At 67.8% G+C, this 56564-nt stretch carries 55 protein-coding genes, 1 tRNA gene and 1 pseudogene (1 of these 57 running past the window's edge); 23 read left to right on the top strand and 34 right to left on the bottom strand.

What is annotated here, in order from left to right; all coding sequences use genetic code 11:
- Positions 1-1712, top strand: partial view of a WD40 repeat domain-containing protein gene (locus EEB19_RS27215; RefSeq protein WP_187588813.1) — the 3' end only. 2146 nt of this gene lie to the left of the window's left edge; 1712 of the gene's 3858 nt are visible here — the last part of the coding sequence; its start codon lies off the left edge, out of view; the stop codon is at positions 1710-1712.
- 114 nt (positions 1713-1826) lie between these two features.
- Here the strand turns inward: EEB19_RS27215 and EEB19_RS18475 are convergent, their stop codons facing one another.
- Entirely contained in the window at positions 1827-2105 is a 279-nt protein-coding gene (locus EEB19_RS18475; protein ID WP_187588812.1) for a hypothetical protein, read from the bottom strand.
- A 314-nt stretch (positions 2106-2419) separates the two neighbouring features.
- Positions 2420-3958 (bottom strand): carboxylesterase/lipase family protein, encoded by a 1539-nt coding sequence (locus EEB19_RS18470; RefSeq protein WP_187588811.1) that lies wholly within the window; start codon positions 3956-3958, stop codon positions 2420-2422.
- Between the two features lie 97 nt (positions 3959-4055).
- Between EEB19_RS18470 and EEB19_RS18465 the strand changes: the two genes are divergently transcribed.
- Entirely contained in the window at positions 4056-5003 is a 948-nt protein-coding gene (locus EEB19_RS18465; RefSeq protein ID WP_262365765.1) for a formylglycine-generating enzyme family protein, read from the top strand.
- 39 nt (positions 5004-5042) lie between these two features.
- Here the strand turns inward: EEB19_RS18465 and EEB19_RS18460 are convergent.
- Positions 5043-5114, bottom strand: a tRNA-Thr gene (locus tag EEB19_RS18460).
- 4 nt (positions 5115-5118) lie between these two features.
- Here EEB19_RS18460 and EEB19_RS18455 point away from each other — a divergent pair.
- The 4 genes from EEB19_RS18455 to otsB all read left to right on the top strand — a co-directional run bounded on the left by EEB19_RS18455 (position 5119) and on the right by otsB (position 9187).
- Complete coding sequence (locus tag EEB19_RS18455) at positions 5119-6567, top strand: threonine/serine exporter ThrE family protein (protein WP_187588809.1); 1449 nt, start codon at positions 5119-5121, stop codon at positions 6565-6567.
- Between the two features lie 125 nt (positions 6568-6692).
- Complete coding sequence (locus EEB19_RS18450) at positions 6693-6854, top strand: hypothetical protein (RefSeq protein WP_187588808.1); 162 nt, start codon at positions 6693-6695, stop codon at positions 6852-6854.
- 3 nt (positions 6855-6857) lie between these two features.
- The gene (locus EEB19_RS18445) at positions 6858-8399 is read left to right on the top strand and encodes a trehalose-6-phosphate synthase (RefSeq protein ID WP_187588807.1); all 1542 of its coding nucleotides are present in this window, start codon (positions 6858-6860) and stop codon (positions 8397-8399) included.
- Positions 8396-9187: a trehalose-phosphatase gene (gene otsB, locus EEB19_RS18440; protein ID WP_187588806.1), complete on the top strand. Its 792-nt coding sequence runs from the start codon at positions 8396-8398 to the stop codon at positions 9185-9187. The genes EEB19_RS18445 and otsB overlap by 4 nt, the downstream gene beginning before the upstream one ends.
- 357 nt (positions 9188-9544) lie before the next feature.
- Here the strand turns inward: otsB and EEB19_RS18435 are convergent, their stop codons facing one another.
- From EEB19_RS18435 to EEB19_RS18425, 3 genes are all read right to left on the bottom strand, one after another.
- Positions 9545-10657, bottom strand: coding sequence for a putative zinc-binding metallopeptidase (locus EEB19_RS18435; RefSeq protein WP_187588805.1), 1113 nt, complete (start codon positions 10655-10657; stop codon positions 9545-9547).
- 4 nt (positions 10658-10661) lie between these two features.
- Complete coding sequence (locus EEB19_RS18430) at positions 10662-11474, bottom strand: transglutaminase family protein (RefSeq protein ID WP_187588804.1); 813 nt, start codon at positions 11472-11474, stop codon at positions 10662-10664.
- 68 nt (positions 11475-11542) lie between these two features.
- Complete coding sequence (locus EEB19_RS18425) at positions 11543-12664, bottom strand: ROK family transcriptional regulator (protein ID WP_187588803.1); 1122 nt, start codon at positions 12662-12664, stop codon at positions 11543-11545.
- Between the two features lie 43 nt (positions 12665-12707).
- Between EEB19_RS18425 and EEB19_RS18420 the strand changes: the two genes are divergently transcribed.
- Positions 12708-13478: an SDR family NAD(P)-dependent oxidoreductase gene (locus EEB19_RS18420; protein ID WP_187588802.1), complete on the top strand. Its 771-nt coding sequence runs from the start codon at positions 12708-12710 to the stop codon at positions 13476-13478.
- 69 nt (positions 13479-13547) lie between these two features.
- Here EEB19_RS18420 and EEB19_RS18415 read toward each other — a convergent pair whose 3' ends face one another.
- Both EEB19_RS18415 and EEB19_RS18410 read right to left on the bottom strand, forming a co-directional pair.
- Positions 13548-14816, bottom strand: coding sequence for an Ig-like domain-containing protein (locus tag EEB19_RS18415; protein WP_187588801.1), 1269 nt, complete (start codon positions 14814-14816; stop codon positions 13548-13550).
- 91 nt (positions 14817-14907) lie between these two features.
- Complete coding sequence (locus EEB19_RS18410) at positions 14908-15471, bottom strand: helix-turn-helix domain-containing protein (protein WP_187588800.1); 564 nt, start codon at positions 15469-15471, stop codon at positions 14908-14910.
- Positions 15472-15519: 48 nt separating this feature from the next.
- On the opposite strand from EEB19_RS18410, the gene EEB19_RS18405 reads away from it, so the two are divergent.
- Both EEB19_RS18405 and EEB19_RS18400 read left to right on the top strand, forming a co-directional pair.
- Entirely contained in the window at positions 15520-16416 is an 897-nt protein-coding gene (locus EEB19_RS18405; protein ID WP_187588799.1) for a trans-aconitate 2-methyltransferase, read from the top strand.
- Positions 16417-16442: 26 nt separating this feature from the next.
- Positions 16443-17396, top strand: a complete 954-nt coding sequence (locus EEB19_RS18400) for an NAD(P)/FAD-dependent oxidoreductase (protein WP_187588798.1) — start codon at positions 16443-16445, stop codon at positions 17394-17396.
- Between the two features lie 19 nt (positions 17397-17415).
- Here EEB19_RS18400 and deoC read toward each other — a convergent pair whose 3' ends face one another.
- Positions 17416-18093: a deoxyribose-phosphate aldolase gene (gene deoC, locus EEB19_RS18395; protein WP_187588797.1), complete on the bottom strand. Its 678-nt coding sequence runs from the start codon at positions 18091-18093 to the stop codon at positions 17416-17418.
- A gap of 27 nt (positions 18094-18120) precedes the next feature.
- Between deoC and purU the strand changes: the two genes are divergently transcribed.
- Positions 18121-19077 (top strand): formyltetrahydrofolate deformylase, encoded by a 957-nt coding sequence (purU, locus tag EEB19_RS18390; protein WP_187588796.1) that lies wholly within the window; start codon positions 18121-18123, stop codon positions 19075-19077.
- Positions 19078-19090: 13 nt separating this feature from the next.
- On the opposite strand, the gene EEB19_RS18385 is transcribed toward purU, so the two are convergent.
- The 8 genes from EEB19_RS18385 to EEB19_RS18350 all read right to left on the bottom strand — a co-directional run bounded on the left by EEB19_RS18385 (position 19091) and on the right by EEB19_RS18350 (position 25194).
- Positions 19091-19618: a Uma2 family endonuclease gene (locus tag EEB19_RS18385; protein ID WP_187588795.1), complete on the bottom strand. Its 528-nt coding sequence runs from the start codon at positions 19616-19618 to the stop codon at positions 19091-19093.
- Positions 19619-19661: 43 nt separating this feature from the next.
- Entirely contained in the window at positions 19662-20129 is a 468-nt protein-coding gene (locus tag EEB19_RS18380; protein WP_187588794.1) for a DUF1877 family protein, read from the bottom strand.
- Positions 20130-20269: 140 nt separating this feature from the next.
- Complete coding sequence (locus tag EEB19_RS18375) at positions 20270-21091, bottom strand: DUF1542 domain-containing protein (protein WP_187588793.1); 822 nt, start codon at positions 21089-21091, stop codon at positions 20270-20272.
- A 178-nt stretch (positions 21092-21269) separates the two neighbouring features.
- The gene (locus EEB19_RS18370) at positions 21270-22415 is read right to left on the bottom strand and encodes an LmeA family phospholipid-binding protein (RefSeq protein ID WP_187588792.1); all 1146 of its coding nucleotides are present in this window, start codon (positions 22413-22415) and stop codon (positions 21270-21272) included.
- A 12-nt stretch (positions 22416-22427) separates the two neighbouring features.
- On the bottom strand, positions 22428-23246 hold the full coding sequence (locus EEB19_RS18365; protein ID WP_187588791.1) for a carbon-nitrogen hydrolase family protein: 819 nt from the start codon (positions 23244-23246) through the stop codon (positions 22428-22430).
- A 65-nt stretch (positions 23247-23311) separates the two neighbouring features.
- Entirely contained in the window at positions 23312-24061 is a 750-nt protein-coding gene (locus tag EEB19_RS18360) for a class I SAM-dependent methyltransferase (RefSeq protein ID WP_187588858.1), read from the bottom strand.
- 32 nt (positions 24062-24093) lie between these two features.
- Positions 24094-24603: a DUF2505 domain-containing protein gene (locus EEB19_RS18355; RefSeq protein WP_187588790.1), complete on the bottom strand. Its 510-nt coding sequence runs from the start codon at positions 24601-24603 to the stop codon at positions 24094-24096.
- A gap of 93 nt (positions 24604-24696) precedes the next feature.
- Positions 24697-25194, bottom strand: coding sequence for a DUF2505 domain-containing protein (locus EEB19_RS18350; protein WP_187588789.1), 498 nt, complete (start codon positions 25192-25194; stop codon positions 24697-24699).
- Between the two features lie 73 nt (positions 25195-25267).
- Here EEB19_RS18350 and EEB19_RS18345 point away from each other — a divergent pair, with 73 nt between their 5' ends.
- The gene (locus tag EEB19_RS18345; protein ID WP_262365764.1) at positions 25268-26365 is read left to right on the top strand and encodes a UDP-N-acetylmuramate dehydrogenase; all 1098 of its coding nucleotides are present in this window, start codon (positions 25268-25270) and stop codon (positions 26363-26365) included.
- Here the strand turns inward: EEB19_RS18345 and EEB19_RS18340 are convergent.
- Positions 26349-27458, bottom strand: coding sequence for an alpha/beta fold hydrolase (locus EEB19_RS18340; RefSeq protein WP_187588857.1), 1110 nt, complete (start codon positions 27456-27458; stop codon positions 26349-26351). The two genes, EEB19_RS18345 and EEB19_RS18340, sit on opposite strands and share 17 nt — an antisense overlap.
- 663 nt (positions 27459-28121) lie before the next feature.
- On the opposite strand from EEB19_RS18340, the gene EEB19_RS27210 reads away from it, so the two are divergent.
- A complete protein-coding gene (locus EEB19_RS27210; protein ID WP_369074060.1) occupies positions 28122-28184 on the top strand; it encodes a hypothetical protein in 63 nt (20 codons plus the stop codon).
- Here the strand turns inward: EEB19_RS27210 and EEB19_RS27205 are convergent.
- From EEB19_RS27205 to EEB19_RS18315, 5 genes and pseudogenes are all read right to left on the bottom strand, one after another.
- Positions 28177-28497: pseudogene (locus tag EEB19_RS27205) on the bottom strand (MerR family transcriptional regulator); the annotation flags it as partial. The gene EEB19_RS27210 and the pseudogene EEB19_RS27205 overlap by 8 nt on opposite strands.
- Complete coding sequence (locus EEB19_RS18330; RefSeq protein ID WP_187588856.1) at positions 28439-28735, bottom strand: DUF2516 family protein; 297 nt, start codon at positions 28733-28735, stop codon at positions 28439-28441. The gene EEB19_RS18330 and the pseudogene EEB19_RS27205, both read right to left, overlap by 59 nt.
- A 66-nt stretch (positions 28736-28801) precedes the next feature.
- Positions 28802-29674: a heparin-binding hemagglutinin gene (locus EEB19_RS18325; protein WP_187588786.1), complete on the bottom strand. Its 873-nt coding sequence runs from the start codon at positions 29672-29674 to the stop codon at positions 28802-28804.
- A 4-nt stretch (positions 29675-29678) separates the two neighbouring features.
- Positions 29679-30131 carry a helix-turn-helix domain-containing protein gene (locus EEB19_RS18320; protein ID WP_262365763.1) on the bottom strand — a complete coding sequence of 151 codons (453 nt, stop codon included), beginning with the start codon at positions 30129-30131 and terminating at the stop codon, positions 29679-29681.
- Positions 30132-30196: 65 nt separating this feature from the next.
- Positions 30197-31549 (bottom strand): DUF445 domain-containing protein, encoded by a 1353-nt coding sequence (locus tag EEB19_RS18315; protein WP_187588785.1) that lies wholly within the window; start codon positions 31547-31549, stop codon positions 30197-30199.
- 40 nt (positions 31550-31589) lie between these two features.
- On the opposite strand from EEB19_RS18315, the gene EEB19_RS18310 reads away from it, so the two are divergent.
- The 3 genes from EEB19_RS18310 to EEB19_RS18300 are packed head-to-tail and all read left to right on the top strand — an operon-like array spanning position 31590 to position 34125.
- A complete protein-coding gene (locus tag EEB19_RS18310; RefSeq protein ID WP_187588854.1) occupies positions 31590-32396 on the top strand; it encodes a TetR/AcrR family transcriptional regulator in 807 nt (268 codons plus the stop codon).
- The gene (locus tag EEB19_RS18305; RefSeq protein WP_187588784.1) at positions 32396-33205 is read left to right on the top strand and encodes an SDR family NAD(P)-dependent oxidoreductase; all 810 of its coding nucleotides are present in this window, start codon (positions 32396-32398) and stop codon (positions 33203-33205) included. The genes EEB19_RS18310 and EEB19_RS18305 overlap by 1 nt, the downstream gene beginning before the upstream one ends.
- Positions 33206-33255: 50 nt before the next feature.
- Positions 33256-34125 (top strand): polyphosphate kinase 2 family protein, encoded by an 870-nt coding sequence (locus EEB19_RS18300; protein ID WP_187588783.1) that lies wholly within the window; start codon positions 33256-33258, stop codon positions 34123-34125.
- A 1-nt stretch (position 34126) separates the two neighbouring features.
- On the opposite strand, the gene EEB19_RS18295 is transcribed toward EEB19_RS18300, so the two are convergent.
- Complete coding sequence (locus tag EEB19_RS18295) at positions 34127-35326, bottom strand: benzoate/H(+) symporter BenE family transporter (RefSeq protein WP_187588782.1); 1200 nt, start codon at positions 35324-35326, stop codon at positions 34127-34129.
- A 94-nt stretch (positions 35327-35420) separates the two neighbouring features.
- Here EEB19_RS18295 and EEB19_RS18290 point away from each other — a divergent pair, with 94 nt between their 5' ends.
- Complete coding sequence (locus tag EEB19_RS18290) at positions 35421-35948, top strand: helix-turn-helix domain-containing protein (protein ID WP_187588781.1); 528 nt, start codon at positions 35421-35423, stop codon at positions 35946-35948.
- A gap of 100 nt (positions 35949-36048) precedes the next feature.
- On the opposite strand, the gene EEB19_RS18285 is transcribed toward EEB19_RS18290, so the two are convergent.
- The 4 genes from EEB19_RS18285 to EEB19_RS18270 all read right to left on the bottom strand — a co-directional run bounded on the left by EEB19_RS18285 (position 36049) and on the right by EEB19_RS18270 (position 40640).
- Positions 36049-36774, bottom strand: a complete 726-nt coding sequence (locus EEB19_RS18285) for a heparin-binding hemagglutinin (RefSeq protein ID WP_187588780.1) — start codon at positions 36772-36774, stop codon at positions 36049-36051.
- Positions 36775-37079: 305 nt separating this feature from the next.
- Positions 37080-37964 (bottom strand): 3-hydroxybutyryl-CoA dehydrogenase, encoded by an 885-nt coding sequence (locus tag EEB19_RS18280; RefSeq protein ID WP_187588779.1) that lies wholly within the window; start codon positions 37962-37964, stop codon positions 37080-37082.
- Between the two features lie 171 nt (positions 37965-38135).
- On the bottom strand, positions 38136-39431 hold the full coding sequence (aceA, locus tag EEB19_RS18275; protein ID WP_187588778.1) for an isocitrate lyase: 1296 nt from the start codon (positions 39429-39431) through the stop codon (positions 38136-38138).
- Between the two features lie 441 nt (positions 39432-39872).
- Positions 39873-40640, bottom strand: a complete 768-nt coding sequence (locus EEB19_RS18270; protein WP_187588777.1) for a hypothetical protein — start codon at positions 40638-40640, stop codon at positions 39873-39875.
- Positions 40641-40765: 125 nt separating this feature from the next.
- Between EEB19_RS18270 and ramB the strand changes: the two genes are divergently transcribed.
- The 3 genes from ramB to EEB19_RS18255 all read left to right on the top strand — a co-directional run bounded on the left by ramB (position 40766) and on the right by EEB19_RS18255 (position 45394).
- Positions 40766-42184, top strand: a complete 1419-nt coding sequence (gene ramB / locus EEB19_RS18265; protein ID WP_187588776.1) for an acetate metabolism transcriptional regulator RamB — start codon at positions 40766-40768, stop codon at positions 42182-42184.
- Positions 42185-42526: 342 nt separating this feature from the next.
- The gene (locus EEB19_RS18260; RefSeq protein WP_187588853.1) at positions 42527-43804 is read left to right on the top strand and encodes a lipase family protein; all 1278 of its coding nucleotides are present in this window, start codon (positions 42527-42529) and stop codon (positions 43802-43804) included.
- 243 nt (positions 43805-44047) lie between these two features.
- Positions 44048-45394, top strand: coding sequence for a lipase family protein (locus EEB19_RS18255; protein ID WP_187588852.1), 1347 nt, complete (start codon positions 44048-44050; stop codon positions 45392-45394).
- 22 nt (positions 45395-45416) lie between these two features.
- Here the strand turns inward: EEB19_RS18255 and EEB19_RS18250 are convergent, their stop codons facing one another.
- Complete coding sequence (locus tag EEB19_RS18250; RefSeq protein ID WP_187588775.1) at positions 45417-45884, bottom strand: MaoC family dehydratase; 468 nt, start codon at positions 45882-45884, stop codon at positions 45417-45419.
- 26 nt (positions 45885-45910) lie between these two features.
- On the opposite strand from EEB19_RS18250, the gene EEB19_RS18245 reads away from it, so the two are divergent.
- Positions 45911-46447, top strand: coding sequence for a carboxymuconolactone decarboxylase family protein (locus EEB19_RS18245; RefSeq protein ID WP_187588774.1), 537 nt, complete (start codon positions 45911-45913; stop codon positions 46445-46447).
- A 36-nt stretch (positions 46448-46483) separates the two neighbouring features.
- Positions 46484-47125 (top strand): class I SAM-dependent methyltransferase, encoded by a 642-nt coding sequence (locus tag EEB19_RS18240; protein ID WP_187588773.1) that lies wholly within the window; start codon positions 46484-46486, stop codon positions 47123-47125.
- Between the two features lie 387 nt (positions 47126-47512).
- On the opposite strand, the gene EEB19_RS18235 is transcribed toward EEB19_RS18240, so the two are convergent.
- From EEB19_RS18235 to lpdA, 4 genes are all read right to left on the bottom strand, one after another.
- Positions 47513-48397: a DNA-3-methyladenine glycosylase gene (locus EEB19_RS18235; protein ID WP_187588772.1), complete on the bottom strand. Its 885-nt coding sequence runs from the start codon at positions 48395-48397 to the stop codon at positions 47513-47515.
- Positions 48398-48430: 33 nt separating this feature from the next.
- Positions 48431-49486, bottom strand: a complete 1056-nt coding sequence (locus tag EEB19_RS18230; protein WP_187588771.1) for an AraC family transcriptional regulator — start codon at positions 49484-49486, stop codon at positions 48431-48433.
- The gene (locus tag EEB19_RS18225) at positions 49483-50751 is read right to left on the bottom strand and encodes a helix-turn-helix domain-containing protein (protein WP_187588770.1); all 1269 of its coding nucleotides are present in this window, start codon (positions 50749-50751) and stop codon (positions 49483-49485) included. Before EEB19_RS18225 ends, EEB19_RS18230 begins: the two co-directional genes overlap by 4 nt.
- Before the next feature lie 530 nt (positions 50752-51281).
- A complete protein-coding gene (lpdA, locus tag EEB19_RS18220; protein WP_187588769.1) occupies positions 51282-52667 on the bottom strand; it encodes a dihydrolipoyl dehydrogenase in 1386 nt (461 codons plus the stop codon).
- Positions 52668-52783: 116 nt separating this feature from the next.
- On the opposite strand from lpdA, the gene EEB19_RS18215 reads away from it, so the two are divergent.
- Together EEB19_RS18215 and EEB19_RS18210 are read left to right on the top strand one after the other, a co-directional pair.
- Positions 52784-53440, top strand: a complete 657-nt coding sequence (locus tag EEB19_RS18215; RefSeq protein WP_187588851.1) for a TetR/AcrR family transcriptional regulator — start codon at positions 52784-52786, stop codon at positions 53438-53440.
- Complete coding sequence (locus EEB19_RS18210; protein WP_187588768.1) at positions 53437-54657, top strand: NADH:flavin oxidoreductase; 1221 nt, start codon at positions 53437-53439, stop codon at positions 54655-54657. The genes EEB19_RS18215 and EEB19_RS18210 overlap by 4 nt, the downstream gene beginning before the upstream one ends.
- Here the strand turns inward: EEB19_RS18210 and EEB19_RS18205 are convergent.
- Positions 54644-56368 (bottom strand): serine hydrolase, encoded by a 1725-nt coding sequence (locus tag EEB19_RS18205; protein WP_187588767.1) that lies wholly within the window; start codon positions 56366-56368, stop codon positions 54644-54646. The two genes, EEB19_RS18210 and EEB19_RS18205, sit on opposite strands and share 14 nt — an antisense overlap.
- Positions 56369-56564 lie beyond the last annotated feature (196 nt).

Raw genomic sequence — 56564 nt, 5'->3', positions numbered from 1 at the left:
CGGTGAGCCCCGGGCACGGCACCGTCTACATGGTCCGATTCGCACCGGACGGTCGGCATCTGGCGGCGTCGTCGGACGACGGGACGGTCACCGTCTACGCCGTCGGCGACGACGGCGGCCTACGCGAGACCGCCGTCCTCACCGCACATGTCCGGGCCGCACGGACCGTCGCCTACAGCACCGACGGCCGGCTGCTCGCCACCGGTGGCGACGATCGCGTGGTCCGTCTGTTCGACACCCGCAACCCCGACGTCCCGGTACCGGCCGGGCCACCGATCACCGGATTCCCGACCATCACCCACTCGGTGGCGTTCAGTCCGGACAGCCGCACCCTGGGGGTGACAGGCGACAGTCCCAACGCCCAGCTGTGGAACGTGACCGACCTCGGCCGTCCCACCCCGATCACGACATCCCTGCCGAACACGACCGCCGGATCGTGGTCGATCGTGTTCGCGCCGAGAGGCGACCAGGTCGCCTCCGCGCGCGCCGACGGCGCCGTCACGGTCTGGAACACCGTCAACCCGGCCGAACCGGTGACCCTCTGGTCGCTGCAGTCGGCGAGCATGCACGGCGCGCCCGAGCAGGGGTCGGTCCGCGCGTTCTCCACAGTGTTCGGCCCCGATGGCAACTCCCTCATCGTCGGGCGCTCCGACGGCGCCATCGACCTCTGGCACCTGCCGCCGGGCGTCATCCCGGATCGGGGCGGCACCATCACCGACATCGGCAACAGCGCCGACGGCGACGTCCTCACCACGGTCGGCACCGACACCACGCTCAACGTGTGGACGCAGGGTGCCGGCGGGTGGGCGCGACGCGCTCGCATCCCCGTGGAGCGACGCGTGAACGATCATCCGTCGGTCACGATGAACTCCGCCGGCACCCAGGCGGCGACGGCCAACAACAATGGCGGCCGAATCCAGCTGTGGGACATCAGCGATCCCGCCGCGCCCCGGTCGACCGCCGATATCACCGCGGCCACGCGCTACACGAACGCCATCGCGTTCGCCCCGCACGCCGATCTCCTCGCCACCGGCGCCGACGACACGACCGTGCAACTCTGGGACACCGCCGACCCACGACGGCCGGTGCCTGTCGGTGCGCCGCTCACCGGTCCGCGCGACCTGATCCGCAGCGTCGCGTTCAGCCCCGACGGACAGCTCCTCGCAGTGACCTCCGACGACAAACGGACCTACCTGTACGACGTGAGGTCAGGGCAGAGCACACCGAGCGAGGTGATCGATGACACCAGCCCGGCGACCAGCGTGGTGTTCGGGCGCGATGGCGGCACCGTCATCCTCGGCGCCGCGGACCTGAGCACGTGGGACATCCGGCGTGGCCGTCCGGTCCTGATCGACCGGCAACCGAACGTGCACGCCGCCACGCTCGCACTCATGCCGACACGGCTCGCCGTCGGGACCTCGACCCATCACCTGACGACGTACGGCCTGACCGACAACGGGCGGCTCCACGACCCACAATCGATCACCCCACTGCTGCCGACCACCGACACCACCACGAAATGGCAACTGCCGCAGCATCTCCTGACGGACGCCACCATCGTCACCGGCGGTGACACCACCGGCAGCCTGCATCTCCAGACGACCGACGAGGACACCGCGCGGAGCTGGATCTGCACGACGACGCCGCCACTCACCGACGGCCAGCGGTCGTCGTACCTGCCCCACACCGACATCCCCGCCGACTGCGGGTGACAGGAAGACGACGACACCCGCCGGATCTCGCCCCGGCGGGTGTCGTCGACGTGTGTCAGTACTGCGTGTTCAGCACTGCGTGTTCAGTACTTCAGCGTGTTCCGTGCTGAGTGCTCAGTACTTCGGGAACAGGGACAGGGCGATCTCGCCGAGCGGTCCGAGTTCCGGATTGGTGGCGACCGCACGATCGATCCCCAGCTTGATGTTGTCGAGCGTAGGTGCCGCGTTCTCGACGGTCGGTTCGACCTTCGGCAGCGGTTCCGCACTCGCGGGTGCCGCCGCGAACGCCAGAGCACCGGCCATCGCGGCCCCCGCGAATCCGGCGCCGATCACTCGGCGACCGATCGTCCGTCGTGAACGACGTGCGCTTGTCTCGTTGATACCCCGGCCCATGGTGTCGACCGCCTTTCCCCCGCACGACGCGAGAGTCGTGATGAATGACTGCAGTGACCCAATGTATGCGGTGAACGCCGAAAGCGGACAACGGACATGGTCGAGTTCACAATCGTTACGCACGAGCGACCATTGCCCACGAACAGTGCGGATTCGGGATCGAGAATTCGGGCCTTCGTGACGCTCGCAAGCTCGCTCCTCAGGCACCAGGGATCGAAGCTCGCAAGCTCGCTCCTCAGGCACCAGGGATCGAAGCTCGCTCCGGCCCCCGGCCCCTGAGGAGCGGAGCGATAGCGCAGCGTCGCGAAGGGGCGTTACCGGAAGCTGAGTACCTCGTCACCCCAAGCGCGGCGGATGTCCGCGTCGAGGTCGTCGACCACGCGATCGTCGTCGTCGATCACCAGCGTGGTGCGTGCGCGTTCATCGAACGCCGGCCACAGGGGCCCGTCGACCGCCGGATCGCCGTACCGGGCGAACGAGACCCACCGCCGCTGCATCCGGTCCGACAACGCCTCACCGGTCCGGCGCCCGCCCAACTTGAAGGTGATGTCCTTCGGCCCGGCCACGAGATTGCCCCACAGATACGGCAATTCGGTGGCGTGCGTGGCGCCCACCCGCAGCGCCCGCAGCATCCGGGTCGCCCAGTCGAAGCGGTAGAGGAAGACGGGTGCGTGGCGGCTGTGCGACTCGGCGAGCCATAGTGTCGGCATTCGGAACGCGATGTCGCGGGCCACGCCGAGGCCGGCCACCTTGGGCTTCATGCCTGAGTACGCGGAGGTGATCTGCGCCCGCTCCGGCAGCGTGACGTCGGGGTACTCGGCCGTCATGGCGGCGAACATGCGCTCGATGTCGGCGGGGGTGATCGGCATCAGTGGCGACTTCATCCACTTGAACAAGGCCGCCTCGTCCTTGTTGGTGCCGATCAACAGCGGCACCGATGACGACTCCCCGGCGCGGAACACGTCCAGCGGATGCCGGGGCACCAGATCTCCGTCGATGACCGGCGCGAACGCGATGGTCCCTGGATTCTCCGCGGGGACGTCGGTGAACGCGGCCATGGTGCCCGAGACGATCGCGTCGATGCCCAGGGAGTCGAGAGCGGCGAGGTCGTCGCGGGCCACACCCGCCGCCCGCAGGAACCGGTCGGCGACAGTCGCCGACCGCGCATGGTCGTACATCGACGTCGCCGGCGAACTCTCCGCGATGGCCCGGTGGAACAGGCCGTCGGCACTCGGCATCGTCAGCAGGGTCGTGACCAGGCCCGCACCCGCCGACTCGCCGAAAACGGTGACCGTGGTCCGGTCGCCGCCGAAGGCCTCGATGTTGTCGCACACCCACTCCAGGGCGAGCAGGATGTCGCTGAGTGCGGCATTGGATTCGAACCGCGGATCGTCGGCGGCGTTGAGCGAGGTGAGGTCGGCGAATCCGAGCGCGCCCAGCCGATAGTTGAGGGTGACCACCACGACGTCACCGCCCGCGACCAGATCGCTCGCGTCGTACAGGGGCTGACTGCCACAGCCGAAGACGTATGCGCCTCCGTGCAACCACACCATGACCGGCAGTGGGGTCGAGGGTGTGCCCGCCGGCCGCCACACGTTCAGGAACAGACAATCCTCGTCCATCACGGCGTCCTTGCCGAGGGCGATCGCCGGGTTGCGCTCCTGCGGGCAGACCGGACCGAACTCGACGGCGTCGACGACGTCGGCGTGCGACTCCGGCGGGCGTGCGCGCCGCCAGCGGAGATCGCCGACCGGCGGCGCGGCATACCGGATTCCCTTCCACGAGTCGACGCCGGCGGCGCTGCTGCCCCGGACGGGACCGGATGTGGTGGTGACGACGAGATCATCGGACATGCATCCATGGTGTCGGCTGCGCGGTGCTTTGTCCGTGAGACGTGCGACACCGGGACGCACGCCGCGACATCGGCGCCGGGCCCACTACTGTCGACGTGTGGCACTCACCGATCTGATCGCGGTGCCCGGCGGACGATTCCGTATGGGCTCGGATCGGCACTATCCCGAGGAGCGGCCCGAGCACGAGCGGGTCGTCGAACCGTTCGCCATCGAACGGCATCCCGTGACGAACGCACAGTTCGCGGATTTCGTCGATGCGACCGGCTACGTCACGGTCGCCGAGGAGGACATCGATCCCGCCGACTTCCCCGAGGCCGACCCCGCCGAACTGATCCCCGGCTCACTCGTGTTCTCGCCCACGTCAGGGCCGGTCGATCTGCGCGACTGGAGACAGTGGTGGCGCTGGCAGCCCGGCGCGTCGTGGCGGCGCCCGTTCGGCCAGGGTTCCGACGTCGGCGACCACGGCGACCACCCGGTGGTCCACGTGGCCTACCGGGATGCGGTGGCCTACGCCGAGTGGGCCGGGCGCCGACTACCCACCGAGGCGGAGTGGGAGTACGCCGCCCGCGGCGGAGCCGACGGACTCGAGTACGCGTGGGGTGCGCAGATGCGGCCGGACGGGGTCGACATGGCAAACACCTGGCGCGGCGACTTCCCGTACCGCAACGACGGTTGGGGATCCACGTCGCCGGTCGGTTCGTTCCCCGCGAACGGCTTCGGGCTCGTCGACATGATCGGCAACGTCTGGGAGCGCTGCACCGACGTGTACGTACCGCGCCACGTCGTGCGGGACACGACCCCGGTCGAGGCCGACGGCCGACCGAACCTGCTGGCACCCACGACGTCGCCGCACGTCATGCGGGTGACCAAGGGCGGGTCGTTCCTGTGCGCGCCGGAGTACTGCCGCCGGTATCGGCCGGCCGCGCGATCGGCGCAATCGGACGATTCGGCAACCGCGCACCTCGGTTTCCGGTGCGTGATCACCCACCCGATCCGACCCCGGGATGAGTCTCGTCACAGGCCGGAACCGGGTGAACCACAATGACCGTTGTCGTCTGGGCCCGATGACACCGGACTTCGTCGGAGCCCCCTGTCGGGATTGAACCGACGACCGCTCGCTTACAAGGCGAGTGCTCTACCACTGAGCTAAGGAGGCATGCGTGCGCGAGTATATCGGCCGGGCACTGGGGTTCCTGAACCCCGTCCGCCTGATCGGTGACAGCCAGGCGACGATCGACACGATCGAGCCGGGCAGCATCATGGTGTCGCCGCGCAAGCCGATCGATCGATTCGACGTCGCGGCCATCACCGAGGTCCTCGACCTCGCCACCAAGATCGGTGCGGTGCTGCTGGATTCGGGGACCGCCGCGATCGACACCCAGCAGCAGATCGCCTTCGTCTGCGGTGTCTACGGTCTGGAGGACGTCGACGTCGACGTCACGTACAACACCATCGTGGTCAGTGCCCGGCGCGGCGCCACCCTGCCGCCGATCACCACGATGGAGCAGGTCTACTACCGCTCGATGGACTTCACCCGGCTCGCACAGATCGACCGCCTGGTGCGTCGCATCCGCGACATGGCACTGACGCCGTCGACGGCGCACCGGATGGTCGACGAGATCATCACCGCGCCGCACCCCTACCCCTACGTCGTCGCGACCGGCGCCTGGGGACTGATGGCCTGCGGGATCGCCGTTCTGCTCGGTGGCGGTCTTTCCGGCGCGCTGGTCGCGTTCGTCAGCACGTCGGTCATCGTGAGCGTCAACCGGCGACTGAACCGCTGGGGGCTGCCGACCTTCTTCCAGCAGACGATCGGCGGTTTCATCGCCGTCGTACCGGCTGCTCTGCTGTACGGGGCGTCGGAGACCCTGCACATCCAGATCGAACCGACCCTCGTCATCGCGGCAGGTGTGACGGTCCTGTTGTCCGGGCTGTCGCTGGTCGGTTCCGTCGAGGACGCGATCACCGGTGCACCCATCACCGGTGTGGCCCGGTTCTTCGAGGTCTTGCTGATGACCGGCGGCATCATCGCCGGCGTCGGCATCGCCATCCAGCTCCTCGAGGGCATCGGCATCATCCTGCCCGCGATCGACACGTCGACGAGTTTCGCCGCCGTCGACGTCGGTCCCCGGATCGTCGCGGGCGCCGTCGCGGCACTCGCCTACGCGCTGGCCAGCTACGCCGAGAAGCGCGCGCTGCCGGTCGCCTTCATGGGTGGTTTCATCGGTGCCGCGATCGTCGCGGGCTCGACGTTCCTCCCGATCGGTGACGTCGTCGCCAACGGTGTCGCGGCGTCGTCCGTCGGCCTCGTCGGTGGTCTGCTCGCCCGCCGCGCGCTGACGCCGCCGCTGGTCGTCGCGGTCGCCGGCATCACGCCTCTGTTGCCCGGTCTCGCGATCTACCGCGGGCTGTACGGCATCCTCAACGATCAGACGCTCGACGGTTTCACCTGGGTGGCGAGTGCGCTCGCCATCGGGTGCTCGCTGGCCGCCGGCGTCACGCTGGGCGAGTTCATCGCCCGGTCGCTGCGCCGTCCGCAACTGGCTGTGCGGCCCGCCTGGATGTCGATGCTGCGCCGCAACCGGTTGCAGGGATACCGGCGGCGCTGACCTGGGCCGGGTCTGCACCGAGCGTGACCGGCGCAGGCAGGTAGAATCGGTGTTCGCGCGCACTGCCGCGCGAACGCCTCCGGCCGCCGCCGTTGCGCACACCGATGTGAAGCACGAGGACACGAATGCCTGCCAAGACCACCGACATCACCGACGACGAGTTGGAGCCGGTAGCCGACGAGACCGCCATCTCGGCGCGCCGCGTCGTCGCCGCCTACGCAACCGACGCCGACGAATGCCGGATGCTCCTGTCCATGCTGGGGATCGCGCCAGGCGAGAACGCCTGACGCATGGCGGAGTCCGGGCACGTTTCGAACGGCGGGGCCCCTGACGGCCACCATGCCGACCACCATCACGGAGACGCCGAGTTCGTCGTCGTCGCCAACCGACTCCCTGTCGACAAGGAAGTTCTCCCCGACGGGACGGTCAACTGGAAGCGGAGCCCGGGCGGGCTGGTGACCGCCCTCGAACCCATCCTGCGGTCGCAGACCGGGGCGTGGGTCGGGTGGTCGGGGATCGCCGACTCCGATGACAACCCGGACATCGAGGGCATCGACATCCACGCGGTGCCGTTGTCCACGCGGGAGATCGCCGAGTACTACGAGGGATTCTCCAACGCCACGCTGTGGCCGCTCTATCACGACGTCCTGGTCAAACCCGAGTATCACCGGGAATGGTGGAACACCTATGTCGAGGTGAACCGACGGTTCGCGGAGAAGGCTGCCGAGGCCGCCGGCGAGGGTGCGATCGTCTGGATTCAGGATTACCAGCTCCAGCTGGTCCCGAAGATGCTGCGCATGTTGCGCCCCGATCTGAGGATCGGATTCTTCCTCCACATCCCGTTCCCGCCGGTGGAGCTCTTCATGCAACTCCCGTGGCGGACGGAGATCGTCGAGGGTCTGCTCGGCGCCGACCTCATCGGGTTCCACCTCCCGGGCGGCGCCCAGAACTTCCTCTTCCTCGCCCGACGCCTCGCCGGGCAGGCCACCAGCAAGGGCACCGTGGGCGTGCGATCCCGGTTCGGCGTGGTGCAGGTCGGCTTCCGCACCGTGCGGGTGGGTGCCTTCCCCATCTCGATCGACTCCGGCGACCTCGACACGAAGTCGAAATCGAAGGAGATCCGCACGCGGGCCGCTGCTCTCCGCGAAGAGCTCGGCAACCCGAAGACGATCATGCTCGGCGTCGACCGACTCGATTACACCAAGGGCATCGACGTCCGACTCAAGGCGCTGTCGGAGTTGCTGGCAGAGAAGCGCATCGATCCCGCGGACACCGTGATGATCCAGCTGGCCACCCCCAGCCGCGAACGGGTCGACAGCTACGTCCGGATGCGCGCCGGCATCGAACAGCTCGTCGGCAACATCAACGGCACCTACGGCAACGTCGGTCAGCCGGTGGTCCAGTACCTGCATCGTCCGGTACCGCGTGACGAACTGATCGCGTTCTTCGTCGCCGCCGACGTCATGCTGGTCACTCCCCTGCGTGACGGCATGAATCTGGTCGCCAAGGAATACGTCGCCTGCCGCAGCGATCTCGGCGGCGCCCTCGTGCTGAGCGAGTTCACCGGCGCCGCAGCCGAATTGCGGTCTGCGTATCAGGCCAACCCGTACGACCTCGACGGCGTCAAGGACGCGATCGAGGCAGCCGTGGAGCAGAGCACGCAGGAGGGTCGTCGGCGCATGCGGGCGCTGCGTCGGCAGGTCCTGACCCATGACGTCGCCAAGTGGGCGGAGAGCTTCCTCGGCGCGCTGGCATCGACCACGGAGACCGCATCCGACGCCAACCGTGGGGTCCACCTGGTGACCGGCAGCGAGTCCGGCACCGATTCATGAGCGCCACCGGTATCCCCGCCGACCTGCGGGAGGCCCTCATCGGCGCGGCCGGGTCACCTCGGCTGCTGGTGGCGTCCGACTACGACGGCTGCGTGTCCCCGCTGGTGTCCCGGCCCGAGGACGCCGTCCCGAACCCGGCGTCGATCGCTGCGATCGAGGCAGCCGGGCAGCTCCCCGACACCGCCGCCGCTGTGGTGTCCGGACGGGCGCTGGGTGTGCTGTCCGAGCTGTCGGGCCTGGCCGTCCCGGTGGTCCTGGTCGGCAGTCACGGCAGCGAGTTCGACTCGGGTTTCGCAGTCGAGATCACCGACGATCACCGAGCTCTGCTCGAGCGCCTCATCGGCGAATTGCGTTCCATCGCAGCCGATCATCCGGGCTCTACGGTCGAGACCAAGCCGGCGAGCACCGTGCTGCACGTCCGCAATGCCGCGCCCACCGATGCCGACGCCGCGCTCGAGCGCGCTCGGACGGGACCGGCGACGTGGCCTGGAGTCGAGGTCACCGAGGGCAAGGCCGTCATCGAACTCGCGGTCATCGAGACGAGCAAGGGTCATGCACTCGACGTCCTGCGTGAACGGTTTGGCGCCGACACCGTCATCTACCTCGGCGACGACGTCACCGACGAGAAGGCCTTCGCCCACCTGCACCCCGACTCCGGAGACGTCGGCATCAAGGTCGGCCAGGGCGACACCGTCGCGACCCACCGCATCGAGGACACGGACGACGTGGCCACCGTGTTGGAGTTCGTGACCGCCCGTCGTCGAGAGTGGTTGTCCGACCGGCACTGACGGCGCCATTCGCCGACCGGGTCCAGTTCCTCGCCGAGCGGGTCCTGGAATTCGCTGACTGTGCCCAAGAATTCGCTGACTGTGCCCTAGATTTCGGCGAGCGGGTCCTCCACCGCCGCGGGCCGCTCGCCTGCTGGACACGGTGATCGGAATCGGTCGACGACGACACGGGTATGGGCACGATCGGCGAACTTATGGGCACGATCGGCGAATTTCAGGGCACGATCGGCGAATTTCAGGGCACGATCGGCGAGTTTCAGGGCACGATCGGCGAGTTTCAGGGCACAGTCAGCGAATTCCAGGGCACACTCGGCCTCCGCGGGTCGTCCTCGGAGGTCGGGTCAGGCGGAGGTCGGGTCAGGCGGGAGCCGGAGTGTCGACGAGCGGATCGACCGCGGTCGACCGTTTCGCCGACTCCCGGATCACCCGATGGACGAACCCGAGTTTGCGGACCACCGGCTGCGGGATCTCGAACGGATACAACGGACGACGACCCATCGCGGCGTTCACCCGATTGAACATCATGGACAACCACTTCCAGTCGTAGAGAAGTCGCTCGATCGGTTCGTCGGCATACGATTCCAACGGCACGATGTCCCGGTTCATCGTGAACCTGACCTGATCGCTCTCCAACATCAGACCGGATTCGCGCGCGGTGTCGATGGTCCCGGTGATGTGCAGGTAATGCGCGAAACACTCGGCGAAGTCCTCCCACGGGTGCATCGTGGCGTACTCCGAGATGTAAGACTTGCGCCAGTCCCGTGGCGCCCCGTACTTATAGTGGCGGTCGATGGCGTCGGCGTAACTCGCCCGCTCGTCGCCGAAAATCTCTCGGCACTTGTCAAGGTATTCCGTTGCCCCGTCGCCCGTTTCGACGAGGATGTGCTCGTAGTAATGGCCCACCTCGTGGCGGAAGTGGCCGAGCATGGTCCGGTACGGTTCGCCGAGGTCCACCCGCAGCCGTTCCCGGTAGGCGTCGAGCGACTCGGCCAGATCGATGGTGATGACCCCGTTGGCGTGCCCGATGAGCACCTGCTGTCCGGTCGTCTGGCTCGACAGCAGATCGAAGGCCAGCCCACCGTCGGTGCGCCAGAACGGCTCGACCGGCAGGCCCAGATCGACGAGCTGATAGATCAGCATCCGCATGTCCCGCGATGTCGAGGTGAGCTTCTCGAGCGCGATCGTGTCGTCGGCGTCGGGATGGCGGCGTACCAGCGATCCCGGAAAACACCTGCCGCGCAGTCCGATCGAACTGTCGTCGACCTCGGCCAGGGTCAGCCAGTTGCAGCCGGTGGTGTCCCAGTTCGAGCAGCGCACCCAGCGTCGGCCGTCGACGTCCACGCCTTCTTCGGACGCGACGAGCAGCGAGCGCGACGGAAGATGGACCCCGACGGTGGTCCCGCATTCCGGGCACCGTTGATTGACGAAGCCCGACAACGCATTGCAGATCGGGCACGTGAGCGCATGCATGGCCTCAGCCTATGCTGATGCGCTCCTTTCCGGTGTCCGTCGGCAGATCCCCGCGCACGGTGGCGGTGACCTTGTAGTAGTTCAGGTTGATCGTCCCGCGATGGTTGTCGAGGAACGCGGTGTCCGCGGCGTCGCGTCCGGTAGCGATGCGCACCAGACTCTGTCGCGGCGCGAGCCGGGTGGCGTCGACGACGACCCACTCGTCGTTGATGATCGCCTCGGCGACGGCGTGGAAGTCCATCGGGTCGCATCCCGGCGCATACACCGCGACCAGACGGGCCGGGATGTTCAGCGCGCGCAGCAGCGCGACGACGAGATGCGCGTAGTCGCGGCAGACCCCGGCGCCCGCCAGCAGCGTGTCGGCGGCGCCGTCGATCGGGTCGCTCGCGCCCGGGATGTAACTCAGCCGGCTCTCGACGTACGCGGTCACCTGCTCGAGGAGTTCGCCCGGCGACAGATCCATGTCGAACTGTCCCGCGACGAAGCCGAAGAACTTGTCCGCCTCCGCATACCGGCTGGGACGCAGATAGATCGAGCGGTCGGTTTCCGACACCGGGATCGGATCGGCGGGCGTCTCGACGCTCGCCGTGTAGTCGATGGCGACGAGCCCAGAGTCCACCTGGAAGCGGTGGATGCGGCTGCCGTGGTCGGCGACGATCTCCTCGAGTTCCACCGGGTCACCGTCGACGGTGACCGTCAGATCCTCGGTGACGGTCAGCCCCGGTAGCTTCGCCACGGCGATCTGCATCTCGAGTTCGGTGGCGGCCGAGACGTAGACCTCGAGAGAGGCGGCGACGTCACGCGGGGGTGTGGTCATGCCCCTACGGTAGGTCATTCCCGCAGGCCGGTCGCGCCGGGACACCGACGGCGCCTCCGAAGGTGTCGTCACTCGCGCACGGTGGCCGCGACAGGATCGGTGTAGATGACGCTCAGCGCGACGACGACGGCCGCGCTCTCCTGGATCCGAATCCCGAAGCGCGACGGCGCCATCTCCAGCGGGCGGCGGATCGTCGTCGCGGAGTCGAAGGCCGCCTGTACGGGGGCGAGCCCGTGCGGGTGGGCCGCGAAGGCGTCGCCGGCGACCACGATCGCGTCGGGGTTGATGACGTCGCGCAGCATCGCCACGGTGGTGCCGAGCACCTCGGCCCGCTCGTCGACGATGAGTGACGAGTTCTCCCCCACCCCGAACCTCTCCGCGGCACGCCGCGCCGCCGCACTGCCGACGACCTCCTGCAGACAGGTGCGTCCGCCGGGCGCGAGATGCGGTGCATCGACGGGCAGGTGCGCGATGGATCCGGCGCCGCGCAACGGCATGTGCACCTTTCCGTCGATCGACAGGGCCATGCCGACGGTTTCCCGCGCGTAGAAGAACAGCCCGGTGCCCTCGAACTCCCGCGGATGGGTGAGCATCAGCTCGGCGGCGGCCATCGCCTGCACGTGTTCGCAGACAGATACGGGTACCCCGAGCTGATCGGCGAGCTGCGCCCCGACTGCCACCCGCCTCCAGCCCAGGACGGGGTGATCGATGACGCCGGTCGTCGCGTCGACCACGCCACCGGAGGCGACGCCGGCCCACAGCAGCCGACGACCGCTGAAACGTGCTGCCAGATCCCGTAATTGGGCACAGAGGTCGGCGACCCCGGCCGCGTCGTGCGGGGTGAGCACCGCATGGCTGTACAGGGTGCGTCCGCCGAGGTCGGCGATGGCCAGCAGGGTCCGGCGGGCACCGATGTGCATCCCGGCCACGCAGAGCCGGTCCCGATCGAGGGTCAACGGGTTCTTCGGCCTGCCGATGCCGCCGGGGTCGACGAGGTCGGGACGTTCGACGACGAGCCCCAGCCGCGACAGCACGGTGACCTGACGGTTGATCGTCGCCGGCGACAACGTGGTGGCCGCGGCGAGATGATCGCGGGTCACCGGACCGCTGACGCGGATGGCCTGCAGCACCGTCGCCGCGGGTATCGAACCCACCTGGAGCGCGGCGGGCACGACTCCGGTCAACGACATGGGACGAATGTAGCAACGCGCGACCCATCGTTAAGCTGAACTCATGAGCAGCAGCACGGCACAACCAGGTTCGTCGACGTCCGAGAAGAAGGTCGCGGTGGTGACCGGGGCGAGCTCCGGCATCGGTGCCGCCACCGCCCGACGGCTCGCCGCGCAGGGCTACCACGTGGTGTTGGGGGCGCGCCGCACCGATCGCATCGAGGAGCTCGCCGCCGAGATCGGCGGCACCGGTCGCCCGCTCGACGTCACCGACGAGACCTCGGTGAATGCGTTCGTGGAGGGTCTGGACACGGTGCACGTCCTCGTCAACAACGCAGGCGGCGCCAAAGGTCTCGATCCCGTCGCGACCGCCGACCTCGACGACTGGCGCTGGATGTGGGAGACCAATGTGCTCGGCACCCTCCGGATGACCAAGGCACTGCTGCCGGCGTTGGTCGCGTCGGGAGATGGACTCATCGTGACGATAACCTCCATCGCCGCACTCGAGGCCTACGACAACGGCGCCGGATACACCTCGGCGAAGCACGCACAGGGCGTCATGCACCGGACCCTGCGCTACGAACTGCTCGGAAAGCCGGTGCGGCTGACCGAGATCGCTCCCGGGATGGTCGAGACCGACTTCTCGCTGGTCCGATTCGAAGGGGACCAGGAGCGCGCCGACGCCGTGTACCAGGGTCTGACCCCGTTGACCGCCGACGACGTGGCCGAGGTGATCGGGTTCGTCGCATCACGCCCGCCGCACGTCGACCTGGACCAGATCGTCATCAAGCCACGGGATCAGGCCTCGGCGCGTCGCAACGTCAAGACCGGCTGAGGTCGCACCGCACGTTGCCGCCGGGCCGCCCGGGAACGGATCAGGCTCGGCGTCAACGCCTTTGGCTTCTCAGCCCGCGGGGGCCGGGGCCGGGGCGTTCGAGGTCGGGGCGCCCGACGGTGTCGCAGGTGCGCTCACCTGGTCCGGGTCACCCTTGATCGCCGACATACCGGTCCAGGACGACCAGTCGAAGATCCAGTCGAAGATGTCGCCGTCGGCCTCCGACAGCGCGATGCGCGTGCCGGTCACCTCGACCGGATCGCCGTAGATCGCCGACTCGAAGTACCGCTGCGCGTTCTCCAGCGACAAGTTGATGCACCCGTTGGTGACGTTCGACGATCCCTGCACGCCAACGGTTTCCGGGTTCGCATGGATGAACTCGCCGTTGTTCGAGATACGCACGGCGAACCGCTCGCGGATGTTGAAGTACCCCGCGGCGGGGTTGCTCATGAAGAAGTCCTCGTACTTCTCGGTCACCACGTGGATGCCCGATCGCGTGACGTTGCGATCGAGATCTCCCCCGCCGTAGCTGCACGGCAGGGTCATCAACACGCCGCCGTCACGGACGACGACGATCTGATGCGACGACGCCTCGGCCTTGACGATCTGTGAGCGTCCGATGGTGAAGTCGCTCGTGACGTCGGCCGCTCCGTAGGCACCGTCGCCGTGGTCCACGCCGTAGAGCTTGGCGTCCATGTGCACGGTGGTGCCGGGCTTGTAGTACTCCTTGGTGCGCCAGTGCGCGCGGGAACCGTTGTCCTCGCCGAGCCACGCCCAGGCGCCCTCGGTCGGCGGGTCGGTGGTGACCTTGAGGGCCTTCTCGACGGCTTCCTTGTCCTGGACTGTGTCGTTGAACTTCAGGATGATCGGCGCGGCGATCCCGACCTCCTGACCGTCCCCGATGTTGACGACGACGTTCATCTGCGACTTCGGCGAGAGCGTCGTGAAGGAACCGCTGATGGGGGTGGAGACGCGGTCGAAGCCGACCGCGCTGCCCTGCCAGGTGTACTGGGACCCGTAACCGAGCGGCTCGGTGATGGTGAACGTCTTCTGGTCGTCCGACATCGTGCCCGCGACGGCCTTGCCGCTCGCGTTGAGCAGTTTGACGTCGGGGTTGAGCTGGCCGTTCTCCGCCCGAACCGACACGGTGGCGGTGGGATTGGGCGCGTCCTCGGAGTCCAGGGCGGGCGTGTAGACGATGGAGACGGTCGGCGACTTCGGCTTCCCGTCCTCGGTCGTCGTGCCGCCACGCGAACATGCCGCGGCGGCGAGGCCGACGGCACCGAGTCCGGCAGCGGTCAGCATGGACCGGCGGGTGAGAGGGGGATTCGCACTCATAACGTCTCCAGCGTACCGATCTGAACGCCCCGAAACCGTTCTGCCAGCTGTGATGTGTCTCGGCAGTCAGTCGAATGACTGCCCGGCCACCTCAGCCCGGGATGTGCACACGCTCGCCGTCGTGGTCGAAGATCGACACGATCTCGGCCGGGCCGTCGACGGCAGTCATGCCATGCGGGACCATCGTCGAGAACTCCGCCGCCTGCCCCGGTGGCACCAGGATCACCCGATCGCCGAGATAGAGCCGAATCGTCCCGGAGATCACGGTGAACCACTCACGACCAGGGTGGACGCCGAGATGCTCGGGATCGACACGATGCTCCGGGGTCACCCGCATCTTCGCGACGATCACCCCACCGGGCGTGTTGTCGCGGGACAGCTTCCACACCGTCATCCCCGACGACGAGTGCGGCTCGGGCCGGATCACGACGTCGTCGTCACCGACGGGTTCGACGAGCTGGTCGAGCGAGGTCCCCAGGGCGCGGGCGATCGGGACGAGCTGATCGAGCGCCACCCGGCGATGTCCGGTCTCGATGCGACTGAGGGTCGACGGGCTCAGGAAACACCGGGCGGCCATCGAGTCCAATGTCCATCCCTTGGCCATGCGGAGGCCGCGAATCCGTTGACGAACGACCGCATCGATTTCTTGCTCCATACGCAAGAGTGTATGCGCTCTGCGCATTAGATGGCTACCGTGGACCTCATGGCACACACGCACCACGCCCCCGACGACGCGAGCCACAGCGACGCGCATCACCATCACGCCCACTCCCCGCACCCGCACGGCACTCTCGGACACGAACAGCCCGACGCCGGATCGATGGCGACCCTCCTCGACCTCGACGCCGCGGTGACCGGCCACTATCTCGACGACGTCGCCGGCCGGATCGAGGCACTCGTCACGCGGCCCACACGCGTCATCGATCTGGGTTCGGGCACCGGCACCGGCACCTTGGCCTTGGCACGCCGATTCCCCACCGCGCAGATCGTCGCCCTGGACAACTCGACCGAACTGCTCGAGCGTGTGGCGACGGCCGCGTCCCGCGACGGCATCGACGACCGGGTGCGCACCGTCACCGCCGACCTCGACCACGCGCTGCCCGCCGAGGTGATCGACGTCGACATCGCGTGGGCGTCGTCGACCATGCACCACTTCGCCGACCCCGGAGCCCTGCTGTCGTCGACCTTCGCGGCGATGCGCCCGGGTGGCGTGCTGGCGGTCGTCGAGATCGACGAATTGCCCACGTTCCTGCCCGCCGACACCGCCGAGGGCGAGGTGGAGCGCCGCCTGCGCGCGAGCGCCAACGCCCGTCACTGGAATGCGCATCCGGATTGGTCGTCGACCATCACCGACGCCGGATTCGAGCTCGTCGACACCATCGACGTCGTCACCCACATCGACAACCCGCCTCACGCGGCCCGCGACTACGCCGCGCTGTGGATCGGGCGTGCCCGCAATGGCCTGGCCGACGAGATCACCGACGACGATCGCACCGTCCTCGATCGCCTGCTCGGGGACGGCCCGACCTCCGTGTCCGCACGCGACGACCTCGTCGTCGACGCCCGACGGGTCGCCTGGCTGGCCCGCAGGCCGGCCTGATCCACGATCACTCGAAAGGAAATCCTATGAGCACCAACAGCTTCGACGTCGCCATCATCGGTGGCGGACCCGCAGGCCTGAGCGCCTCCACGACTCTCGCACGCTCCCGCCGGTCGGTCGTCGTCATCGACGCCGGCTCCCCACGAAACGCCCCGGCCGAAGGAGCCCACAACGTCCTCGGTCATGAGGGCATCGGACCGCTGGAACTCCTCGAGCGCGGTCGCGCGGAGGCACAGGCGTACGGAGTACAGATCCGCACCGGCGAGGTCGTCGACGCTGCGCGGTCCGACGACGGCCGCTTCTCGTTGACGCTCGCCGACGGCACGGTCATCGACGCGCGTCGTATCCTGCTCGCCTCCGGCCTCGTCGACGAACTGCCTGATGTCCCAGGGGTGGCAGACCTGTGGGGTTCGACCGTCTTGCACTGCCCGTACTGCCACGGATGGGAGGTCCGTGGGCAGCGGATCGGCATCCTGGCGACCAGTCCGATGTCGGTCCACCAGACCCTGATGTTCCGCCAGCTCAGCGACGACGTGACCTTCCTGGCACATGACGTCGAACTCGGGGCCGACGAGGCAGAGCAGTTCTCGGCGCTCGATATCCGTGTCGTCGACGGTCCTGTCGATCACCTCGACAGTGTCGACGGCGCGCTGCGCGCAGTCGTGCTGTCCGACGGCTCGGAGGTCGAGCTGGACGCGGTCGTCGTCGCACCGCGATTCGTCGTCCGGTCCGCACTGTTCACCCGGCTCGGCGGCACCCTCGCCGATCATCCGATGGGCGGACAGTATGTCGCGACCGGTCTGATGGGGATGACCGATCTCCCCGGTGTGTGGGCGGCGGGAAACGTGGCCGACCTGGCCGCGACGGTCGCCGTCTCGATGGGTGCCGGAGTCAGTGCGGGAGCCGCCATCAACGCCGACCTCATCGCCGAGGACACCCGCGCAGCCGTCGACGCGAGACGGACGCGAGTCGACGCCTGAGCAGGGCCGCAAGGGTCAGTCAGTCCGGGAAGCCGTCGAGCACCGCGCGCGAGCCCGACAGCCCCAGGCGGGTCGCGCCGGCCGCGATCAGTTCGGCGGCGAACTCCGCCGTCCGGATACCGCCGCTGGCCTTGACCCCGACGCGGTCGCCGACGGCCGCGCGCATGAGACGAACGGCCTGAACGCTCGCCCCGCCCGACGGATGGAACCCGGTGGAGGTCTTCACGAATGCGGCCCCGGCCTGCGCCGCCCGCCTGGCGACCTCGGTGACCGTCTCGGGTCCGGCGAACTCCAGCAGCGCGGCGGATTCGATGATGACCTTGAGCACGGCGTCGTCGCCGACGGCCTCCCGGACGGTCAGCACGTCGGCGAAGACCTCGTCGAACCGGCCGTCGATCGCTGCACCCACGTCGATCACCATGTCCACCTCGTGGGCGCCGGTGTCGACCGCCAGGCGGGCCTCGGCGGCCTTGACCAGCGAATGATGCTTACCCGACGGGAACCCGGCGACCACGCACGTCTTCTGCGCCCCGGTGTCGATCGGCAGCATCGACGGCGACAGGCAGACCGCGTACACGCCGAGGTCGGCCGCCTCGGCGGCGGTGGCCTCGGCGGCCGATCGGGTGGCCTCCGGCTTGAGTAGCGTGTGGTCGACGATGGCCGCGACGTCGCGGCGGGTCAGGTCGGTGGTGATCACACAGACGAGCTTGGCACACTGGCTGTCGTGCCAGTACCAGAGACGACCCGCGCCGACGCCACCGCGACCGACGCTGCCCGATCCGACACTGCCCCGTCCGACACTGCCCGATCCGACGACGCCGACCGTCGCTATGTCCTGACGCTCGGGTGTCCGGACCGCACCGGCATCGTCGCCCGGATCTCGGGATTCCTCGCCGAGATCGGCGGCTGGATCACCGAGGCCGGGTACCACTCCGATCCCGAGACCGGGTGGTTCTTCACGCGGCAGACCGTCCGCGCCGGGTCGGTTGCGATGGATGTGGACGAGATGCGCGCACGCTTCGCCGCCGAGGTCGCGGCCGAACTCGGCGACGGCACCGAATGGCGGCTCACCGACACCGGGGCCCCGAAGTCGGTGGTCCTGCTGGTCAGCAAAGAGACCCACTGCCTCGTGGACCTGTTGGGACGGGCGCATCGCGGCGAACTGCCGGCCACCGTGTCAGCGGTCGTCGGCAACCATCGCGACCTGGAGGATCTGGTCACCCGGTTCGACGTGCCGTTCCATCACGTCCCGTTCCCGGCGGGCGAGAAGGGCGTGGCGTTCGAGGAACTCGCTCGCGTCGTCGACGGCTACTCACCCGATGCGGTGGTGCTGGCACGCTTCATGCAGATCCTCCCGCCGCAGCTCTGCGACACGTGGGCGGGACGCGCGATCAACATCCATCACAGCTTCCTGCCGAGTTTCATCGGCGCGCGGCCCTACCACCAGGCCTTCGCGCGAGGAGTGAAACTGATCGGCGCGACATGCCATTACGTGACCGCCGACCTCGACGCCGGGCCGATCATCGAGCAGGACGTGATCCGCGTCGATCACAGTGACGCCGTCGCCGACATGGTGCGTCAGGGCCGCGACATCGAGACCCTCGTGTTGTCGCGCGGGTTGCGCTGGCATCTCGAGGACCGGGTGCTCGTGCACGGACGAAAGACAGTCGTCTTCAGCTGAGGCGCACAGGATTTCAGTATGAGGTCGTGATCCGTAGCGGCCACGGCAACTGGGTGGCGAAGTCACCGACGTGGACGCTCGCCTCGTATCCGCCGGCCATCAATCGCAACGTGGTGACCGTACGGTCCTCGTGGACGATCCAATAGTGCGGGATACCCGCGTCGGCGTACTCACTGCTCTTCGTCACGCGATCGGTCCGCCGAGATCCCGGCGAGACGACCTCGACAGCCAGGATCACCTGATCGGCGGTGATCATCGAGTCGTCGTCCGTCGCGAGCCGACAGATCAGATCCGGTACCCGCACCGTGGCCGGTGTGCTCGGGTCGACGACGACGTCCACCTCCACCAATACCTCGACACCGTCGGGAAGTTGGTCGGCCAGCTGTCTCGCGAGGCCGAGCACGGTACGCGCGTGCGCCGGGCTCGGCCGCGGCGCCACTACCCGCACCCCTTCCTGCAATTCGACGTGGCCACCCTGGTCCTCGCCGAGCGCCCACCAGTCACGCAGCGAGAGCAGATGCGGACGGGTGGGGTGGGCCATGGCCGTAGTGTAATGCCTTCCGACCTGGAGGGAGACGTCCTCGTCAGCGGATCGTGTAGACGAGCCCGAGCCCGTCGCGGGCGAGATCGGTCATGAATTCCTGTGCGCGATTGAGGAATTCGTTCGTGTAGTCCGCGCTCGAGTGCGGAACGATCTTCTTGATGGCTGCGTCGTCCGCGGGCTCGACCAGGATGATGTCGGCGGCCACTTCCTTGACCACATCCGGCGGGAGCACGTGCACGAAGCCGAGGTGTGCTCCATACGGGCCGATCTGGGTCACGTTGCCCTTGACCAGTTCCAGGGAGATCCGCGGAGCCAACTTCTCATCGTGGACGGTGAAGACGAATTGCAGCTCTCGCCATGCCTTGTCGAGGTAGAGCATCCGGGGTCGCTCGTCGGCAGGACCCCAGGCGTCCGCGAACGGATCGTCGGAGAGGAACGGATACGGGTCATGGCGGGCCGCCGCGACATCGTCGGGCCGGAGCGGATAGGCATAGTAGCGAATTCCCATGCCGCCGAGGGTGTCACGGTTGGTAGCTGCTCAACCGCCGCAGCCACGGCCTGTGGATGGACGAGTGACCCATCCACAGACCGGCTCTGTCTTCGCTCCGCTGCCAGAACACCCGACGGCCGACAGGGATCGACGTGCGTTCAGAAGTCGAAACCGCCGAAGTCGCCGCCGCCGTCGAAGAATCCGCCGCCGTCGCCACCGCCGCCGTCGAAGAAGCCTCCGCCGTCGCCGCCGCCGTCACCGCCGGCATCTCCGCCCATGTCGCCACCGGCATCGCCGCCGTCGCCGCCCTCGATGGCCCCGGCGTCCGATCCGTCACCGGCACCGCTCTCGAAGGCGTTCGCGTCGTAGTTGACGCCCGCCATGCCCGAGAACATCGCCGAGAACAGGAACATCGAGCCGATGCCCCACGCGCCGGCCACGAGCGCCGGCTTCCACCACGGCTCGGAATACCAGCCTGCGGGAACGGGGCGCCCGGCCACGCGGCCGCCGGGATAGTAGTTGGGGGTCCGGTCCGACGGTCCGGGCGACGCCTCGATCTGACGTCCCTCGAAGTCGACGGTGCGGTCCTCGGTGACAGCTCCGGCACTCTTCTGCCCGTCGAGTTCCGGGATGGCCGGGCCGGGATCGAGGTTCATCGCCGACCGTGCGGCACGGATGTAGTACAGACCCTCGATGGCGGTCTGCTTGGCCAGTCGGGCCTGGGCAGGCGACGTGGCCTGCTCGATCTGGGACCCGGCCGCGGTGTAACGCTCACCCGCGTCGGCCAGGGCCTGCTTGGATGCCGGGCCGTCGCCGACCAGCATGAACACCTGGCCACCGAGACGTTCGATCGCCTGGCGCGCGTCGGCCTTGGCGTCGTCGAGTGATCGGGCGGCGTTGGCCCCCGACCGCTGCTGCGACACCACGATGACGCCGACGACGATCACGACCACGAGAGCGATCAGGATCAGTGCGCTCATCTTCTCCTCCGTTGTGGGTACACCTCACCTGTCCCCTCGGGCGCCCGTCGGGCGATCCCGGCAAGACCGGCAAAATCGGACATCCCCCAGCGTACCGGCGATTCCGCGGAGACCGCGGGGTCGACGATCGGCGCAGGTGGACGGACACCGCTCACACGGAAGGTGGGCGCGGTGTCGGCTAGGCGGCCGAGCACTCCCCCGATCCGCCGGTGACCTGACCGCTGAGCGCGACGTCACGGCCGTCGACGGCGAAGTCGACACCCTGATCGGTCACCTTGAGGTCGGTCACGGTGACGTCGTCGAAGAAGGAACCGAGCATCGAGCCGGACACCTGGTCGACGACCTGCTGCGCGTAGTCGGCCGGGATACCGAAGATGAACGCGTTGGCCTTGACGACCTCGAAGCGCACGCGACCGTCCTGCAGCACCGGTTTGATGGTGGTCGACACCGGGATCGGCAGGAAGGCGAGCTGGACCGCGGAGTCGACCTGGATGGTTCCCTCGGCGGCGTTGCCGGTCACGGACTCGATGGTCGCGCCCTGCATCAGTCCGGAGGCTCCCTCGCCCCCTCCGTTGCCGGACGACGACGCACCCGTCTGTGCCGTCTTGCTCATCGCGACGATGCGCTCGAACGGCACATACCCGGAACCGACGAGTGAGCGGATGCTCGACTGGTCGCCGTCTTCGTGGATGCCCTCGGCGCGCGCATGCAGACGCATCTGGCCCGGCTGGTCGACGGTGTCGACCTGGACGAACGGGATGTCGTTGCCGAATCCCTGCAGCAGCATCGGTTTCCGGCTCAGCGACACATTGGTCTCGGTGCCGGTGAGTTCGGTGAACGCGCTCTCCATGCAGTCGGTGGCCTTGTTGCGCAGATACAGTTCGCTGCCGACCGCGGCGATCACGAGGACCAGCACGACGGCGGCTGCGATCGCACCGATGATCTTCCCGCGGCTGCGGCGCGACGGCGAGGTCGAGACGACACCCGGCTGTCCGCCGGCATGCGCGCCCGGCGGGATCGGTGCGAATCCGTCGTCGTGGCCGAACTGTGCGGTCTGCCCCGGGTCCTGGAACTGCGCGGTGTCGGTTCGACCCACCTGCGAATAGGCGCGCGGAGACTCCTCGGTCGGTGTCGCCGTACCCATCCGCTCGGTGTTCAACTTCTCGGTCGCGTCGGTGGCGTCACCGCTCCATGCCGCCTGCGCGTCCGGACCGGACTGCTGGTCGGCCTGGCCGGGCTGCCCGGGCTGCGCACCGTCGGCCGGGCTTTCCGGCTTCTCGTCACCGGCGGGATTCTTGTTGGCGTTCTCGCTGTCTTCGGTCATGTCGTGAGGTCCTCAGCTGGTCAAAGGTTCCGAGGCCTGTCGAATAGGCCGTTGATTGGTCAGCACGGCAAGAGCCGCTCGTGCCTTCTCCACTGCGCGGACGTCGACCTCGTGGACTCCGAGGTGCACGCCTTCGTCGTATGCGGCGACCACGCTACCGAAGGGATCTGTGAGTTGGCTGTGACCTGTTCCGGTGGGCGCGGACGACTCTCGCACCGATTCGTCGACCGGTACCGCCTGGCCGACGGCCGCGACGAACGTCGTGGAATCCAGGGCACGGGCGGTCGCGAGAACCTCCCACTGATGCACCTTGCCGGGACCCGCTCCCCACGACGCGGGCACCACGATGACCGCTGCACCCCGCGCCGCGAGTTCGGTGAACAGCGCCGGGAACCGGATGTCGTAGCAGGTCGCCACCCCGACGGTCGTGCAGCCGACGTCGAAGGTCACCGGCTCGGCGCCGGGCGCGACCGTGCGTGACTCGGCGAATCCGAAGGCGTCATAGAGGTGGATCTTGTCGTAGGAGCCGATGGTGCCGTCGGCCCCGGCGATCACGAGCGTGTTGCGCACTCGGTCACCGTCGGGGGTGAACATCCCGGCCACGACGGTCAACCCATGTCGCGCGGCGATCGCTCCGACCCCGGTCGCCCAGGGGCCGTCGAGCGGCTCGGCGACCGGGCCGAGCGGGACCCCGAACCGGCACATCGTCGCCTCGGGGAACACCACGAGGTCGGCGCCGCCGGCCGCGGCCTCGGCGGTCGCGTTCTCCACGATCTCCAGGTTCGCGGTCGGATCGGTGCCCGAGCTGATCTGCGCCATCGCAATTCGCATGCGATCCAGCGTAGTGAGCGATGTCGCCGTGACAAGGGCCTCCTGCGCCGTCGGCGTGGGTGATGTCAGCGGGGTGCGACCGCCGACCACGGCACGGTGAGGATGTTGTCGACGGTGCGTCCGCGCGGGATCGCGACGTCGACGCCCCGGTCGCGCACGAGGGTCAGCGCGTGACGCCAGCGCAGGCGTGGCCCGTAGGCCGCGTGCGTGGCGGCGACGTCCCAGCATCGGTCGGCCAGCACGAGCAGGTCGTGGATGCGTTCGCCGTCGACGTTGCGGTGGATGAGGGCCTTGGGCAGTCGCTCGGCCAGGTCGGAGGGGCGGTCGCTGTGCTCCGGCGCCCAGCACAGGGTCAGGCTGCGCGGGCCGTCGGCGTCGAGCACGATCCAGCAGCAGCGACGACCGATCTCGTCGCAGGTGCCCTCGACGATGAGGCCCCCGGTCGCCAGGGCGGAACGCATCTGCGTCCAGGCGGCGTCGACCTCGGATTCGTCGTATTGCCGCAACACGTTGAAGGCTCGCACCAGGTGGGGTGTCAGTCCGGCCATCTCGAAGCCACCGAGGGCGAACCGCACGCCGTCGACGTCGTCGACCACCCGGTCCGGATCGATCTCCAGGCCGATCATCTGTAACCCGGGGTTGACCCGGCGGAGCCGACGGGCCATCTCGACGGCGGTGTCGGGGCGCGCTCCGTAGCCGAGATCGACGACGACGGGATGGGCGACGTCGGTCAATGCACGGTGGATCGCGGGGTCGTGTGCCATCCAACGATCCACCCGCCGCAACCGGTTGATGTTGGTGGTGCCGCGGGTGATGCGGCCGGCCGGTGCGGGCCGGCGGGCTCGGTTCAGAGGTTCTTCTTCACCCAGTCGGCCGCGTACTCGGCCTCGGCGCGGAACAGGTCGACGAGGTTGACCAGCATCAGCTGTTCGAGCTTGCCGTTGACGAACGGGATGAAGACCTTGACCTCGGTGGTCTTGCGGATGGTGCACCCGGTGTCGGTGGGGAACAGTTCCTGCCAACCGTTCAGGCTGCCCGGCCCGGCCGGGATGGAGGCGTTGTAGGTGCCCTTGGTGTTGTCGGCGTCGAACACACCGAACGACTCCTCGCGCGTGATGACCATGTCCTTCTTGAGGACGGTCTGTGCGAGCGGCGGCAGCTGATCACGACCGATGGTCTGCTTGAGGACGACCCGCATGCCGGTCTCGTCGGAGACGAAGGAATCGACCTCGCAGTGCGGCGAGATCATCTGGAAGCCCGCCATCATGTCATCCCAGTACTGCTTGGTGTTCTGCGCCGTGTAGAGCGTCTCCGCGGGATGGGTGAAGCGCGCCGAATAGCTGAGCCGTCGTGCCATGGCGACCAGGCTACGTTACCGATTCGTGTCCTCCCAAGTCGCTGATGCTCCACCACCCGACCCCTGAGGAGACGCGGAGCCTGCGGAGCGTCGTCACGAAGGGTGCGCGGCCTCCCACGCGATCGTCTGGTCACGCTCGGAATCGAGGAGTTCGACGAGTTGGTCGATGATGGCCTTCTCGATCTTGCCGCCGACGAACGGCACGCTGACCTCGACGTCGGCCTCGTACGTCGTCGTCGCAGGGTCACCGCTGGTCACCAGGGTGCCGTTCACCTTGGCGGGTGCTCCCGCGACGGTGGCGACGATCTCGCCGGTGATCTGATCGCCGGCGAGGGTGAAGGTGCTGCGGCGCGGGATCTCGAGATCGCCGGGGCGCACCTTGGTGACGATGGAGGGCAGCTTCTCCTCGGGCACACCCTGCTGCATGGTGACCGTGATCGTGTCCTCGCCTGCCGCGAACGATTCGAGCTTGCCGTGGCTGGAGTTGATCGCCTCGAGGAGATCGCGCCAATACTGTTCGGTCGACAGGACCTGCCAGAGTCGGGGTACCGAGATCGGATAGGACACCGCGTGTTCCATCTTGCTGGCCATGAGGGGAGAGTACCGGAGCGCCTGCACACCAGGCCCGGTGTGTGAGCCGTTCGGTGCGTCTACGGTTACACGGGTGACCGACTCAGGCCTCGACCGCGCCACCGCACCGGACCAGGACACGCGCCTGGCCGCACTGACGACCCTGCGCCTCGGTGGTCCGGCCCGGGCGATCGTCCGCTGCGGCGATACCCGGACCCTGGTCGATCAGATCACCGAACTCGACGACGTCGGCGAGCGGACGCTCGTGATCGGCGGTGGGTCGAATCTCGTCATCGCCGACGAGGGGTTCGACGGGACAGCCGTGGTGATCGAGAGTGCACATGTCGACTTCGGCACGGGACGCGAGTCCGGTCGACCGCACGTGACCGCCGACGCGGGCGTGAACTGGGATGAACTCGTGGCCGCCACCCTTGACGCGGGTTTCGGTGGGCTGGAATGCCTTTCCGGAATTCCCGGCGCGGCCGGGGCGACACCGGTGCAGAACGTCGGCGCCTACGGCGTCGAGGTCGCCGACCTGCTCCGCAGCGTCCAGGTGCTCGATCGACGTGCAGGCGTGCTGCGGTGGGTGTCGCCGGGCGAGCTCGGCCTGGGCTACCGCACGAGCACCCTCAAACACCGCGACGATCATGTGGTGGTCGCGGTCTCCTTCTGGCTCAACGACTCCCGGACGAGTCAGCCGCTGCGCTACCGCGAGCTGTCGTCGGCGCTGGGCATCGAACCCGGCGAGCGGACCGACGCCGTCCGGGTGCGGGAGCAGGTGCTGGCGTTGCGCGGCGGCAAGGGCATGGTGCTCGACGCCGACGACAACGACACCTGGAGTGCCGGATCGTTCTTCACCAACCCGATCCTGCCCCCCGACGACGCGTCGGATGTGTTGTCGCGTATCCGGGATCGGATCGGGTCCGACATCACCGTCCCCACCTATCCGGCCGACGGCGGGGTCAAGCTGTCGGCGGGATGGCTGATCGAACGCGCCGGGTACGCACGCGGCTATCCCGGGCCGTCGTCACCGGTGCGACTCTCCACCAAACACACACTCGCCCTGACGAATCGGGGTGAGGCCACCACCGACGAGCTGCTCGACCTCGCCCGTGACGTGCGTGACGGCGTCCGTCAGGCGTTCGGCGTCTCCCTGCACCCGGAGCCGGTGCTGGTCAACTGTTCGCTGTAGACGTCGCCGGACTCGACAGCGCGTCGTCCGAGCGGCGGGTGTCGGCGAGTACGCCGTCGAGCAACTCGTTGTAGCGGACGTCGGCCTCGATGCTCGACATGTGTCCGATACCGTCGAGGATCACCAGGTCGCGAAGATTTCCGTTGCGTCGCAGCACATCTGCCATCTGCTGGGCATGCACCGGCGGGGTGAGCCGGTCGTCGGTGCCGACGACGACCGTCGTCGGGACCGAGAGCGCCTCGAGACCGGCGGTGACGTCGAGCTTGCCCATAGCCGATCCCCAGCCCGCGCGGGAGCGGGGCGGGCACGCCATGATCATCTCGTCGACAAAATCCACATGCGCCTTGCGGGCGTTGGGTCCGAGCGCGATGTAGTGCGAGAGCCACGATCCGCGGTTCGTCCGCGGCAGCGGTAGCGGCACCGACGTGACGAGCTTGCCGACGGTCGCCTCGAACGGTTTCGTGTAGCGCGGCAGGTCGACCGGGATGAGCAGATGATTCTGCATCACCGCCTTGGCGGCGGTCGAGGTGAGGACCACCTCGGACACGAGGGTGCCGACCTTCTCCGGATGCTGGGCGGCCCACGACATGATCGTCATGCCACCCATGCTGTGGCCGACGAGGACCGCACGACGCCCTTCCGGCACGACCTCCGACAACACCGCGTCGAGGTCCTGCCCGAGCATCGCGATGGTCGGGCGTGCGCGACCGAGGTCGCTGCCGCCGTGTCCGCGCTGGTCGTAGGCGACGACCTGTCGCGTCGACGCCAGGTGATTGATCTGGGGATACCAGTAGGCGATGTTGCAGGTCCAGCCGTGGACCATCACGACGATGTCGTCGTCGGAGCCCGAATCCACCGAGCCGTCGTCGGACGGGCCGTACTGCTCGACGTTGAGGTGCGCACCGTCGACGGTCTGCACCCGGCTGCGGCGCGGCTCGTCGGCGGGCACCGTCAGCAGGTCGTCGGGCCCGTCGTCGACGGCACGCTCGGCGCGGAACGCCGCACGGACCATCCCCGCGAAGATGGTCCCCATACCCACCGCGACGATGCCGACGCCGACGGCGGCTGCCGCACCCGATGCGGTGGTCGCCATCCGGCGTCCCGCCGATCGGGCCACCTTCTGTTTCCGGTTCTGTCGTGTTGTCATCGCTCCCCCTTGTGTCCGGGTCTCAGTCGGACCGGTCCCCCACGGTTCGTACGTCGTCGGTGTCGTCACCGACGTCCTGCCGGCCGGCATCCACCCCGTCGATGCCGGTGCCCACATCTGCGTCGTCAGCTCCGGCGTCCTCGGGTGTCGACGCGTCGAAGTAGGTGCTGGCCTCGCCGATGGCCGCCGAGATCTGTTTGTCGAACGCGGTGCGGAACGTCGACTCGACGATCTCGTGCGCCATCGGACGCACGGTCTGGATCAGCTCGGCCATCTTGCTGACCTGCTCTTCACCCAGATCGGGCAGCTTCTCGTCGAAGTACTTGTCGGTGATGATCGAGACGAAGCTGCGCGCGACGTCCTCGAGGTCGTCCTGCACGCGGACCCAGCGGTCGAGCAGCATGTCGATGTCGATACCCGCCTTGACCAGGGTCTCGGCGCCTTCGAGGAGCTCGGGATTGCGGATGGCGTAGTGGGCGCCGTCCTTCGCGAGCAGTCCGAGCTTCTGGCTCAAGGCGATCGACCGGTCGCTGGCGTTGAGCGTCTTGCGTAGCTCGGTGATGGTGATGGTGGCCGCACGTTTGAAGTTGCGGAAGCGACCGCTCTTCGGTGCGCCCCGGAAGATCTGTTCCACTCGCATGCCGTGGTGGGCGGCGTGCAGGAGCTCACTGATCGTCGCGAACGTGTAGCCGCGTTCGAGCATGCGGGAGATCAGGTTCAGGCGGACCAGGTGCTCGTCGGAGTACCACCCGGTGCGCCCCCGGATCGTCGGCGGCGGCAACAGTCCGCGGTCCTGATAGACGCGGATGTTGCGCACACTGACCCCGGACGCCTGTGCCAGGTCGTTGATCCGATACTCGGCCACTTCGCCAGTGTATTCACGTCGGATCTCCCGCCCCAACGGACCGCGCCGAAGGAGGCGTCGGTCACGCCCGCTTGCTGAACCAGCGCTTGCCCTGGATGTCGTCGACCCGCGGGCGCACATCCACCAGATAGACCAGCATCGCCACGACGCCGATCAGGCCGAGGAAGTTCACCGCACCGAACAGCCAGATGAACAGGGTCGCGACGGCGAGAATCGACACCCAGATGACCTTGCTCTGCCGGTCGACGGCCGGGAACGCGTCGGACCGTTGCAGCGCGGCATGCACCAGGGCCACCGCGGACGCGACACCTGCGACCACCGTGAGGAGGAGCAGGATCAGATTCTGCCCGTAGGCCATGACACTCAGGAGATCCACGACACCAGCTTAGACATGTCCGTCATGGCCGCGATCCGGGCGAAGTGGTCACGTGGTGGGACCTGGCGACTTCTTCGCAGGTGCCTTCTTCGCAGGTGCCTTCTTCGCAGCTGTCTTCTTCGCGGCCGCCTTGTTCGCAGCCGTCTTCTTCGCGGCTGTCTTCTTCGCAGGGGTCTTCTTGGCAGCAGCTTTCTTCGCGGCGGCCTTCTCCGCAGGCCGCTGGACGGCGGCAGCCTTCTTCGCCGGAGCTTTCTTGGCAGCAGCTTTCTTCGCGGGCGCCTTCTTGGCAGCAGCCTTCTTCGCGGGCGCCTTCTTGGCCGGCACCTTCTTCGCGGGGGCCGTCTTCGCTGCAGCCTTCGTCGCTGCCGCCGTCGTCGCCGGCGTCTTGCGTGCGGGTTCGAGCGTGACCTCGTCGGGCTTGCCCGAGGTCAGACCGGCCAGCACAGCGGCCCGCTCGCCGACGGCACGTGTCTGCTCGGAGATGGTGCCCAGCGCGTCCTCGGTGAGTCCGACCGCGTCGTTGTACACCTTTTCCAGCTTGGGCAGGTTCTCTTCGACGATCGGCTGTGCCTTGAGCTTCTCGACGGCCTCCTCCCCACGTTCGGACAGCGCGGTGAGCAAGCCTGCCGCGACGGCCAGATAGGCCTCGGCGACCTTGCGCAGTTCCTCGGGACTGAACCGCGTGAACAGGTCGTCGATCTCGTCCGGCAGTTCGACGGGCAGCGCGGAGAGTTTCGTACGCGCGTCCTCGAACACCGCCAATGCCGCTCCGCGGGTCTCGTCGACGCGGGTCTGTGCCCTGTTCTGCGCCTCGCCGAGGCGCTTCTGGGCTTCCTCGCCGACAGCCTCACCTCGGGCGCGTAGGTCGTTGAGAAGTGCGGTGACTTGTTCGATGACGGTGGTCAGGGGGTTGTCGGGCATGGATTCACTCCTCGACGTCGGCGTTTTCTCTTCGGAACGACTCGTAGATCTCGAGCAGCATCTGTTTCTGCCGCTCGCTGATCGATCCGTCCGCGAGCAAGGCGTCACGAACCGGACTGGCCGGGCGTTCCTCGAGAATCCCGGCACGCACGTAGAGCACTTCCGCGGACAGTCGCAGGCCCTTGGCGATCTGGGCGAGAACGTCCGCCGAGGGCTTGCGGAGTCCGCGTTCGATCTGGCTGAGATACGGGTTGCTGACCCCCGCACGTTCGGCCAGTTGTCGCAGGGACACCTCGGCGGCGACCCGCTGGGAACGGATGAACGCACCGATGTCCTGGACGGCATCCTGGGCGGCGTTCGCAACGGCCTCGACCGGTCCGTTCGAACTGCCGTCGTCGTCATCCGACGGCTCGGTGCCGTCGACGCGGTCGGGCAGGTCGTTCTCGTCCGGTTCCATCACACTCCCGTTGAAGTTCCTGGTGACCAGTATCTGCGGGTGTGCTAACAGGTGCAAGCAGGCTGCTAACCGAATATGAGAACGGACACCGTGTAGATCGTGAGTCCGGCCAGTGCACCCACCACGGTGCCGTTGATCCGGATGAACTGCAGATCGCGTCCGACCTGCAGTTCGATCTTGCGACTGGTGTCGTCGGCGTCCCAGCCGCGCACGGTCTCGGTGATGACCGAGATGATCTCCTGGGAGTAGTTGACGGCGACGTGCCGGGCGGCGCGGGCCACCCACCCGTTCATCTTCTCCTGCAGCGGGCGGTCGTCGCGGATTCGGGTGGCGAGCTGGATCACCGCGTCCGACAACGAGTTCCGCAGGGTGCTGTTCGGATCGGTGAGCATCTGTTCGATGACCGCCTTGCCCGTCTTCCATGCGGTCGACGCCGCGTCCGAGACCTCGTCGCGCCCGATGAGTTCCTGCTTGATGGATTCGAACCGTTCGATCATCGCGGGGTCGTGCTGCAGGTCGTCGGCGAACTGCTCGACGAACTGGTGCATCGAACGCCGGAACTGATGGTCCGGGTCGGTCCGCACCTTGTAGGTGAAGTCGACGAGCTCGCGGTAGATCTTGTCGCCCAGCAGGGCATTGACGAACTTGGGTTTCCACGTCGGCCCGACATCCTGGTCGACGACGCGGTCGATGAGCTCCTGGCTGCCGAGCGCCCACTCGTGGGCTCGGTCGCAGGCCAGCTGGAACACCGGCTCGAGCCGGTCCTCGGCGATCAGCTGCTCGAGGATGCGCCCGAGCGGCTGCGCCCATTCCGGTTCGCCGGCCCACTTGATGGCGTACATGATGAGCTTCTCGACGTCCTCGTCGCGCAGCATCTCGGCGGCGAGGGAGATCATCCGGGTGGCTTCGTCGGACACCCGCGGTGCGTTCGCGGGATCGGCCAGCCAGGTCGAGAGCCGTCGTGGCAGTTCGAGACTCGTGGCCCGATGCTCGATCACCTCGGGCGTCATGAAGTTCTCTTCGATGAAGCCGCCCAGCTGATCGCCGATGTCGTCCTTCTTCTTCCGGATCAGCGCGGTGTGCGGGATGGGCAGGCCGAGGGGATGCTTGAACAGCGCTGTGACGGCGAACCAGTCGGCGAGCGCGCCGACCATGCCGGCTTCCGACGCCGCCCGGACATAGCCGACCCAGGCGGCGACGTCGGTACCGTCGCGATGTTCGAGATAGCGGGTGAACAGATAGACCACCGCGGCGAAGAGCAGGAATCCTGTCGCGACGACCTTCATCCGGCGCAGGTCGCGACGACGCGCGACGTCGCCCGCTGTGTCGGCACCGAAGCCGAGTGAGGTCCGCGGCGGTTCGACCTCGGACGGCCGTTCCGGCTCACCGGATACGCCCGAAATGACTGTTGACGCCATTGGACCAGTTTTACCCGCCACCCACTACGCTAGCCAGGTGATGGCCAATCGCCCGAGTCCTGCCGCGGCAGCACGTGCCGCAGTGGCGGCCGCCACCAACGTGACCCGAGGCATCGAGCAGGCGTTGCTGAGCACCGTGACCGAGTCCGGGACGAAGCCCGACGGCCGTCGTCAGCGGTGGGAGAAGCACAAGGCCGCACGGCGTACCGAACTCACCGACGGCACCATGGACGCCGTCCGCAGCCTCGGCGCCGACGTCGGCATGGACGAGATCGCCGCGCACATCGGGGTGTCGAAGACCGTCCTCTATCGCTACTTCACCGACAAGAACGATCTCGGCATCGCCACCGCCGTGCGCTTCTTCGAGAAACACCTGCTGCCGCGGCTCACCGAGGCGATCACCGACGAGGTCGACGAGTACACCCTGACGCGCACCGTCATCGGCGTCTACGTGCAGGCCGTCGCCGACGAGCCCAATCTGTACAAGTTCGCCCTGACCGGTCAGCCGGCCGCAGCCGCGACCGCGGACTCGGAGAAACTGGTCGCGCAGTTGATGACCGGCGTGCTGGTGTTACGGATGACCGAACGCGACGCCGACATCTCGGGTGCCGAGGTGTGGTCGAACGCGTTGGTCGGCGGCATCCAGCGCGCGGTCGACTGGTGGATGACCGACCGCCCGATCCCGGTGGCCGCACTCATCGACTATCTGACGATGATGTCGTGGAGTTCCATCGTCGGGATCGCCGCGGTCAACGGCTCTCGTGAGGCGTTCACCGCCGACCCGCCGCCGCTACCGGAACCACCCGACGCCGGCGAGGATGCCGGCGACGACCACGGGGAGGCGTGATGGCGCGCACCGCGCTGGTGACCGGCGGCAGTCGGGGTGTCGGTCAGGGCGTGGCCCGTGCGCTCGTCGCCGACGGGTGGACCGTCTATGTGACGTCCCGCCGGGGCTCGGGCCCCGACGGCACCATCGCGCTGGCGTGCGATCACGCCGACGACGACGCCGTCGCCGGCGTCTTCGAGACGATCGGGCGCGACGCCGACGGCCTGGACCTTCTCGTCAACAACGCGTGGGCGTCCCCGGAGGGCTTCGGTGGATTCTCCGACACCTTCTGGGAACGGCCCGTCGACGACTGGGACACCCTGATCGGCGTCGGGTTGCGAGCGCACTACGTGGCGTCGGTGCATGCGGCCCGGCTGATGGTCCCGCGCGGTCGCGGGTTGATCGCCTCGATCTCATCGTTCGGCTCACGCGGACACCTGCATTCGGTGCTGTACGGCATGAGCAAGGCGGCCTTGGACAAGATGGCCTTCGACATGGGCCACGACCTCGACGGCACCGGGGTGACCGCGGTGTCGTTGTGGCTGGGCCTGATCCGCACCGAGCTGCTGCTCTCCCTGGGCATCGACGAGTTCGCCGGCTTCTCCCTGCAACGCGCCGAGGACCCCGAGTTCGTCGGTCGCGTGATCTCCGCTCTCGCAGACGATCCGGCCCTCGCCGACCACAACGGACGCACCCTGGTCACCGCCGAACTCGGGGCGGGATACGGGATCACCAACAACGATGGGACTCCGCCGGACTCGCACCGTGAGGCCTTCGGCGGCGGCCCTCTCTTCCCGCCGGACGGTGGGCCCGCGAGGGCGATCAGCTGAGCTGATCATCGCCGCGACAAGGCCGCTCACACATCAGGAGGTTCGATCAGATGGGCAAGCACGATGCGGCACACGGCTGGACGACGCCGGCCGCCCGATCGCTGCGGGTCACCGAGACCGGATCGATCGCCGGGTTCGACCCGTCGTCCACACCGGGTTTCGACGGCGACAAGGTCCGCGGCGCCGAACTCCTCGTCGAACGCGGCGAGGCGCTCGCCGATCTCCAGGAGCTGCTCTACGCCAACGGCCGCGCGGGCGATCATCGTTCGGTTCTGCTGGTGTTGCAGGGCATGGACACCGCCGGGAAGGGCGGGATCGTCCGGCACGTCGGCGGCCTCGTCGATCCGCAGGGTCTCGCCATCCGTGGCTTCGGCAAGCCGACTCCCGAAGAGCTGCAGCACGATTTCCTGTGGCGAATCCACCGTGCCCTGCCGGCGGGTGGGCGCATCGGGATCTTCGATCGTTCCCACTACGAGGACGTGCTGCCGGTGCGGGTGCACAACCTTGTGCCACAGGCCGAGTGGGAGAAGCGCTACGAGATCATCAACCAGTTCGAGCGCGACCTCGTCGCGAACGGGACGACGATCATCAAGTGCGCCATGGTCGTGTCGAAGGCCGAGCAGAAGGCACGACTCACCGAGCGCCTCGACCGCCCCGACAAACACTGGAAGTACAACCCCGGCGACATCGACGAACGCGCTTTCTGGGACGAGTATCTCGAGGCCTATCAGGCGATCTTCGACCGCTGCGACTCCGACCGGGCGCCATGGTTCCTGATCCCCGCCGATCGCAAGTGGTTTGCCCGCCTCGCCGTATGCGAACTTCTCATCAGCGCCTTGGAGGGCCTCGAATTGGACTGGCCCAAGGCCGATTTCGACGTCGAGGTGGAGAAGCAACGGGTCGCCGCACTTCAGGAGTGAATCACCGCTCGGCATCCGCGTGCCGTCGACCGGAGTTGAGCACGCCATGGGCGACCAGCCCGATCACGAGCCCCCAGAAAGCGCCACCGATCCCGAAGAACGTGACCCCGGAGGCCGCCGCGATGAAGGTCAGTGCGGCCGGGACTCGGGTGTCGGCCGCGGTGAACGCGCCGACGATCGCGGCGGCGAAGGTGCCCAGGAGTGCCAGTCCCGCAACGGCTTCGATGAGGCCGCCGGGTGCGATGGTGGCGATGGTGACGAGCACACCGGACAGCACCGCCAGGACGAGATAGCTGAACCCGGCGGTGACCGCCGCCATCCATCGTCGTGATCGATCCGGGCCGGCCTCCTCCCCTGCGGACAGCGCCGCCGACAGCGCCGCGAGGTTGATCGCGTGACCGCCGAACGGTGCGGCCAGCAGGGTACCCACCCCGGTGACGGTCATCGCCGCTCGCCAGGGGGTGACGTAGCCGAACGACGACAGCACCGCGACACCGGGGATGTTCTGCGACGCCATGGTGACGATGAACAGGGGCACACCGATACCGATGACGGCCGCGGCGTCGAACTCGGGAACGGTGATCGCGAGTGTCGGCGTCCAGGTCGCCGACGACACGTCGGCCCCGGCGATCGCCACATGGATGCCGATCGCCACGAGCGCGGTCAGCAGCGCGAGCGGCAACGCCCACCGTGGCGCCCATCGCGTCGCGACCAGCCAGATCACCAACACGGGTAAGGCCAGCGCCGGCGCTTCCACGAGTGACCGCATCGGCGCCAGACACAAAGTCAGGAGCACGCCGGCGAGCATCGCCTGCGCGATCGGCGTCGGGATTCGGGAGATCGCCTCCCCCAGTGCCGGCACCAGGCCGGTCACGACGATCAGCACGCCGACGACGAGGAACGCCCCGACTGCGGCCGGCCAGCCCGCGTGATAGGACGCACCCATGCTGACCAGCATCGCGGCTCCCGGGGTCGACCAGGCGAGGGTGATCGGGGCGCGGGTCCGCACGCTCAACACGACGATCCCGAGACCGAAGACCACCGTCAACGCCAGCAGGCCCGATGCCGCCTGCTCAGCGGTCGCCCCGACCGCCCGCAGACCGGCGATGACCACGGCGAACGACGACGTGAAACCGACGAGAGCGGTCACGATGCCCGCGACGATCGGCTGCCCGCGGCGCGTGTGTGCTGTGATGGTCACCCGGGCCACCCTACCGCAACCGTTCTGTAAACAGAACGCGTAACAGAACGCCTAGTACGTTTGCGGGTCGACACCGACATGGAAGCGAGCACACGTGACGGTCGAGGAGCGACGCCGAGCCGTCGGCAGCCGGATCGCGACGATCCGTGGCGATCGCGGCATGTCGCTGTCGGAGCTCGCCCGCCGGGCCGGGATCGGCAAGGGGTCGTTGTCCGAGATCGAGTCCGGACAACGCAACCCGACACTCGACACCCTCTACGCGGTGGCCGGCCCGCTCGGTGTGCCGCTGACCGCATTGCTCGGCGAGGCCGCGGGCACCGAGGGCAGCGGCGAGTTCCTGCATGCGCAGATCCTGCATGTCGAACACCATGACGACGGCGCCACCACCGAGGTCGTCTGGTTACGCATCCTGCCCGGCGGGGTGCGCACGTCCCCGCCGCACGGACCCGGCGTCGTCGAGCACGTCCACGTGGTGACCGGAGATCTGCGCGCGGGCCCCGCCGGAGCCGAACAGGCTGCCGCCCAGGGTGACTCGCTGCAGTGGATCAGCGACCGCGAGCACACCTATCGCAGCACGGCCGGTGCGACGGCGGTCCTGACGATCCACTCCCCGCCCGTCTGAGTCCCGGCCTCATCCCGCAAAGCACCACGAAACGACTCGGTCCCGCTCACCGTGTGTGGTGAACGGGACCGAAAGCCGTTGACGAAGCGTCGAACTCAGATCAGCTGGTCGCCTTCTTGGCCGGCGCCTTCTTGGCGGGGGCCTTCTTGGCCGGAGCCTTCTTGGCGGCGGTGATCTTCTTCGCCGGCGACGCCTTGGCGGTGCGACCCTTGGCCTCGACAGTGCCTGCAGCGCCATCGATCTCGGATGCAGCGTCGGCGGCTTCGGACTTGATGGTCTGGCCCGCCTGCTCGATGTCGGCGGCGACGTCCTCGACGCGGCTGCTCACGCGGCCGGTCAGTTTCGCGGCACGCTCCCCGACGAGGCGGGTCTGCGACGACACGACGCCGAGGGTGTCCTCGGTGAGGTCGACGGCGTCGTTGTACACCTTCTCCGCACGGTCCAGGTTCTCCTGCACCAGCGGCTGCTGACGCAGACGCTCGACGGTCTCCTCGCCGCGCTCGGCGAGCGAGTTGTAGAACCCGGTGGCCGACTCGAGGTAGCCCTCGGCGACCTTGCGCAGCTCATCGCTGTTCAACTTGCCGCGGAGGTCCTCGATCTGCGCCGGGACGTCCTCGGGCAGGGCGTTGAGGCGGGTCCGGGCCTCGTCGAGACGCGCCTGCGCATCGCCGCGCGTCTGCTCGAGGCGGGCCTGCGCGGTCTCGGTCGCGGACTCGGTCCGCTCACGCAGCTGCGCGACGATGTCGTTGAACTGCGCGACGACGTAGTCGCCGGCACCGACAGCCGCATAGATCGGGTTGGCCAGGGTACGGGTGGATTCACTCACAGCGAACTCCTCCAAGATAGATTGTGTGCGGTCGATTCTGCGGTCATCGCATCGACAGTTACCAAAAATGTTGCGGCACAATAACCATCGGATGATCACCCCTCGGATCATCCGGTGCAGCCGGTGTCGGTACCGATGGCGCGTCGAGCCATTTCTGTGGTTCCGACACCCAGTATCCACGTTCTGCTAACAAATGCAAGCATTCTGCTAGCGCAGGTGGCACATGTCACCTGGAGTTGATCTGCTGTCTACACGCACGACAAACGCCCACCGCCGTCGTCCGCGTGAGAGAGCACCACGCGGGTTCAGTCGTGGGAGCCGTTCTCGGCGTGCCGGTAGAAGCCCTGACCGGTCTTCGTCCCGAGTCGACCGGCCTCCACCATGCGCAACAGCAGCGGCGGCGGCGAGTAGAGAGGTTCCTTGAACTCCTCGTACATCTTGTCGGCGATCGCCTTGACGGTGTCGAGCCCGACCAGGTCGGCGAGTTTCAACGGGCCCATCGGGTGGGCGCATCCGAGCACCATCGCCTTGTCGACGTCCTCGACGTCGGCAAAGCCGCTCTCCACCATGCGGATCGCGGACAGCAGGTAGGGCACCAGCAGTGCGTTGACGACGAAGCCGGATCGGTCGGCGGAGCGCACGACCTGCTTGCCGAGCACATCGTGCGCAAAGGTCTCCGCGCGCTCACTGACGTCGTCGGAGGTCATCAGGGTGGTGACGACCTCGACGAGGGGCAGCACGGGTACGGGGTTGAAGAAGTGCATGCCGATGACCCGGTGCGCATTCTGGGTTGCCATGCCCAGCTTCATGATCGGGATCGACGAGGTGTTCGACGCGAGGACGGCGCCGGGATCGGTGACGACCTTGTCGAGGTCGGCGAAGATCCGCGTCTTGACCGCCTCGTCCTCGACGACGGCCTCGCAGACGAGTTGCCGATCGGCGAAGTCGCCGAGATCGGAGGTGAAACGGAGGCGCCAGGCCGCCTGTTCGCGTTCGCGTTCGGTGAGTTTTCCGCTGGACACGCCGCGGTCGAGCGAGCGCAAGATGCGTGCACGGCCGGCGGCGGTGAGTTCCCGGCTCGCCTCGTAGACGAGGACATCGGTCTGCGCCCGCGCACAGACCTCGGCGATACCCGCCCCCATCTGACCGGCCCCCACCACGCCGACCCTGGCGATCTTCTCGCTGGTCACCGTCGACTCCTCAGATCAAAAGACTCACGCAACAACTGATCTCGCAAGAACATGGGTAACTCCCCGGGTACGAACAAAGCCCCTGATACGCCAGCAGGCGGCCCGCAGCGAAAGCCGCGGACCGCCTGACTGATTCGCCAAAGTCCCGTCAGAGGCGGGCCGGCCCAGCTCCTAGTGGAACTGACCCTCTTCGGTCGAGCCCTTGAGCGCGGTGGTCGAGCTCGTCGGGTCGACGGTGGTGGCGATGTTGTCGAAGTAACCGGCGCCGACCTCACGCTGGTGCTTGACCGCGGTGAAGCCACGCTCGTCGGCGGCCTTGAACTCACGGTTCTGCAGGTCGACGAAGGCGGTCATCTGCTCACGGGCGTAGCCGTAGGCCAGATCGAACATGCCGTAGTTGAGCGAGTGGAAGCCGGCCAGCGTGATGAACTGGAAGGTGAAGCCCATGGCGCCGAGTTCGTTCTGGAACTTGGCGATGGTGCTGTCGTCGAGGTGCTTGCTCCAGTTGAACGACGGGCTGCAGTTGTAGGACAGCAGCTGATCCGGGAACTCGGCCTTGACCGACTCGGCGAACTTGCGAGCCAGCTCGAGGTCCGGAGTACCGGTCTCCATCCAGATCATGTCGGCGTACGGCGCGTAGGACTTCGCACGTGCGATGCACGGCTCGATGCCGTTCTTGACGTGGTAGTAGCCCTCGGCGGTGCGCTCGCCGGTCACGAACTCCTTGTCGCGGTCGTCGACATCGGAGGTGATCAGTGTGGCGGCCTCGGCGTCGGTGCGGGCGATGACCACGGTCGGGACGCCGGCGACGTCGGCGGCCAGGCGCGCCGAGTTCAGGGTGCGGACGTGCTGCTGGGTGGGGATGAGCACCTTGCCACCGAGGTGGCCGCACTTCTTCTCCGAGGCGAGCTGATCCTCCCAGTGGGTACCGGCGGCACCCGCGGCGATCATGGCCTTCTGCAGCTCGTAGACGTTGAGGGCGCCACCGAAGCCGGCCTCGCCGTCGGCCACGATCGGCACGACCCAGTTGTCGACCGAGTCGTCACCCTCGACGCGGGCGATCTCGTCGGCGCGCAGCAGCGCGTTGTTGATGCGACGCACCACCGACGGCACCGAGTTGGCCGGGTAGAGCGACTGGTCGGGGTAGGTGTGGCCTGAGAGGTTGGCGTCACCGGCGACCTGCCACCCGGAGAGGTAGACGGCCTTGAGGCCGGCACGCACCTGCTGCACGGCCTGGTTACCGGTGAGCGCACCGAGTGCGTTGATGTAGCTGCCGTCGCCGGCGTTCACGCCCTCCCACAGGATCTCGGCGCCGCGACGAGCAAGGGTCTGCTCCTCGACGACCGAGCCCTGCAGCTGCTCGACCTGCTCGGCGGTGTAGTCGCGCTTGACGTTCTTCCAGCGCGGGTTGCTGTCCCAGTCCTGCTGGATCTCGGCGGCTGTGCGGGGCTTTCCGACGTTGCTCATTGCCTACTTCGCTTTCGTTGTCCTGCCTCGACCCGGTGGCGCCCGAGCCGATCTGCTGACTGACAGCGCCGTTGCATCCGTGACCGGACGCAAATTGTGCGAACAAATCATCGTTCTCCGGCGGCGTCTGACACAAGAGTGCCACAGGACAAACCTGCAGGTCCATTCCCTTTCTGCTGCAAAACTGGTCCATAGTTCGGCAAAGTCTTGCAAAGTTTGCAAATCTGGATCTGTGAAGAACCGACATCGTGCCGCCAAAAAGTACGCGCGTACTGCATTTTCACCCGGGCGGGTGACGGACCGCTCGACCGACCACTCACACGCGGGTGGGCCGATCTCGTCGCGCACGCAGTGTCGAGGTGTGACCGGGTTCACATCCCTTGAGCGTGCCCCCGCCCCGTTTCCGGCGCCGCGACACCTCGTGGGTGACCCGCTCGACGGTCAGCGGGTGGCGGCGGTGACCGCGTCGTCGAAGAGCGCGGAGAACGTCGCGGCCGACATCGGCTCGACCGGATCGGCGGCCGTCGTCGCCGCAGGGGGAGCGTCGCCGGACACGGTGAGCTGGACGGTGACCGTGGAGCCGCCCGGTCGCGCGACGATGGCGTATCCCGCATATCCGATCTGCGCACTGACCGCGCCGTCGGGCAGCGTCGTGGTCGCCGTCGAACGCAGTGACAGGGATTGCTCGACGGCCGTGGAGTCCTGCGCGAGACCGCGGGTCGGCAATTCCTCGTACCGCGTGACGATGCGGGTGCCGCGCATCGTGCCCGCACCGATCACGGTGGTCGTCGTCGAGCAGCGACCGGTGGTCACCCGGATGTCGGACTCGATGTCGCGGCGTGCCGTGGTGACCAGTTCGACCAGGGCCCCGGATCGAGACCGCGCGGCGAGGACCGCCGAGTCATCGGGCCTGACCTGGGAGTTGAGATCAGCGTCGGCGCTCGGCGTGCATTCTGGCGGGGTGACCTGCGAGGTGGCCGCCGATTCGATCGGACCTCGATTGCCCGCGACGAGGTCGGCCACCGAGAGTTGGGTGGGGGCAAAACCACCGGGCAGGTCGCCCGGCGGCAGCAAGAGATCGGCCGGAACGGCCGAGGACCGTGCCGGAGTGGGTGGTGTGCTCGTGCCGCAGGCGGCCACGGCGCCGAGAGCGAGAAGCGAAGCGACGGCGACGGTCGGCGCCGAGTGGCGCACATCCTTCAGACGCACGCGGTCACCGTACCCTGGACATGCAGGCCGGATTCCGCGCGGGACGGCGCCTGCGGTCGCACGACGACCCGTTGTCGCGAGCGGATCGTGCCTCGACGATCGATCGGCCCCGGTGGGAGGGTGACATGACGAAGACCTACGTCGGATCACGTCTGCGCCAGCTGCGCTCCGAACGCGGCCTGTCGCAGGTCGCGCTCGCCCAGTCGCTGTCGATCTCGGCGTCGTACCTCAATCAGATCGAGCACGACGCCCGACCGTTGACGGTTCCGGTCCTGTCCCGGATCACCGAGGTCTTCGGGATCGACGAGGAGTTCTTCGATTCGCAGGACAGCGTCCGTCTGGTCGCAGAGTTGCGCGAGGTGCTGCTCGACGACGACGTCGAGGCGGCACCCGGAGCCACCGATGCACACGAGATCAGTGCCGTCGTCGCCGCGCACCCGGAGATCGCGCAGGCGATGGTGAACCTGCATCAGCGCTACCGCATCGCCACCGACCAGCTCGCCGCGGCGACCGACGAACGCGGCGATCGCAGCATGCGCGGCTCCATCACCGCACCGCATGAAGAGGTCAGGGACTACTTCTACCAGCGCCGCAACTACATTCACGAGCTCGATGTCGCCGCCGAGGAGATGACGGCCCGGATGCGGATGCACTCGGCCGACATCCGTCGCGAGATCTCCAACCGACTCGAGAACGTGCACGGCGTCAGCATCGTCCGCCGTGTCGACCTCGGCGACTACACGCTGCACCGGTTCGACAAGGAGACCCGGCGACTCGAGTTCTCGGCGGCGCTCTCGGCCGGACAACGCACCATGAAGCTGGCCGCGGAACTGTGCTTTCTCGAATACGGGGAGTTGCTGGAGGGTCTCGCCGACGACGGCAACTTCACCAGCGACGACGCCCGCGCCCTGGCCCTGCTCGGCCTCGCGAACTACTTCGCGGCAGCGGCGGTATTGCCCTACAGCCAGTTCCACGGTGCCGCAGAGGACTTCCGCTACGACATCGAGCGACTGTCGGCGTTCTACTCGGTGTCCTACGAGACCATCTGTCACCGACTCTCGACGCTGCAGCGACCGAACCTGCGTGGCATACCGTTCTCGTTCGTCCGGGTCGACCGTGCAGGAAACATGTCAAAACGTCAGTCCGCCACCGGATTCCACTTCTCCTCGAGTGGCGGCACCTGCCCACTCTGGAACGTGTACGAGACCTTCGCCTCCCCCGGCAAGATCCTGACGCAGATCGCGGAGATGCCCGACGGCCGCGACTACTTCTGGGTGGCCCGAACCGTCGAGCGACGTGCCGCACGATTCGGCCAGCCGGGCAAGACCTTTGCCATCGGACTCGGCTGCGAACTGCGCCACGCCGCCCGTGTCATCTACTCCGACGGCCTCGAGATCGGGCCGCAGGCCCGGATCACGCCGATCGGCGCCGGCTGTCGGGTCTGCGAACGCGTGAACTGCCCCCAACGCGCGTTCCCCGCACTCGGCGCCACACTCACGATCGACGAACACCGCAGCACCGTCTCGCCGTACATGATGAGCTGAGCGACAGCGCTTCCGACTCGAACTGCATCTCGGTTGGATAACGGTTTGCGGTGTGGGTCGCGCGTCCCACACGCATGCGCCGGGACGCGGCATAGCGTGGCGGCAGCGAGACGGCCACATCCGGTCCGGATCGCGCCCGACCGGGAGTGCTTCATGACGCGAACACGGTCTTGCGCTGCAGCCCTGCGATTCTCACGCCACCACTCGCGTGGCTTCCCACTCGCAGCGCCGGTACGTTCGAAGTTCTCCTCGCCGCCCCGCGTCGTATCCGGCGCAGTGGCGATCACTGCCGCACTGTTGCTGTTCGTCGGCGCGATCCCGGCCTCGGCCGACCCGCCGAACATGATGCCGGTGCCGTCAGGGGTACCGTCCGCAATCGACGCGGCAGTACCGTCGGCACCGTTCCCGCGGTTGACGCGTATACCGATCCGCGCCCAGGCCAACGGTTTTGATCATCGAACTCTCGAGTTCCGTGAGGCCGCACTGCCTTCGCCCACCGGTGACCCGATGTTCGACCGGTGGTCGGACGATCTCGATCGGTTACGTCCGGGCACGGTCATCGCCACACGGGACGTCACCCGTACGGCTGCACCTGTGGTGACCACGCCCATCTCGTCGGCGCAACTGATCAAGTTCCGCAGTACGGACGCGACCGGCGCGCCGATGTTCGCGACCGCCACGATCGTCGTGCCCCGCACGGCGCATCACGGCCCCCTGCCGATCGTCGTCAACAATCTTCCCATCGACTCACTGGGAACCGCGTGCACACCCGGATACACACTCGCCCATGGTTTCTCGATCGCGACCAACCCCACCGACCTGGTCCCGCCGACCACCCAGGTCGCCCTGGCCCGCGGCTATGCGGTGCTGATCCCGGATCATCAGGGTCCCCGGATGGCCTACGCCGAACCTGTCGTGGCTGGGCACGTCGTCCTCGATGCGATCCGCGCGGCGATCGCAACGGACTCGTCACGATTCGGCCGATCGCGGATCGCGTTGTCGGGGTACTGCGGCGGCGCCATCGCGACCAACGGCGCGACGAAACTGATCGCCGGGTACGCACCGGAGTTGCGGAGGCGGATCGTCGGTGCCGCACTCGGCGGGGTTCCCGCGGACTTCCGCATGCTCGTCGGGAGCATGAACGCAAACCTGGCGGCGGGCCTGTTCCACGCCGCCACATTCGGCATCGCGCGCGAACGCCCGGAAATCCTCACGATGGCCAACGACCTCGCGCAGTGGATGGCGACCTCGCCGCTCAAGAACGTCTGTACCATCCCGGCTGCGCTTGCGGGACAGACCTTCTGGCCGATGCAGTTGATGTCGCGCGATCCCGATCCGTTCCGTTCACCCGTCGCCGAACACATCTACCGCGTCACCCGGATGACGGACCGCATGTCCGCGGTTCCGCTCTACATCTACCAGGGCACCCACGAGTGGTGGATTCCCGCGGCCGGTGCCCGCGCGCTGTATCGGGAGCAATGCCGGCTGGGTGCGCGTGCCGCCTATCGGGAGGTGTTCGGCGAGCACCTCTCCGCCGCGGTGCTCGGCTATCCCGGCGCGCTCGACTGGCTCGACCGGCGTCTGCGCGGTTTGCCTGCGCCGGACGAATGCCCCGCCTAGAATTCCTACAACAGGTGTTGAGCAAGTGCGACCACGGTGCCACGATGACCGTCTGAGGTGTTCTCGTCCCCGCGTATCGCCGGGACGAGGAGTGATGAGATGCCGGGGCAGGCTGTCGGTCAGCGTGGTGCTCGCACGGGAGCGGGCGCGAGACGCACGGTCACAGCGTTCATCGGATCTCGGCCGAGGGGCGCGGTCGCGGACCTGACAGCTGCCCTGGCGACACTGACACTCGTACTCACGATGGTCGCGGGCGCGGTCGTCGGTAGTACCGCGCGCGCCGATCCGCCCAACCTTGCCCCGGCACCGGCTCAGCTGCCCAGCGACCTCGACGCGGCGATCCCGCCGCCACCGATCCCCCACCTGCGCTCGATCCCGGCGCGGTCGGTCATCCACGGCGCCGATCACGAGCTGCAGGAGTTCCGGGAGGCGGTCATGCCGTCGCCCAGTGGTGATCCGTTCTTCGACGACTGGCCGGGCGACCTCGCCGCCCGACACCCCGGTGAGATCCTCGCGAGTCGCGACGTGACCCGCGTCGCGACTGTCCTGTTGAAGGCGCGGATCGGGTCTGCCCGACAGATCAAGGTGGCATCGCGTGACGCGCAGGGTCATCCGTCGTTCGCGACGGCGACCGTCCTGGTGCCGCCGACCGCGTGGTCGGGGCCGGGTGCCCGGCCGGTGCTCGTGAACAATCTGCCGATCGTCGCCCTTGGTGCTCGCTGCACCGCTGGATGGATGCTCTCGCACGGCGAGACGCCCGACACCAACAGCACCGACATCCGACCACCGGTCACCCAGGACGCGCTGGCCCGCGGATATGCCGTGCTCGTCCCCGACCACACCGGTCCGCGCATGGCCTACGCCGAGCCATACGTCGCCGCGCACGCGGTGCTCGACTCGCTGCGCGGTGCCGCACGCCTCGACACCGACGATTTCGCGCGCGGACCCGTCGCGATGATCGGGTACTCGGGTGGTGCAGTCGCGACGAACGCGACGGCCAAGCTGGCGACCGCGTACGCGCCGGAGCTCGTTCCACGATTCGTCGGCGCGGCGATCGGTGGTGTGCCCGCCGACTACCGGGTGTTGGCGTCGAGCATGAACGCGAACCTGGGGACCGGCGTGTTCCACGCCGCGATCCTCGGCATCGCCCGAGAACGTCCCGAGTTGTTGCCGATGGCCAACGATCTCGCGCGATGGCTGTCGATCAACCCCGTCCTGAAGAACCTGTGCACCAGCACGATGGGATATTTCGGAATGACCTTCGTGCCGACGCAGGTGTTGTCGACGAGCCCCGACCCGTTCCATTCACCGGTGGCCGAACGGATCTACACGATCACCGCCATGGCCGACGATGCCGCCGCGATGCCGGTCTACATCTACCACGGCGCGCAGGAATGGTGGATACCGGCGAGCCAGGCGCGATCGCTGTTCGACGAACAATGCCGGCTCGGGGTGAACGCCACATATCGCGACTATCCGGGCGAACACATGACCACCGTATTCGTCGCCTTCGAGGACACGATGCGCTGGCTCGACGCCCGTCTGGCGGGCCGTCCGCCGGCAGATGGTTGTCGACAGACGCCGCGCTAGAGGACCAACAGGTCCGTCGGGCTCAGTAGACGAGGACGCGCACGTTCTCCGCGACGCAGGCAGGCTTCTCGGCGCCCTCGATCTCGACGGTGTTCTTGACGACCATGTTCACACCCGAGCCGGTCTCCTCGACCGAGGTGATGACGGCGTTGGCGCGGATGCGCGAGCCGACCGGGACCGGGCTGGGAAAGCGCACCTTGTTCATGCCGTAGTTGATGACCAGCTTGGGGCCCTCGACGGTGAAGATGCTGCCTGCGAGCACGGGGAGCAGGGACAACGTCAGGAAGCCGTGGGCGATGGGAGCGCCGAACGGTCCGTCCTTGGCACGCTCGGGGTCCACGTGGATCCACTGGTGGTCACCGGTGGCGTCGGCGAAGGCGTTCACCCGGTCCTGGGTGATCTCCAACCACTCCCCGGAACCGAGGTCCTCCCCGATCGCCGCCTTCATCTCGTCGACACTGGTGAACGTTCGCTGTGTGGTGCTCGTCATAGTCCCGGTAGTCTACCGTGGCACCCATGAGCACTCCTCGGGTCGCACCGGGCGGTCTGCGCGAGCTCGGTCCGATCAACTGGATCTTCGCGCGCGGTGCCGCCCGCACCATCGGCGTCACCGACGCCCACATCTTCTCCACCCTCGGGCGCGCCAAGGGGCTCTTCCGCGCGTGGCTGCACTTCGGCGCCCGGCTGATGCCGTTCGGGGCGTTGTCGCGCAAGGAGACCGAGATGATCATCATCCGCGTCGCCCATCTGCGGAAGTGCGACTACGAGCTCGACCATCACCGGCGACTCGGTGCCCGCGCAGGGGTCAAGGGCGAACTGTTCGACCGTGTGCTCGAGGGGCCGGACGCCGGCTGGGGCGACCGGGAGCGCTCGTTGCTGCTCGGCACCGACGAGCTGGTCGGCACCCAGGACATCTCGGATCCGACGTGGGCCGCGCTGGCGCGACATCTCGACGAGCGACAGCTGATCGCCTTCGTGCTGCTGGTGGGTCAGTACGACATGCTCGCGACGACGATCGGAACTCTACGCGTGCAACGGGATACGCGGGTCTGATCAGGTCTCGACCATCGCAGGGGAGGCGAGGCGGTCATGGATTCACTGGCGCAGCAGATGATGCGCAACCCGGTGTTCTCGAAAGTGTACGAACGGCTCTGGCGTCCGGTGTTCACCCGGTTGTTCAGTCTGGGCGGTACCGGAACAGCCGATTTCGACCGCGCTCTCACCGCCTACCTGTCACGCCCCGGCGAGCGCATGGTGCTCGACGTCGCCTGTGGGCCGGGCAATTACACGCGCCGGATGGCCGACGGGTTGACCGGTGACGGCCGCTGCGTCGGCATGGACTTCTCCCCTGCGATGCTGTCCATGGCCGCCCGCACCAACGCCGCCCCGCGCGCCGACTACATCCGTGCCGACGCGCACGCGATCCCGTTCGCGGACAACACCTTCGACTCGGTCACGTGTCTGGCCGCCCTGTACCTCATCCCCGATCCGCTGCCGGTCGTCGACGAGCTGCTTCGAGTGGCACGACCCGGCGGTGAGGTCGTCATCTTCACCTCGGTCAGCACCGAGCTCGACGCGATCCCCGGCGTCCGCGCCGTCGCCGGCGCGTCGGGTTACCGGATCTTCGGGCGACATGAGATCGTCGAACGACTCCGGGCCGCCGGGGCCGAGCACGTCGAGCAGACCATCACCGGGCAGGGGCAGTACGTGATCGCGGTCAAGCCCGGCTGACTACGCGTGGCCTCGCCACCCTCGCCACCCTCGCCACCCTCGCCACCCTCGCCACCCGCGCCACCCGCGCCACCCGCGCCACCCGCGCCGATTGTGCCCGGTTTCGCGCCGATCCTGCCCTCGACATCGTCGGGCGTGCCCGGTTTCGCGCCCATCGTGCCCTCGATGTCGCCGATCGTGCCCAGCATCGTGCCCTTCACATCGCCGATCGTGTCCTCGATGTCGCCGATCGTGCCCAGCATCGTGGCCTTCACATCGCCGATCGTGCCCTGGATGCGTCGGCTCCCGCCGAGCGCCGGCATCACCGGGCACGATCGGCGCGAAACAGGGCACGATCGGCGAAAGGGGCAGCGCGATCGGCGCGGAGGGACGCGCGCGATGTACCGGTCAGAAGGACCGGTAGTCGCGGACGGTCATCCGTGGTCCGCGTCGTTCGGGTCGAGCGCCGTGCCGCTCGACCATCCTGATGATCCGTTGACGTTGTCCTGCATAGGGTTCCAGGAGTTCGAGCATTCCGGCATCGTCGACCGGCTCGCCGATCAGCGTCAGCCCCACCAACTTCGGGATGTGGTAGTCGCCGACGTTGACGACATCGGGATCGCCGACGGCCCGTGCGCGCGTCTCCGCCTCGGTCCAGTGTCCGACGCCGCGGAGCATCCGCAACCGGTCCGGATGTCGTTCGACGTCCAGCGCCGTCGCGCCGCGGATGGTGCGCATCCGGACCGGTTCGATGCCGCTGCGGTGCCATTCCCAACTCGGAATCCGGGCCCACTCGTCGCGCGGGGGTGGCACGCGCATCGTATCCGGGACCGGTCCGGGAGCCGGGTGTCCGAAACGCCGTACCAGGTATCGCCAGGCCCGGAATGCTTCCGCTCCCACCACCTTCTGCTCGAGGATCGCCGGGACCAGCGCTTCCCAGACCCGGTCGGTGCGGCCGATCCGCAGGCCCTCGGAACGGCGGACGAGTTCACGGACGACGTCATCGCGCGGGGTCAGCGCGGACGGGTCGTCGCGGGCGCCGAGGAGATCGGGCATCCTCTCGAGCAGCCAGTCGGCTCCGGGTCCCCATGCCCGGCCGCTGATCGTGGTGCCGTCGGACCGGATCGTCAGTGTGCCGGGCCCGTCCGGGGTGTAGACGGCGCGCCAGACCGATCCGTCGCGACCATAGGTGAACGACGGGTCGCCGGCACCACGTCGCAGCATCCCGACCGTCGCGCGGATGTCGAGCGGCCACGGAGGTTCCCACTCGCGCGTACGTTCTCCGGTGGCCATCACCCGACGGTACCGAGGTCGGTGGTCGTGTGGTCAGCTCACCGCGTCGTCGTCCGCTCGCGCGGTGGCTTCGTCGGCCGACCGGGCCGTGGAACGGTACGCACCCGGTGTCATGCCGAACTCGGCACGGAAGCGGTTGCGCAGGGTCGCTGCGGACGAGAAGCCCGAGGCGTGCGCGATCGCATCGAGGCCGAGCGGCTCCTCGAGGGCGAGGAGCGTGCGGGCCTGTGCGAGACGGCGCGAGGTGATCATCGTCGCGGGCGATTCCCCGGTGTCGGCGAAGTGGCGGTAGAGATGTCGGCGACTGATCTGCAGGGCCTCCGCGATGGCATCGGCGGTGAAGTCGGGGTCGGCGTACCGTTCGTCGATCAGATCGCGGGCGGCCTCGAGAACGAACCGTGCGTTGTTCTCCATCTGATACGCGTCCTGCGTGTGATGTCCGATCGCCGCGCGCACCAGGTCGATGACCGCGCGTTCGTCGGCAGCCGAGATCGGCAGACCACGAACCGCGGCGTCACACACGAAGCGCCGGATGAAGGTGGCGGTCGCGCGGGCCAGCAGCGAGTCCGCGGCCGTCGGGAGAAAGGCGCCATCGGCATCGGCGAGTTCGTGACGCAGCATCTCGGTCGGGACGAGCAGCAGTGCCGTGTCGCAGACGCTGGGGCATTCGTCGACGAACGCGCTGTCGATGCTCATCACGACGAGTTGTCCCTCACCGTACTCACGGTCGACGTCGCCCTGGGTGACTCGGAGCCGACCGTCGAGCCGGTGGGAGCCGACCATGACGATCGACGACGGCTGCGCTGCGACGACCTCCTCGGAACGCTCGGTCGTGCGCGGCGTCGACAACTCGCAGTGCGCCGACAGCATCGAGAGCGGACGGTGATAGATGATGGCGTGGAATGCATCCGGATCGGCCACCCGCACCAGAGAGAACGCGGCTCCGTAGGCCGCGAGTCCGGTTCGGCCGCGCAACTCCATGGCCGCCGCCGCAGACGGGCCGGGGTCGTCGTCGGCGCCGATCGAGCTGCGCCATCGCGCGATGGTGTCGTGGTCGATCCCGTCGCGCGAGTACGTCGCCCGCTTCACCGTCGCGATCCCGCAGCGGCGGGCTGTCCCTCCGCGGGCCTGACGGCGGTGCGGGTGACGGCGGTATGGCGGACGGCGGTACGCCCGACGGCGATGTGGCGGACGACGCCCTGTGGCATGTCGTCGGTCCGTGGCGTGCCGGCCTCCGTCGTGCCCGCGTCGCGGGTCCCGACGGCATCCACGCCGTCACGGCGGAATCTGTCTGGAGACATGCCGAATCGCGTGTGGAAGTGTCGCCGGAGAGTGGCCGGCGAGCTGAAACCGGCCGACCTCGCGATGTGGTCGATCGTTGGCGGACGGTCGCTGCAGAGGAGCTGCCGTGCCCGTTGCGTGCGATGGTCGGCGATCATCGCCGCCGGCGAGGTACCCACCTCGGCGAGGCGCCGGTAGAGGTTGCGGCGGCTCATGTGCAGGGCCTCGGCAATGTCGTCGGCCGAGAACGACGGGTCGCGGAAGTTGCGTTCGATCAGGGACCGGGTGGCCTCGCGGACGGCCACACCGTTGTCGGCGGGACGATGCGACGAGCTGGTCGGGCGGCCGACGAGACCGCGGACCAGGTCGACCACCGCGAGTTCGGTCTCGACGTCGACGTCGGCCCCGCGGACGGCCGCATGAACGGCCAGGGTCACGATGAATGCCCCTGCTGCGCGCGCCAACGGCGACGACTGCACCGGATCGAGGACCGGCCGGCCCTGTCCGTACTCGCTTCCGAGCAACTCCGCGGGCACCCAGATGCCGACGGGATCGGCGACCGTGCGCGTGGTCTGTCGGTACGGGACCGAGTCGTCGAGCATGAGCAGGTCCGCCGGGTGGCGGTAGGTGTGGTCGCGGCCGTCGACATGGACGAGTCCGTCTCCGGGAGTGATCCGGGCGCAGATCAGGACGGAGGGATCGGTGGCGGCGCGAGCATGGGCGGCGGTGCGCTCGGTGGTGCACGGTGTGCGGAGCGCGGCGAACACGCCGATCACCGACAGTTGGCGCGAATACGACATCTCGGCGAACTCGTCGGAGTCGTCGGCCGAGGCCTGCGCGCCCGATGTCGCCGCCCCCGACCCGTGAGGACCGGAGATCGTCATCGTCGGTGCATGATCGGCGATTCCGGCCGCACCCACCCGGTCGAGTCGGCGCACGAGGTCGACGCTGCTCGGATCGGCGATGCCCATCCGCTCGTACCAGCGACGGACGACCTCGTCGGGTAGTCCGCCTCGTGTGCCACCACGGTCGGCCCTCGCCGCGATCGGCATCGATCCACCGGCCGTCTTCATGATCTGAAACTATCCGAGCACCACGGCGGATGCGCGGGATCTGGACATCACGTCACGGAAACGTGCATGGCCGCGGTTGCCCTCAACCGTCGACCCGGGGCTACCTCTGTACTCGAAGCACCCTGTCGGACAGATGGTTTCACGGTCACCATGGCGGTGTTCACACAGCGGCGACGGTGGAGACGCGGGTTCGCCCCGCTTCCTCGATGGCACTGATTCGTCCACACGTGGCACGGAATTGCACCGGGGCCGTCGTCGTCGGGCATCCGAACGCGGGTCGACGCGGCGCCGACACCACGATCACCGCTGGGGTACCGATAACTGGATCATCCGGTCATCGGCACCTCAGCGGTGATGGTCATGCATCTCTACAGGTTGATCATGTGCCCGATCGCGCCATGGCCACCCTCACGCAACGCGCGCTACAGGTTGATCATGTGCCCGATCGCGCCGTGGCCACCCTCACGCAACGCGCGCTACAGGTTGATCATGTGCCCGATCGCGCCGTGGCCACCCTCACGCAACGCGCGCTACAGGTTGATCATGTGACCGATCGCGCCATGGAACGTTTCCTGCATGGCCTCCGACAGGGTCGGGTGGGTGTGCACGTTGCGGGCCAGTTCCTTGGCGGTGAGGTCCCACTTGTGGGCCAGCGTCATCTCGGGGAGCATCTCGGAGACGTTGTCGCCGACGAGGTGTCCGCCGAGCAGCTCGTCGGTGTCCTCGTTGGTCAGCAGCTTGACGAAGCCTGCCGTCTCACCGAGCCCCTGGGCCTTGCCGTTCGCGCTGAACGGGAAGGTCGTCGCCTTGACCTTGTAGCCCTCGTCCTTCGCCTGCGCCTCGGTGAGTCCGAACGACGCGACCTGCGGCTGGCAGAAGGTGGCGCGCGGCATGAACCGGTAGTCGCCCAGCGTCATCGTCTCGGCACCGGCCATGACCTCGGCGGCGACCACACCCTGCGCCTCCGCGACGTGGGCGAGCATCAGCTTGGCGGTGACGTCACCGATGGCGTAGATGTTCTCGACGTTGGTGCGCATGAAGTCGTCGATCGCGATGGCACCACGATCGGTCAGCTCGACGCCGGTGTTCTCCAGACCGAAGCCCTCCACGCGGGGAGCGAACCCGACCGACATGAGGACCTTGTCGACGGTGATCTCCCCGTCGTTGTCCTTGGCGTCTTTGTAGCTGACGGTGACGTTGTCGCCGTTGTCGGTGACCGACTGCACCTTGGTGGAGGTGAGGACCTTGACGCCGAGCTTCTTGTATTCCTTGGCGATGGCCTTCGACGAATCCGCGTCCTCGTTGGGCAGCACGCGATCGAGGAACTCGACGATGGTGACGTCGACACCGTAGTTGGCGAGCACGTAGCCGAACTCCATGCCGATGGCGCCGGCGCCAACGATGACGATCGACTTCGGCAGCTCACGGGTGAGGATCTGCGTCTCGTAGGTGACGACGTTGTCGGACAGTTCGACCCCGGGCAGCAGTTTGACGGTGGAACCGGTGTTGATGATGACGTTGTCGAAGGTGATCTCGCGATCGCCGACGACGATGGTCGTGGCGTCCTTGAACTTCCCGTAACCGTCGATCTCGGTGATCTTGTTCTTCTTCATCAGGAAGTGGACGCCCTTGACGATCCCCTCCGACACCTTGCGGCTGCGGTCGAACGCCGCGCCGAAGTCGAACGAGACATCGCCGGACATGCCGAAGGTCTTCGCCTGGTGATTGAAGATGTGGGCCAGTTCGGCATTCCGGAGAAGTGCTTTGGACGGGATACATCCGACGTTGAGACAGACCCCACCCCAGTACTTCTCTTCGATGACGGCGGTCTTCATGCCGAGCTGGGCGGACCGGATCGCGGCCACATACCCACCTGGACCTGCACCCAATACAACTGTTTGAAAGTGTTCAGCCACGACTGCCAGCGTACGTCGCGGGTCGGTGACACCGCAGGGCGTCCCCGTACCGAGGAGTAACTTTCCTGGACCTCCCACTACGCCGGACCAGCATTCAATCAATGATTGAATCGTTGATGGAGATGTGTTCTCATCGATGTGTGCCCCCGCCGTCGTCGACCCGTTCCGGTTCCACCCGGACCGCCCTCCTCACCGCCGCCGAGTCGCTGTTCCTGACCGACGGTTTCGACAACGTCTCGGTCCGCGCGATCTGCGCGGCCGCCGACGCCAACCCCGCGGCGGTCCACTATCACTTCGGCTCGAAGGACCGCCTCGCCGTCGAACTCCTCGAGGACCGCATGGGCCCGATGTGGAGTGACCCGCTCGATCGGTTTGATCCCGAGACCGAGGGGATCGTCCGACTGGTCGATGTGGTGCTCGCCCCCTTCGTCAGAATCCAGCAGGATCCCGTCGGCCGCCTCCATCTCCGGTTGCTGTCGCGGTTCGTGCTGTCGCATCCGCAGGCGTCGTGGACGCAGCCGTGGTTCCGGATCGATCAGTGGGCGCGCATCCTCTCCCGTCTCGTCGACGGACTCTCCGACGACGACGCGCGCCGACGCTGGGGCCTCGCCTTCGAGCTGATCCTCAGCCGCTTCGCCGGCGATCAGCCCCTGTCGGACGCGGCCGTCGCAGCACTCGGTGACTTCGTCGTCGCCGGGCTGTCCGGGCCGGCACCGACCCACCCCGCGCGGGTACACGCCGCCGAGACCGACGCTTCCGAGGAGACCCCATGACCGCGCCCGATCCGTTCACCCCGGCCCGACTCGGCCCCCTCACCCTGCGCAATCGGCTCATCAAGTGCGCGACCTTCGAGGGCGCGACGCCGGATGCGCTGGTCACCGATGACCTGATCGAGTTCCACCGCGAGGTCGCCGCCGGCGGTGTGGCGATGAGCACCGTCGCCTATTGCGCCGTCTCCCCCGAGGGACGCACGGACCGCCATCAGATCTGGCTGCGCGACGAGGCGGCACCCGGCCTGACCCGCCTGACCGAAGCGATCCACGCCGAAGGGGCGCTCGCCGCAGCACAATTGGGCCATGCCGGGCCGGTGGCCAACTCGGTCTCCAATCGACGCAAGGCGCTCGGACCGTCGCACATCCCGGCCCCGATGGGGATGTCGGTCACGCGCAAACTCGATGCCGACGGGATCACCGAGATGCTCGGCACCTTTCGACGGGCCGCCCGGATCGCCGTGGACTCCGGATTCGACGGTCTCGAGATCCATTGTGGTCACAACTATCTCATCAGCTGCTTCCTCTCACCGCTGCTGAATCATCGGCGCGACGGGTACGGCGGGACCCTGGTGAACCGCGCACGGTTCGCCCGGGAGGTCGTCGAGACCGTCCGCGACGAGGTGGGCGACGAGGCCGCGGTCTGGGCGAAGCTCAACATGTACGACGGTGCCGGACGTCTCGGATTCGGGATCGACGAGGCCTGCGCCGTGGCGCAACTGCTGGAGTCCGACGGGCACCTCGACGCCATCGAGCCGACCGCCGGCAGTTCGCTGCTCAATCCGATGTACCTCTTCCACGGCGACCCGCCTCGTGAGGAGTTCGCGGATGCGTTCCGCGGCGCGATGCGGCTCGGACTCAAGGCGATGGGCCCGATGTTCTTGAAGCACTACGACTATCACGACGCCTACCTGCTGCCGCTCGCGCGGCAGCTGCGTGCCGCCGTCCGCATGCCGCTGATCTTGTTGGGTGGCATCACGGATCGACCGTCGATGGAGCTGGCGCTGGCCGAAGGATTCGACTTCGTCGCGATGGGACGCGCGCTCCTGCGGGAACCCGGCCTGCCCCTGCGTATCCAGTCCGATCCGACGGCGCAGTCGCGATGCGTGCACTGCAATCTGTGCATGCCGACGATCTATTCGCACACCCGCTGCCCGGTGCGGGCCGGGGAGGTGCCCGATCCGCTAAGTGCGGGGGCGGCCGCGATCAGGAGCGAGTGAACACCCCGTTCGACAGGTCGTCGTCGTAGTACTCGATCGTCATCTGGGGCCCGTTCATGGTGACCTTGGAGATCGATCCGAGTTCGGCGTTCTCGTTGCGCAGGGTGAACGTGTAGGTGTTGCCGTCCCAGTGGGTGAGCTCGTGGGTCGTGACACCGTCCGGCCCCATGGCGAGGACGAGTTGTCCGTTCTCCTCTCGGATCACCGCGGGTCCGTAGACGTCGTTCTGGTAGGTCCCCACGACCGACGCCGCGGGCGGTGCCGGAGCGGGATTCGCGGGTGGCTTCTGTCCGACGAGACTGCCCGACGGTTGCGCCATCGCCTCGTAGGCGTCGCCGTACAGGGTGCGCCAGTCGTGGCGAACCTCGCCGAACTGCACGAGGTCGGCGAACTCGCCACACAGGGCGTCCACCGCGCCGATCGGGGATGCGTTGGAGAGGGCGACGATCGCTACGTCGGCAGAGGGCAGGACGAGGAAGTTCGTGCCTGCTCCCATCGAGAAGGCGCCCGCGTGGCTGAACGTGGTGCGCGCACCTTCGGTCACGCTGACGTTGAACCCGTAGCCGTAGTAGCCGGCGCGGGAATCCTCGGAATGCGATGGCGACGAGATCATCTCGGGTGTCACCGCAGGTATCAACGCCTTCTCGCCGACGATCTGTTTGCCGTTGTAGGTGCCGTTGCCGAGGAGCATGGTCAGCCACTTGGCGACGTCGTTCACCGACGACGACACGCCGCCGGCCGGGGCCTGCGGGTCGGGATCGCGCTGGGCGGGCGTCTGCACCCACTGTCCGTCGACCTTGACGTGCCCGACGACCCGGTCGGGTTCGGCCTCGAAGTCACGGAACCGTGAGCTCGTGTGTGTCATGCCGAGTGGGCCGTAGATCGCGTTCTCCGACAGCGTCTCCCAGTCGGAGCCGGCTTTGCGGGCGACGGACTCGCCCGCGGCCGTCACGCCGTAGTTGGTGTAGTTGTAGGTGATGCGGAACGGGTCGAGGGGCATGTAGCGCAGTCGGGCCAGGATCTGTTGGCGGTCGTAGCCCATGTCCTCGAGTTTGTCGCCGGCATGGTCGGGCAGCCCCGACCGGTGCGAGTACATGTCGGCGACCGTCACGTTCTGCGTGACGTACTGGTCCGACAGTGCGAATCCGGGGAGGTTGGCGACGACAGGCGTGTCCCAGCCGACGACGTTGTCGGTGACCTGTTTGGCGATGACGGTGGAGCCGATCGGCTTGGACATCGAGGCAAGCGGGAACACGGTGTCCGGGTCGACTTTGTTGTCGCCGGTACCGGTCGCCCCACTGGTCGGGCTCCCGTCGCCGACGGCGCTCGAGGGGCTCGCCGAGCCGTTCGAACCTGTGCCCGCAGTCGCACCGACGTTCTTGACACCGAAGCCCTTCGCGTAGACGGTCTTGTCGCCGTGGACGACGGCGACCGCCATGCCCGGGATCTTCGTCGATGACATGAGGGAATCGACGAGACCGTCGAGCTTGCCCAGCGCGTTGTCGACGGCGTTGTCGGGCAGCGGTTGCGCGACCGCCGCCTGCGGATTGGCCGGGGCCTGTGGCGGGGCCGACGACGATGCCGCGCCCGAGTCGGTGGAACCCGAACCGGTGGAACCCGAGTCGCACGCGGCGAGGATCGCACCGACAGCGATGAGGGACGTCACCCCCGTGGCAGCGCGACGACGTCGGGAACGAGTGTGGACGACCATCCGTCGTACCTGCTTCCTCGAGGCGTGCCGCTTCTGGCACGGCACCGTCCGACCCCGCGCATCAGACTATCGACACATCCCCGCTGCGGCATGGCAATCAGGCGGTTTCGGTCGGACGGGAGGCGCCGGGAGCGTGTCGACCAGTGGGCGGAACGGGAAGCGGGAGGCGACGCGGCGCGCAGCGGTGGGTGGCGGG

This window comes from Gordonia sp. OPL2, assembly GCF_003797825.1.
Lineage (GTDB): Bacteria > Actinomycetota > Actinomycetes > Mycobacteriales > Mycobacteriaceae > Gordonia.
Note: the sequence above shows the minus strand (reverse complement) of the source record. Positions and strands in the feature narration are given on the sequence as shown.

What these genes read in the sequence shown, in the direction of transcription:
- EEB19_RS18475 (WP_187588812.1), bottom strand. Translation starts at nt 2,105, where the DNA reads ATGGGCCGGGGTATCAACGAGACAAGCGCACGTCGTTCACGACGGACG.
- EEB19_RS18470 (WP_187588811.1), bottom strand. Translation starts at nt 3,958, where the DNA reads ATGTCCGATGATCTCGTCGTCACCACCACATCCGGTCCCGTCCGGGGC.
- EEB19_RS18450 (WP_187588808.1), top strand. Translation starts at nt 6,693, where the DNA reads ATGCCTGCCAAGACCACCGACATCACCGACGACGAGTTGGAGCCGGTA.
- EEB19_RS18445 (WP_187588807.1), top strand. Translation starts at nt 6,858, where the DNA reads ATGGCGGAGTCCGGGCACGTTTCGAACGGCGGGGCCCCTGACGGCCAC.
- otsB (WP_187588806.1), top strand. Translation starts at nt 8,396, where the DNA reads ATGAGCGCCACCGGTATCCCCGCCGACCTGCGGGAGGCCCTCATCGGC.
- EEB19_RS18435 (WP_187588805.1), bottom strand. Translation starts at nt 10,657, where the DNA reads ATGCATGCGCTCACGTGCCCGATCTGCAATGCGTTGTCGGGCTTCGTC.
- EEB19_RS18430 (WP_187588804.1), bottom strand. Translation starts at nt 11,474, where the DNA reads ATGACCACACCCCCGCGTGACGTCGCCGCCTCTCTCGAGGTCTACGTC.
- EEB19_RS18425 (WP_187588803.1), bottom strand. Translation starts at nt 12,664, where the DNA reads ATGTCGTTGACCGGAGTCGTGCCCGCCGCGCTCCAGGTGGGTTCGATA.
- EEB19_RS18420 (WP_187588802.1), top strand. Translation starts at nt 12,708, where the DNA reads ATGAGCAGCAGCACGGCACAACCAGGTTCGTCGACGTCCGAGAAGAAG.
- EEB19_RS18415 (WP_187588801.1), bottom strand. Translation starts at nt 14,816, where the DNA reads ATGAGTGCGAATCCCCCTCTCACCCGCCGGTCCATGCTGACCGCTGCC.
- EEB19_RS18410 (WP_187588800.1), bottom strand. Translation starts at nt 15,471, where the DNA reads ATGGAGCAAGAAATCGATGCGGTCGTTCGTCAACGGATTCGCGGCCTC.
- EEB19_RS18405 (WP_187588799.1), top strand. Translation starts at nt 15,520, where the DNA reads ATGGCACACACGCACCACGCCCCCGACGACGCGAGCCACAGCGACGCG.
- EEB19_RS18400 (WP_187588798.1), top strand. Translation starts at nt 16,443, where the DNA reads ATGAGCACCAACAGCTTCGACGTCGCCATCATCGGTGGCGGACCCGCA.
- EEB19_RS18385 (WP_187588795.1), bottom strand. Translation starts at nt 19,618, where the DNA reads ATGGCCCACCCCACCCGTCCGCATCTGCTCTCGCTGCGTGACTGGTGG.
- EEB19_RS18380 (WP_187588794.1), bottom strand. Translation starts at nt 20,129, where the DNA reads ATGGGAATTCGCTACTATGCCTATCCGCTCCGGCCCGACGATGTCGCG.
- EEB19_RS18375 (WP_187588793.1), bottom strand. Translation starts at nt 21,091, where the DNA reads ATGAGCGCACTGATCCTGATCGCTCTCGTGGTCGTGATCGTCGTCGGC.
- EEB19_RS18370 (WP_187588792.1), bottom strand. Translation starts at nt 22,415, where the DNA reads ATGACCGAAGACAGCGAGAACGCCAACAAGAATCCCGCCGGTGACGAG.
- EEB19_RS18365 (WP_187588791.1), bottom strand. Translation starts at nt 23,246, where the DNA reads ATGCGAATTGCGATGGCGCAGATCAGCTCGGGCACCGATCCGACCGCG.
- EEB19_RS18355 (WP_187588790.1), bottom strand. Translation starts at nt 24,603, where the DNA reads ATGGCACGACGGCTCAGCTATTCGGCGCGCTTCACCCATCCCGCGGAG.
- EEB19_RS18350 (WP_187588789.1), bottom strand. Translation starts at nt 25,194, where the DNA reads ATGGCCAGCAAGATGGAACACGCGGTGTCCTATCCGATCTCGGTACCC.
- EEB19_RS18340 (WP_187588857.1), bottom strand. Translation starts at nt 27,458, where the DNA reads ATGGCGACCACCGCATCGGGTGCGGCAGCCGCCGTCGGCGTCGGCATC.
- EEB19_RS18330 (WP_187588856.1), bottom strand. Translation starts at nt 28,735, where the DNA reads ATGGCCTACGGGCAGAATCTGATCCTGCTCCTCCTCACGGTGGTCGCA.
- EEB19_RS18325 (WP_187588786.1), bottom strand. Translation starts at nt 29,674, where the DNA reads ATGCCCGACAACCCCCTGACCACCGTCATCGAACAAGTCACCGCACTT.
- EEB19_RS18320 (WP_262365763.1), bottom strand. Translation starts at nt 30,131, where the DNA reads ATGGAACCGGACGAGAACGACCTGCCCGACCGCGTCGACGGCACCGAG.
- EEB19_RS18315 (WP_187588785.1), bottom strand. Translation starts at nt 31,549, where the DNA reads ATGGCGTCAACAGTCATTTCGGGCGTATCCGGTGAGCCGGAACGGCCG.
- EEB19_RS18310 (WP_187588854.1), top strand. Translation starts at nt 31,590, where the DNA reads ATGGCCAATCGCCCGAGTCCTGCCGCGGCAGCACGTGCCGCAGTGGCG.
- EEB19_RS18305 (WP_187588784.1), top strand. Translation starts at nt 32,396, where the DNA reads ATGGCGCGCACCGCGCTGGTGACCGGCGGCAGTCGGGGTGTCGGTCAG.
- EEB19_RS18300 (WP_187588783.1), top strand. Translation starts at nt 33,256, where the DNA reads ATGGGCAAGCACGATGCGGCACACGGCTGGACGACGCCGGCCGCCCGA.
- aceA (WP_187588778.1), bottom strand. Translation starts at nt 39,431, where the DNA reads ATGAGCAACGTCGGAAAGCCCCGCACAGCCGCCGAGATCCAGCAGGAC.
- ramB (WP_187588776.1), top strand. Translation starts at nt 40,766, where the DNA reads ATGACGAAGACCTACGTCGGATCACGTCTGCGCCAGCTGCGCTCCGAA.
- EEB19_RS18260 (WP_187588853.1), top strand. Translation starts at nt 42,527, where the DNA reads ATGATGCCGGTGCCGTCAGGGGTACCGTCCGCAATCGACGCGGCAGTA.
- EEB19_RS18255 (WP_187588852.1), top strand. Translation starts at nt 44,048, where the DNA reads ATGGTCGCGGGCGCGGTCGTCGGTAGTACCGCGCGCGCCGATCCGCCC.
- EEB19_RS18250 (WP_187588775.1), bottom strand. Translation starts at nt 45,884, where the DNA reads ATGACGAGCACCACACAGCGAACGTTCACCAGTGTCGACGAGATGAAG.
- EEB19_RS18245 (WP_187588774.1), top strand. Translation starts at nt 45,911, where the DNA reads ATGAGCACTCCTCGGGTCGCACCGGGCGGTCTGCGCGAGCTCGGTCCG.
- EEB19_RS18240 (WP_187588773.1), top strand. Translation starts at nt 46,484, where the DNA reads ATGGATTCACTGGCGCAGCAGATGATGCGCAACCCGGTGTTCTCGAAA.
- EEB19_RS18235 (WP_187588772.1), bottom strand. Translation starts at nt 48,397, where the DNA reads ATGGCCACCGGAGAACGTACGCGCGAGTGGGAACCTCCGTGGCCGCTC.
- EEB19_RS18225 (WP_187588770.1), bottom strand. Translation starts at nt 50,751, where the DNA reads ATGAAGACGGCCGGTGGATCGATGCCGATCGCGGCGAGGGCCGACCGT.
- EEB19_RS18215 (WP_187588851.1), top strand. Translation starts at nt 52,784, where the DNA reads ATGGAGATGTGTTCTCATCGATGTGTGCCCCCGCCGTCGTCGACCCGT.
- EEB19_RS18210 (WP_187588768.1), top strand. Translation starts at nt 53,437, where the DNA reads ATGACCGCGCCCGATCCGTTCACCCCGGCCCGACTCGGCCCCCTCACC.
- EEB19_RS18205 (WP_187588767.1), bottom strand. Translation starts at nt 56,368, where the DNA reads ATGGTCGTCCACACTCGTTCCCGACGTCGTCGCGCTGCCACGGGGGTG.